The organism is Flavobacterium sp., assembly GCF_043780635.1.
Lineage (GTDB): Bacteria > Bacteroidota > Bacteroidia > Flavobacteriales > Flavobacteriaceae > Flavobacterium.
Genome location: NZ_JAYWCK010000036.1, coordinates 1 through 53,487, shown reverse-complemented (window position 1 = coordinate 53,487; position 53,487 = coordinate 1). Strand labels below are relative to the sequence as shown.

55 protein-coding genes and 2 pseudogenes are annotated in these 53,487 nt (G+C 33.3%); 14 read left to right on the top strand and 43 right to left on the bottom strand.

Annotated features, from left to right (window positions below):
* The first annotated feature begins 181 nt into the window (after positions 1 to 181).
* From ACH2BV_RS03525 to ACH2BV_RS03510, 4 genes are all read left to right on the top strand, one after another.
* Positions 182 to 1,174, top strand: a complete 993-nt coding sequence (locus ACH2BV_RS03525; RefSeq protein ID WP_395049338.1) for a glycosyltransferase — start codon at positions 182 to 184, stop codon at positions 1,172 to 1,174.
* Between the two features lie 7 nt (positions 1,175 to 1,181).
* Positions 1,182 to 1,766 carry a dephospho-CoA kinase gene (coaE, locus tag ACH2BV_RS03520; protein WP_395049337.1) on the top strand — a complete coding sequence of 195 codons (585 nt, stop codon included), beginning with the start codon at positions 1,182 to 1,184 and terminating at the stop codon, positions 1,764 to 1,766.
* Between the two features lie 71 nt (positions 1,767 to 1,837).
* Positions 1,838 to 3,421, top strand: a complete 1,584-nt coding sequence (locus ACH2BV_RS03515) for a sensor histidine kinase (protein WP_395049336.1) — start codon at positions 1,838 to 1,840, stop codon at positions 3,419 to 3,421.
* Positions 3,422 to 3,424: 3 nt separating this feature from the next.
* Positions 3,425 to 4,129: a response regulator transcription factor gene (locus tag ACH2BV_RS03510; RefSeq protein ID WP_395049335.1), complete on the top strand. Its 705-nt coding sequence runs from the start codon at positions 3,425 to 3,427 to the stop codon at positions 4,127 to 4,129.
* Between the two features lie 72 nt (positions 4,130 to 4,201).
* Here the strand turns inward: ACH2BV_RS03510 and ACH2BV_RS03505 are convergent, their stop codons facing one another.
* From ACH2BV_RS03505 to ACH2BV_RS03465, 9 genes are all read right to left on the bottom strand, one after another.
* Positions 4,202 to 4,942 (bottom strand): acyl-[acyl-carrier-protein] thioesterase, encoded by a 741-nt coding sequence (locus tag ACH2BV_RS03505; protein ID WP_395049334.1) that lies wholly within the window; start codon positions 4,940 to 4,942, stop codon positions 4,202 to 4,204.
* A 9-nt stretch (positions 4,943 to 4,951) separates the two neighbouring features.
* On the bottom strand, positions 4,952 to 5,863 hold the full coding sequence (gene miaA, locus ACH2BV_RS03500; protein ID WP_395049333.1) for a tRNA (adenosine(37)-N6)-dimethylallyltransferase MiaA: 912 nt from the start codon (positions 5,861 to 5,863) through the stop codon (positions 4,952 to 4,954).
* A gap of 2 nt (positions 5,864 to 5,865) precedes the next feature.
* Positions 5,866 to 7,227, bottom strand: a complete 1,362-nt coding sequence (locus ACH2BV_RS03495) for an exonuclease domain-containing protein (protein ID WP_395049332.1) — start codon at positions 7,225 to 7,227, stop codon at positions 5,866 to 5,868.
* Positions 7,228 to 7,304: 77 nt separating this feature from the next.
* The gene (locus ACH2BV_RS03490) at positions 7,305 to 7,970 is read right to left on the bottom strand and encodes a YggS family pyridoxal phosphate-dependent enzyme (protein WP_395049331.1); all 666 of its coding nucleotides are present in this window, start codon (positions 7,968 to 7,970) and stop codon (positions 7,305 to 7,307) included.
* Between the two features lie 21 nt (positions 7,971 to 7,991).
* A complete protein-coding gene (locus tag ACH2BV_RS03485; protein WP_395049330.1) occupies positions 7,992 to 9,212 on the bottom strand; it encodes a DUF1015 domain-containing protein in 1,221 nt (406 codons plus the stop codon).
* A gap of 78 nt (positions 9,213 to 9,290) precedes the next feature.
* Positions 9,291 to 10,178, bottom strand: a complete 888-nt coding sequence (locus ACH2BV_RS03480) for a 3-hydroxyacyl-CoA dehydrogenase family protein (protein ID WP_395049329.1) — start codon at positions 10,176 to 10,178, stop codon at positions 9,291 to 9,293.
* A 15-nt stretch (positions 10,179 to 10,193) separates the two neighbouring features.
* Positions 10,194 to 11,189: a DNA adenine methylase gene (locus ACH2BV_RS03475; RefSeq protein ID WP_395049328.1), complete on the bottom strand. Its 996-nt coding sequence runs from the start codon at positions 11,187 to 11,189 to the stop codon at positions 10,194 to 10,196.
* Positions 11,190 to 11,195: 6 nt separating this feature from the next.
* On the bottom strand, positions 11,196 to 11,807 hold the full coding sequence (locus tag ACH2BV_RS03470; protein ID WP_395049327.1) for a hypothetical protein: 612 nt from the start codon (positions 11,805 to 11,807) through the stop codon (positions 11,196 to 11,198).
* An 89-nt stretch (positions 11,808 to 11,896) separates the two neighbouring features.
* Positions 11,897 to 12,862 carry a Gfo/Idh/MocA family protein gene (locus ACH2BV_RS03465; protein ID WP_395049326.1) on the bottom strand — a complete coding sequence of 322 codons (966 nt, stop codon included), beginning with the start codon at positions 12,860 to 12,862 and terminating at the stop codon, positions 11,897 to 11,899.
* Between the two features lie 130 nt (positions 12,863 to 12,992).
* Here ACH2BV_RS03465 and ACH2BV_RS03460 point away from each other — a divergent pair, with 130 nt between their 5' ends.
* Positions 12,993 to 13,634, top strand: coding sequence for a protein-L-isoaspartate(D-aspartate) O-methyltransferase (locus tag ACH2BV_RS03460; protein WP_395049325.1), 642 nt, complete (start codon positions 12,993 to 12,995; stop codon positions 13,632 to 13,634).
* A 40-nt stretch (positions 13,635 to 13,674) separates the two neighbouring features.
* Here the strand turns inward: ACH2BV_RS03460 and ACH2BV_RS03455 are convergent, their stop codons facing one another.
* From ACH2BV_RS03455 to smpB, 4 genes are all read right to left on the bottom strand, one after another.
* Positions 13,675 to 14,724, bottom strand: a complete 1,050-nt coding sequence (locus ACH2BV_RS03455) for a Fic family protein (RefSeq protein ID WP_395049324.1) — start codon at positions 14,722 to 14,724, stop codon at positions 13,675 to 13,677.
* A gap of 116 nt (positions 14,725 to 14,840) precedes the next feature.
* Complete coding sequence (locus ACH2BV_RS03450) at positions 14,841 to 14,975, bottom strand: hypothetical protein (RefSeq protein ID WP_395049323.1); 135 nt, start codon at positions 14,973 to 14,975, stop codon at positions 14,841 to 14,843.
* Between the two features lie 42 nt (positions 14,976 to 15,017).
* The gene (locus tag ACH2BV_RS03445; RefSeq protein WP_395049322.1) at positions 15,018 to 15,260 is read right to left on the bottom strand and encodes a hypothetical protein; all 243 of its coding nucleotides are present in this window, start codon (positions 15,258 to 15,260) and stop codon (positions 15,018 to 15,020) included.
* A 301-nt stretch (positions 15,261 to 15,561) separates the two neighbouring features.
* Positions 15,562 to 16,014, bottom strand: a complete 453-nt coding sequence (gene smpB, locus ACH2BV_RS03440; RefSeq protein ID WP_395049321.1) for an SsrA-binding protein SmpB — start codon at positions 16,012 to 16,014, stop codon at positions 15,562 to 15,564.
* Positions 16,015 to 16,084: 70 nt separating this feature from the next.
* On the opposite strand from smpB, the gene ACH2BV_RS03435 reads away from it, so the two are divergent.
* A complete protein-coding gene (locus ACH2BV_RS03435; RefSeq protein ID WP_395049320.1) occupies positions 16,085 to 16,321 on the top strand; it encodes a VF530 family DNA-binding protein in 237 nt (78 codons plus the stop codon).
* On the opposite strand, the gene ACH2BV_RS03430 is transcribed toward ACH2BV_RS03435, so the two are convergent.
* The 3 genes from ACH2BV_RS03430 to ACH2BV_RS03420 form a co-directional block, all read right to left on the bottom strand.
* On the bottom strand, positions 16,318 to 16,869 hold the full coding sequence (locus ACH2BV_RS03430) for a DUF3575 domain-containing protein (protein ID WP_395049319.1): 552 nt from the start codon (positions 16,867 to 16,869) through the stop codon (positions 16,318 to 16,320). The genes ACH2BV_RS03435 and ACH2BV_RS03430 overlap by 4 nt on opposite strands.
* A gap of 87 nt (positions 16,870 to 16,956) precedes the next feature.
* Positions 16,957 to 17,508 (bottom strand): GNAT family N-acetyltransferase, encoded by a 552-nt coding sequence (locus ACH2BV_RS03425; RefSeq protein ID WP_395049318.1) that lies wholly within the window; start codon positions 17,506 to 17,508, stop codon positions 16,957 to 16,959.
* A gap of 3 nt (positions 17,509 to 17,511) precedes the next feature.
* Complete coding sequence (locus ACH2BV_RS03420) at positions 17,512 to 18,414, bottom strand: aldose 1-epimerase family protein (RefSeq protein WP_395049317.1); 903 nt, start codon at positions 18,412 to 18,414, stop codon at positions 17,512 to 17,514.
* A 122-nt stretch (positions 18,415 to 18,536) separates the two neighbouring features.
* Here ACH2BV_RS03420 and ACH2BV_RS03415 point away from each other — a divergent pair, with 122 nt between their 5' ends.
* Positions 18,537 to 20,804 carry a M1 family metallopeptidase gene (locus ACH2BV_RS03415; RefSeq protein WP_395049316.1) on the top strand — a complete coding sequence of 756 codons (2,268 nt, stop codon included), beginning with the start codon at positions 18,537 to 18,539 and terminating at the stop codon, positions 20,802 to 20,804.
* Between the two features lie 70 nt (positions 20,805 to 20,874).
* Here ACH2BV_RS03415 and ACH2BV_RS03410 read toward each other — a convergent pair whose 3' ends face one another.
* Positions 20,875 to 21,915, bottom strand: a complete 1,041-nt coding sequence (locus ACH2BV_RS03410) for an agmatine/peptidylarginine deiminase (protein ID WP_395049315.1) — start codon at positions 21,913 to 21,915, stop codon at positions 20,875 to 20,877.
* Between the two features lie 2 nt (positions 21,916 to 21,917).
* Entirely contained in the window at positions 21,918 to 22,805 is an 888-nt protein-coding gene (locus ACH2BV_RS03405; RefSeq protein ID WP_395049314.1) for a carbon-nitrogen hydrolase, read from the bottom strand.
* 138 nt (positions 22,806 to 22,943) lie between these two features.
* Between ACH2BV_RS03405 and ACH2BV_RS03400 the strand changes: the two are divergent.
* Positions 22,944 to 23,579 (top strand): annotated as a pseudogene (locus ACH2BV_RS03400) (2,3-diphosphoglycerate-dependent phosphoglycerate mutase).
* Between the two features lie 19 nt (positions 23,580 to 23,598).
* Here ACH2BV_RS03400 and ACH2BV_RS03395 read toward each other — a convergent pair.
* From ACH2BV_RS03395 to ACH2BV_RS03355, 9 genes are all read right to left on the bottom strand, one after another.
* On the bottom strand, positions 23,599 to 24,588 hold the full coding sequence (locus ACH2BV_RS03395; RefSeq protein ID WP_395049313.1) for a 2-hydroxyacid dehydrogenase: 990 nt from the start codon (positions 24,586 to 24,588) through the stop codon (positions 23,599 to 23,601).
* Between the two features lie 11 nt (positions 24,589 to 24,599).
* Complete coding sequence (locus tag ACH2BV_RS03390; RefSeq protein ID WP_395049312.1) at positions 24,600 to 24,989, bottom strand: hypothetical protein; 390 nt, start codon at positions 24,987 to 24,989, stop codon at positions 24,600 to 24,602.
* Positions 24,986 to 25,330 (bottom strand): hypothetical protein, encoded by a 345-nt coding sequence (locus tag ACH2BV_RS03385; RefSeq protein ID WP_395049310.1) that lies wholly within the window; start codon positions 25,328 to 25,330, stop codon positions 24,986 to 24,988. The genes ACH2BV_RS03390 and ACH2BV_RS03385 overlap by 4 nt, the downstream gene beginning before the upstream one ends.
* Before the next feature lie 11 nt (positions 25,331 to 25,341).
* Positions 25,342 to 25,566: an SHOCT domain-containing protein gene (locus ACH2BV_RS03380; protein ID WP_395049308.1), complete on the bottom strand. Its 225-nt coding sequence runs from the start codon at positions 25,564 to 25,566 to the stop codon at positions 25,342 to 25,344.
* A gap of 324 nt (positions 25,567 to 25,890) precedes the next feature.
* Positions 25,891 to 26,274, bottom strand: coding sequence for a hypothetical protein (locus ACH2BV_RS03375; RefSeq protein WP_395049307.1), 384 nt, complete (start codon positions 26,272 to 26,274; stop codon positions 25,891 to 25,893).
* Positions 26,271 to 26,624, bottom strand: coding sequence for a hypothetical protein (locus ACH2BV_RS03370; RefSeq protein ID WP_395049305.1), 354 nt, complete (start codon positions 26,622 to 26,624; stop codon positions 26,271 to 26,273). The genes ACH2BV_RS03375 and ACH2BV_RS03370 overlap by 4 nt, the downstream gene beginning before the upstream one ends.
* Positions 26,625 to 26,634: 10 nt before the next feature.
* Positions 26,635 to 26,922, bottom strand: coding sequence for a YtxH domain-containing protein (locus ACH2BV_RS03365; RefSeq protein ID WP_395049303.1), 288 nt, complete (start codon positions 26,920 to 26,922; stop codon positions 26,635 to 26,637).
* Positions 26,923 to 27,414: 492 nt separating this feature from the next.
* Entirely contained in the window at positions 27,415 to 28,299 is an 885-nt protein-coding gene (locus tag ACH2BV_RS03360; RefSeq protein WP_395049301.1) for a hypothetical protein, read from the bottom strand.
* Between the two features lie 124 nt (positions 28,300 to 28,423).
* A complete protein-coding gene (locus ACH2BV_RS03355; RefSeq protein ID WP_395049299.1) occupies positions 28,424 to 29,365 on the bottom strand; it encodes an aldo/keto reductase in 942 nt (313 codons plus the stop codon).
* A gap of 284 nt (positions 29,366 to 29,649) precedes the next feature.
* On the opposite strand from ACH2BV_RS03355, the pseudogene ACH2BV_RS03350 reads away from it, so the two are divergent.
* Positions 29,650 to 29,922: pseudogene (locus ACH2BV_RS03350) on the top strand (transposase); the annotation flags it as partial.
* A 140-nt stretch (positions 29,923 to 30,062) separates the two neighbouring features.
* On the opposite strand, the gene ACH2BV_RS03345 reads toward ACH2BV_RS03350, so the two are convergent.
* The 3 genes from ACH2BV_RS03345 to clpB form a co-directional block, all read right to left on the bottom strand.
* Positions 30,063 to 30,404, bottom strand: coding sequence for a DoxX family protein (locus tag ACH2BV_RS03345; RefSeq protein WP_395049297.1), 342 nt, complete (start codon positions 30,402 to 30,404; stop codon positions 30,063 to 30,065).
* A gap of 2 nt (positions 30,405 to 30,406) precedes the next feature.
* Positions 30,407 to 30,751, bottom strand: a complete 345-nt coding sequence (locus ACH2BV_RS03340; RefSeq protein ID WP_395049296.1) for a DoxX family protein — start codon at positions 30,749 to 30,751, stop codon at positions 30,407 to 30,409.
* 145 nt (positions 30,752 to 30,896) lie between these two features.
* Positions 30,897 to 33,503 carry an ATP-dependent chaperone ClpB gene (gene clpB / locus ACH2BV_RS03335; RefSeq protein WP_395049295.1) on the bottom strand — a complete coding sequence of 869 codons (2,607 nt, stop codon included), beginning with the start codon at positions 33,501 to 33,503 and terminating at the stop codon, positions 30,897 to 30,899.
* 168 nt (positions 33,504 to 33,671) lie between these two features.
* Here clpB and ytxJ point away from each other — a divergent pair, with 168 nt between their 5' ends.
* Together ytxJ and ACH2BV_RS03325 are read left to right on the top strand one after the other, a co-directional pair.
* Positions 33,672 to 34,061, top strand: coding sequence for a bacillithiol system redox-active protein YtxJ (ytxJ, locus tag ACH2BV_RS03330; RefSeq protein ID WP_395049339.1), 390 nt, complete (start codon positions 33,672 to 33,674; stop codon positions 34,059 to 34,061).
* Positions 34,062 to 34,131: 70 nt separating this feature from the next.
* Positions 34,132 to 35,736, top strand: a complete 1,605-nt coding sequence (locus ACH2BV_RS03325) for an energy transducer TonB (RefSeq protein WP_395049293.1) — start codon at positions 34,132 to 34,134, stop codon at positions 35,734 to 35,736.
* 107 nt (positions 35,737 to 35,843) lie between these two features.
* Here ACH2BV_RS03325 and argH read toward each other — a convergent pair whose 3' ends face one another.
* From argH to fahA, 13 genes are all read right to left on the bottom strand, one after another.
* Positions 35,844 to 37,124 carry an argininosuccinate lyase gene (gene argH / locus ACH2BV_RS03320; protein WP_395049291.1) on the bottom strand — a complete coding sequence of 427 codons (1,281 nt, stop codon included), beginning with the start codon at positions 37,122 to 37,124 and terminating at the stop codon, positions 35,844 to 35,846.
* Positions 37,125 to 37,135: 11 nt separating this feature from the next.
* Positions 37,136 to 38,206 (bottom strand): M20 family metallo-hydrolase, encoded by a 1,071-nt coding sequence (locus ACH2BV_RS03315; RefSeq protein ID WP_395049289.1) that lies wholly within the window; start codon positions 38,204 to 38,206, stop codon positions 37,136 to 37,138.
* Positions 38,207 to 38,267: 61 nt separating this feature from the next.
* Positions 38,268 to 38,612 (bottom strand): cupin domain-containing protein, encoded by a 345-nt coding sequence (locus ACH2BV_RS03310; RefSeq protein ID WP_395049288.1) that lies wholly within the window; start codon positions 38,610 to 38,612, stop codon positions 38,268 to 38,270.
* A 33-nt stretch (positions 38,613 to 38,645) separates the two neighbouring features.
* Positions 38,646 to 39,431, bottom strand: a complete 786-nt coding sequence (gene argB, locus ACH2BV_RS03305) for an acetylglutamate kinase (RefSeq protein ID WP_395049286.1) — start codon at positions 39,429 to 39,431, stop codon at positions 38,646 to 38,648.
* Entirely contained in the window at positions 39,421 to 40,371 is a 951-nt protein-coding gene (locus tag ACH2BV_RS03300) for an N-acetylornithine carbamoyltransferase (protein WP_395049285.1), read from the bottom strand. Before ACH2BV_RS03300 ends, argB begins: the two co-directional genes overlap by 11 nt.
* A 150-nt stretch (positions 40,372 to 40,521) precedes the next feature.
* On the bottom strand, positions 40,522 to 40,902 hold the full coding sequence (locus tag ACH2BV_RS03295) for a GxxExxY protein (RefSeq protein ID WP_395049283.1): 381 nt from the start codon (positions 40,900 to 40,902) through the stop codon (positions 40,522 to 40,524).
* A gap of 61 nt (positions 40,903 to 40,963) precedes the next feature.
* On the bottom strand, positions 40,964 to 41,722 hold the full coding sequence (gene proB, locus ACH2BV_RS03290) for a glutamate 5-kinase (RefSeq protein ID WP_395049282.1): 759 nt from the start codon (positions 41,720 to 41,722) through the stop codon (positions 40,964 to 40,966).
* A 143-nt stretch (positions 41,723 to 41,865) separates the two neighbouring features.
* Positions 41,866 to 43,062 (bottom strand): glutamate-5-semialdehyde dehydrogenase, encoded by a 1,197-nt coding sequence (locus ACH2BV_RS03285; protein WP_395049281.1) that lies wholly within the window; start codon positions 43,060 to 43,062, stop codon positions 41,866 to 41,868.
* Between the two features lie 2 nt (positions 43,063 to 43,064).
* The gene (locus tag ACH2BV_RS03280) at positions 43,065 to 44,204 is read right to left on the bottom strand and encodes an aspartate aminotransferase family protein (RefSeq protein ID WP_395049280.1); all 1,140 of its coding nucleotides are present in this window, start codon (positions 44,202 to 44,204) and stop codon (positions 43,065 to 43,067) included.
* Between the two features lie 90 nt (positions 44,205 to 44,294).
* Positions 44,295 to 45,272 carry an N-acetyl-gamma-glutamyl-phosphate reductase gene (gene argC, locus ACH2BV_RS03275; RefSeq protein ID WP_395049278.1) on the bottom strand — a complete coding sequence of 326 codons (978 nt, stop codon included), beginning with the start codon at positions 45,270 to 45,272 and terminating at the stop codon, positions 44,295 to 44,297.
* Positions 45,265 to 46,458, bottom strand: a complete 1,194-nt coding sequence (locus ACH2BV_RS03270; RefSeq protein WP_395049276.1) for an argininosuccinate synthase — start codon at positions 46,456 to 46,458, stop codon at positions 45,265 to 45,267. Before ACH2BV_RS03270 ends, argC begins: the two co-directional genes overlap by 8 nt.
* 54 nt (positions 46,459 to 46,512) lie before the next feature.
* Positions 46,513 to 47,130 (bottom strand): GNAT family N-acetyltransferase, encoded by a 618-nt coding sequence (locus ACH2BV_RS03265; RefSeq protein ID WP_395049274.1) that lies wholly within the window; start codon positions 47,128 to 47,130, stop codon positions 46,513 to 46,515.
* A gap of 370 nt (positions 47,131 to 47,500) precedes the next feature.
* Positions 47,501 to 48,784, bottom strand: coding sequence for a fumarylacetoacetase (fahA, locus tag ACH2BV_RS03260; protein ID WP_395049272.1), 1,284 nt, complete (start codon positions 48,782 to 48,784; stop codon positions 47,501 to 47,503).
* Positions 48,785 to 48,892: 108 nt separating this feature from the next.
* Between fahA and glyA the strand changes: the two genes are divergently transcribed.
* The 3 genes from glyA to ACH2BV_RS03245 form a co-directional block, all read left to right on the top strand.
* Positions 48,893 to 50,167 (top strand): serine hydroxymethyltransferase, encoded by a 1,275-nt coding sequence (gene glyA, locus ACH2BV_RS03255; protein ID WP_395049271.1) that lies wholly within the window; start codon positions 48,893 to 48,895, stop codon positions 50,165 to 50,167.
* A 183-nt stretch (positions 50,168 to 50,350) separates the two neighbouring features.
* The gene (locus ACH2BV_RS03250) at positions 50,351 to 51,391 is read left to right on the top strand and encodes a GMP reductase (RefSeq protein WP_395049270.1); all 1,041 of its coding nucleotides are present in this window, start codon (positions 50,351 to 50,353) and stop codon (positions 51,389 to 51,391) included.
* Positions 51,392 to 51,877: 486 nt separating this feature from the next.
* On the top strand, positions 51,878 to 53,487 hold a 1,610-nt coding region (locus tag ACH2BV_RS03245), incomplete at its 3' end, for a pyruvate formate lyase family protein (protein WP_395049268.1).

Sequence of the window (53,487 nt, the reverse complement as noted above, 5' to 3'; positions counted from 1 at the left end):
TTAAACTTAAAAATACAAAATAAGGAGCAGAAAAACTAGTTTTCTACTCCTTATTTATTAATCAATTAAGTACTAAAATGACTTTTTCAGTGCCCTCCGAAAAACGTGGTGGTTTTTTTATGGATAAAGATTATCTTTGTTAAAATTATGAAGCCAAAATTTTAAACCTTAATTCAAGATTATGTTGTTTTCTTTAATCATACCGGTTTACAATCGCCCTGATGAAGTCGATGAGCTTTTAGAGAGTTTATCTAAATTAGATTATAAAGAAGATTTCGAAATTGTAATCGTTGAGGATGGTTCTTCAATAAAGTGTGATGATGTTGTTCGTGATTATGGCGGAAAATTAAATATTTCCTACTATTTCAAAGAAAATTCCGGACCTGGAAATTCCAGAAATTACGGAATGCAGAAGGCAAAAGGAGATTATTTTATCATTTTCGATTCAGATTGTATTATTCCAAAAACGTATTTGAAAGAAGTTTCCAATGCGTTGAAGCAAGATTATGTTGATTGTTTTGGCGGACCTGATAAAGCTTTGGATAGTTTTTCCGATATACAAAAAGCTATCAATTTTGCAATGACTTCTTTACTTACTACTGGCGGAATTAGAGGCGGTTCTGAGAAAATTGATAAGTTTCAACCCCGAAGTTTTAATATGGGATTGTCTCGAAAGGCTTTTGAAGCTTCCAATGGTTTTGGGAACATTCATCCTGGAGAAGACCCTGATTTATCAATTCGATTATGGGAATTGGGTTTTGAAACAAGACTTTTTCCAAATGCTTTCGTTTATCACAAAAGAAGAATTGACTGGGAAAAATTTTCGATTCAGGTCAACAAATTTGGTAAAGCAAGACCAATTTTGAATAGTTGGTATCCACGATACAACAAACTTACTTTTTTCTTTCCTACTGTTTTTATAATTGGATTTATTGTTGCGCTAGTTTTTTTGGTTTTTAATCACGACTTGCTGCTTCAGTTGTATTTTGTTTACTTTTTGGTATTGTTTTTGGTGTCAACGTACCAAAATAAAAGCTTTAAAATTGGTTTCTTGTCGATAAAAGCGGTTTGGAAACAGTTTTATGGTTATGGAACAGGTTTTATGGAATCATTTTTAAAAATTATCATTTTGAAACAAAAACCGCAAGAGGCTTTCCCCGAGTTGTTTTTCTAAAAATAATATGACAAAAATAATTGGTTTAACTGGAGGTATTGGAAGTGGGAAAACTACAATTGCCAATCATTTTATGGCAGCTGGCATTCCTGTTTATATTGCAGATGATGAAGCAAGAAAAATTATGCAATCTTCAGCAATTATTGAAGAAATAGAGAAAACATTTGGTAACGCTATTTTTGATGACGCTATTTTAAATCGAGAAAAACTATCCGAAATTGTATTTAATAATCCTGAAAAATTAAAACAACTCAACGCCATTATTCATCCAGCCGTAAAAAATCACTTTGGCAATTGGATTTTGAATCACAAAGATTCTCCATTTATTATTTATGAAGCAGCTATTTTATTCGAAAGTGGGAGTTATAAAAATTGCGATTTTATATTAACGGTGACCGCTCCAATAGAATCAAGGATTCAGCGAGTAATTCAACGAGATAAAACTACTCGTGAAAAAGTTTTGAAAAGAATAAATATGCAATGGAACGATGAGCAACGCATCTCTAAAAGCGATTTTGTAATTGAAAATGTTAATCCAGATATTGCAAAATCAGAAGTTGATAAAATTCTTAAAATTTTGAAGATTCAATAAGCAGAGACTTTGATGTTAATCTTTGGTTAATTTATTATTAATTATACTGTTAAAATACTAATTTTGTATCGATGAATAAATTGTTTTTTAGAATACTTGTTTTACTGATGAGTTTATCCTTAATCGGGATAATTTTAGTCCAAGTATATTGGTTTAATACCTCGTTTAAAAATAATGACGAGCAATTCAAATTTCATGTTAAACAAGTTATTGGGAATGTTGCCAATAAGCTTCAAAAACAAGAAGAATATGCTTATTACGAAAAATTTAATAGGTATAAAGACAGTACAGGAAAAATTCCTCAAACCAATGATTTATTAGAGTTTTATTACGTTCAGAAAAATCACAAAAACAATACAACAATTGTATTTTCTAACAGTATAACATCTCAAAATTACGATTTGCCTTCAACGTTCTTTGATAAAAAATTAGATAGTGTAAAATTTCAAAGTTTCAACTCTAAACGCGTTACAGAAGTTTATGACAATAACAGATTCGACGATTCAAAAGTGCAAAGCAATTTGACACCGGATGTAAAAATTGAAAAATCTGGAAATTTGGATGTTTTGGATAATGTTGCTTATGAAATAAATTACAAAGAAATTGCTTCGGCAATGCCTTTACAGGAAAGGGTTTCAAAAGAAACTATTCAGAAGTTGCTAAAAAAGGAATTAGAAGAATATGGTGTAAACACACGATTTGAATTTGGAGTTTTTAGCAGCGGTTTAGCAACGAAAGTAAAATCGGATGGGTTTAAGTATGATGCAAACACGACCTATTCCATTCCAATATTTTCTGATAATGAAGGAAATAATAAATATCAATTATTAGTTTCATTCCCTCATAAAAAGAAATTTCTGCTTACAGATCTTATTGGGATAACCTTACTGTCAATCATTTTTACACTGATAATTATAATTGCTTATTCGAGTGCATTGAACCAATTGATTCGTCAACGTCATATATCTGAAATAAAATCTGATTTTATTAATAATATGACTCATGAGTTTAAAACACCTATTGCAACAATAAATTTGGCTTTAGATGCTATAAAGAACCCAAAAATTATCGGTGATCAGGAAAAGGTACTCAAGTATCTTCAAATGATTAAGGATGAAAATAAGCGAATGCATGCACAGGTTGAAAATGTATTGAGAATATCTAAATTAGAAAAAAAAGAATTAAACATTAACAAGGAATCAACTAACATTCAAGAAGTTATAGATGATGCTATCGAGCATGTTAATTTGATTTTAGAAGATAGACAAGGAACAATAACGAAACATTTTGATGCAGTTAGAACAAGTGTATTGGTAAATGAAGTTCATTTTATAAATGTAATTGTGAATATCTTGGAAAATGCGATTAAATATTCTCCTAATATTCCAAAAATTGATGTCTACACTGAAAATGTGAAAGATTTCGTGATTATCAAAGTGAAAGATAATGGAGTAGGAATGAGTAAGGTGGCTCAGAAAAGGGTTTTCGAAAAGTTTTATCGAGAACATACTGGAGACATACATGATGTTAAAGGTCACGGATTGGGTTTAGCATATGTAAAAAAAATTATTGACGACCACAACAGTCAAATTTATGTAGAAAGCGAAAAGGGAAAAGGAAGTACCTTCATAATAAAAATACCATTAATAAATTAAGATATGGAAAATGTAAATAAAAGAATCCTTTTAGTTGAAGATGATCTCAATTTTGGGGCTGTGTTAAAAGATTATTTGATGCTAAACGATTTTGATGTCACTTTGGCAAAAAACGGAATGGAAGGCTTCGAGAAATTCAAAAAAGATACTTATGATTTATGTATTTTGGATGTAATGATGCCTTACAAAGATGGATATACATTGGCAAAAGAGATTAGAGAGAAAAATCAAGAAGTGCCAATTATTTTCTTGACTGCAAAATCTATGAAAGAAGATGTGTTGAAAGGATATAAAGCTGGTGCTGATGATTATTTGAATAAACCCTTTGATTCTGAGGTTTTGTTGATGAAAATCAGAGCCATAATTCAAAGAAAGTCATCTGCCACAAAAGCAGAGCCGGTTCAATTTGAATTTAATGTAGGTAAATTTCATTTGAATTCAAAACTGCGATTTTTAACTTTTAACAATGAAGAGCCGGTTAAGTTGTCTCCAAAAGAAAACGAATTGTTGAAAATGTTGATTCTTCACGAAAATGATTTGATGCCGAGAGAATTGGCTTTGACAAAAATTTGGAGAGATGACAACTACTTTACTTCAAGGAGTATGGACGTTTATATCGCAAAATTGAGAAAATACCTTAAGCTAGATCCAAATGTAGAAATTCTAAACATTCACGGTGAAGGATTTAGATTAGTGGTTAAAAAATAAAGTAATATTTCATAAATTATTTTTAAAAGCTTCCAGCCTTCAAAAAGCTTGAAGCTTTTGTCTTTTAAATCATTATTTCAAATTTAACTTCAATGCAAAACAAGTTTTATCTTCTTTGGTAATGCTAAAAATTAGTGATTCTGAATTCAAATTTTCGTGGATGACAACTTTGTCTTTCATAGATAATTCCTTTAAGAAATTCATTTCAAAACTTTCAATTTTTTGATTTAGAATCAATTCTTCATCTACGAAATCCACGCACCATTCTAAGTATTTCACGTTATTAACGTGATTCACGATGTCTAAATCCGAAAGAGCAACGGTTTTCTCAAAGACCATTTCGGTTTCGTTATTGAGGTTGATTTTAGAAAAGGTTTTTTGGGTTGCTTTACGTTCTGGATACAATTCAAAATGTTTGAACGGCAAAGCCAATGCTTCCGGTCGCCTTATTTCAGTGTTAAAAACGGCCCAAAAAGTCTCGCAACCCACGATTTTATTTCCGTTGACATACATTTCTAAAGCACGCACGGAACGAGAATTTTCGAGTGTATTAATCCATGTTTTTACTGTTACGATGTCTTTCCATTTGGGTAATTCAGTAATTTCAACACGCATTCTGCTCAAAACCCAAGCCTGATTAAATTCCTGCATATCCGAGAAACTAATTCCACCCACTTCGGAATGTGCCGCTGCTGTCAATTGCAAGATATTGCACAAATCAGTATATTTTAAATATCCGTTTGGCATACATTGTGTAAAATTGATTTCCCAATCTTTGCTGAGTATGGATGTGAAATTTGGAGAAATTGGCATATAAATAATTTATGAATTATGAATTGGTCCTGTTATATAATTTATAATTTCTTTTCTATTCGCCAAATAATCAAACCACTTTGTTACTTCATTTCTCTTGAACCAAGTGAGCTGTCGTTTGGCAAATCGTCTGGTGTTTTTCTTGATTTCTTCAATGGCAAACTCTAATGAAATATTCCCCTCAAAATAACTGAATAATTCTCTATACCCCACAGTTTGTAAGGCATTCAGGTCTTTTTGAGGAAATAAATCTTTGGCTTCAGCCAATAAACCTTCATTCAGCATATTATCAACGCGCTGGTTTATTCTGTCATAAATCACGCTTCTTTCAGCTTCTAATCCAATGAGAATAGGAGTGAAGTTTCGAGTGTTTATCTTTTGGTTTAAAAAGGAAGAATATGGTTTTCCGGAACCGATACAAACTTCCAAAGCACGCATCATTCGTTGTGGATTTTCTTTGGCAACGACTGAAAAATAATTTGGATCCAATTTTTCTAATTCTGTTTGGAGATACTCAATTCCTGATTTTTCATATTTGGAAGTCACTTCATCCCGAACAGAAGAATCTATCTCAGGGAAATCATCAAAGCCCTTTAAAACTGCATCTACATACAATCCTGAACCGCCAACCATAACAACATAATCATTCGTTAAATACAATTCATCTAGTTTGGAAATAGCTTCTTTTTCAAATTCGCCAACGGTGTAATTTTCAAAAATTGATTTGTTTTGGATGAAATTGTGTTTGGCTGAAGCCAATTCTTCTGTTGAAGGAACTGCAGTTCCAATTTGCATTTCCTTAAAAAATTGTCGGCTATCACAAGAAATAATGTGACAATTGAAATGTTGAGCTAAAGCGATACTTAAGGAAGTTTTTCCAATAGCTGTTGGTCCAACAATTGTAATAAGATATTTAGCCATAATTAGAAATTTATGACTTTCATTGTTTTACTTTTTCGCAAATAACTTTGAATATTATGCCGAGTATCTCGATTGCTTTGCATTGGGATTATGATATTTCTTAAAATTTCAATGTTGTTGATTTGGTAGTTTAAATCATAGAAAGCGTAACCTTTATATACTCCATTTTCAACAAAAACCACACTATGCTCATTGATGGTGCGCCCTTTATCCAAAATTGCCAAAGTCTTATTTTCAAACAAATTCTTGTCAATAAAAGTCTGAACACGTTGGTTGTATTCTATATATGAAATTTTTCCAACGCAAGCACCGTCACATTCGTTTATGGTGTGTTGAAAACAATGTGTTTTAGTTTCGTATAAACCTGTCAATTTTTGGCATAATTGGTAATGAGAAGTAATTCGATACAAGGCGTCTTTTCCTTCCTGCATAGAAGTGTATGATTTTATTTCTTTTTTTCTGCCGTCCGCTTTTTGTAATTTCAAGTTTAAATAACCATTAGCGTCTTTTTCTGGATAAATTGCCCAAGAAAAGTTGCTTTTTGGTGACATTCGGTTATAAATGGGTCTGTTAATTTTGATTTCTTCGGATTCTTTCAAAAGCGCAATCAATTCACTTCCCGTTTCTTCATATGTTACTGTAAAAACTTCATTTTGGATTTTCTTGGCACTTCGTGTAATTCCAGTAAAATGCTGATTGACTCGTTTTTTGATGTTTCGGCTTTTGCCAATAAAAATCAGACTTCCGTCTTCTCGATGGATGTAGTAAATTCCAGTTTTTGAAGGTAAACTTTCTACAATGTCCATCAATTTTGGAGCAATTCCTTTTTCGATTTCAAATTTGATGAGTTCTTTTACAATCTCTTTATTTAGATCTTTATCCAAAAGCATTTTGAACAACTTTACTGTTGCCATCGCATCGCCATTGGCACGATGTCTGTCAGCCATTGGAATCCCAAGTGCCCGAACTAATTTTCCTAAACTATGTGAAGGTTGTTCTGGTAATAATTTTTTGGATAATTCTACTGTGCAAAGGGTTTTTACATTAAAATCATAACCCAAACGGCGAAATTCAGTACGTAAAATTCGGTAATCAAAAGATGCGTTATGGGCAACCAGAACGCAATCATTTGTCATTTCGATAATGCGTTTTGCTACTTCAAAGAACTTTGGGGCCGAGCGCAACATTGCGTTATTTATTCCAGTTAATTTTACAACAAAGGGCTGAATAGGAATTTCAGGATTGACTAAACTGATAAATTGATCAATGATTACATGACCGTCAAATTTATAAATGGCAATCTCAGTAATTCCTTCTTCGTTGAATTGTCCTCCGGTAGTTTCTATGTCAAGTATTGCGTACAAAATAAGTGTTCGGTGTTCAGTTTTTAGTGTTCAGATATCAAATCTGAATTCAAAAATCGTTAATCTTAAATCAAAAATCAAATTCGTCCCCCAAAGATACTACTTCCTATCCGAACCATCGTGCTTCCACATTTAATTGCGAGTTGATAATCACCGGACATTCCCATAGAAAGGGTTTTGGGTTCTAGGTTTTGGGTTTTAGGATGTGTAACTAAGTAATTAAAAATCGATTTTAAATGTATGAATTCTTTTTTGATTTGGTTTTGATTATCAGTAAAAGTCGCCATTCCCATTAACCCAACAATTCGAATGTTTTTCATTTCTTTAAATGCCACTGACGACAAAATCTCGTTGAGCTCTTCTTCGTTAAGACCAAATTTAGTTTCTTCTTCGGCGATATGTATTTGCAGCAAACAATCAATAATTCTATTATTTTTTTGTGCTTGTTTGTTAATTTCTTCCAATAATTTCAAACTATCAACACCGTGAATTAAGCTCACAAATTGTGCCATAAATTTGACTTTATTCGTCTGAACGTGACCAATCATATGCCATTGAATGTCTTTTGGCATTTGTTCCCATTTCTCGGCCATTTCCTGAATTTTGTTTTCGCCAAAAATGCTTTGACCTGCATCATAAGCTTCCATTAAATCAGAAATGGGTTTGGTTTTTGAAACGGCAACAAGTGTTACATTTTCAGGTAATGATGATTTTATGTTGAGGAGGTTTTGTTTTATTGACATTGTTTATTTTTATTAAAAAATCTATAGTTCATAAATCACTAATCCGTTTCTGAACTTTGGTTCTATGTAGGTGCTTTTTGGCGGCATAATCAAGTTAGAATCTGCTAAATCTTTAATTTCATTGATATTTGATGGAAACATTAAAAAACCAACCTGAAACTCACCATCATCAATTCTTTGTTTTATTTCAATGATTGATTGTTTTCCAGAGATGTATTCAATCCGTTCATCATTGCGAAGATCCTCGATATCAAGTATTGGTAAAAGTACTTTTTCATATAGAATTTGCGTATCCAAACAATCCAAAGCATTTTTGAAAGTAAATTTTTCTGTTTTTAATTCCAAACTGTAAAATTCATTATCTAGATACATTCCGATTTGGAATTTTTGAGAAGGCTGAAATGGTTTTTGTTTCCAATTCTTTAAAATGAAATTTTTATTCAACTCCTTTATGAAATTTTCTTTCGACAGACCATTTAAATCTTTTACTAATCGGTTGTATTCATATATTTTAACGTTGTTTTCCGAAATCAAATAACTTAAAATATAGTTTTTAGCAGTGTTTTCCGAATTATCATTTTCTTCGGATAGTAATTTTATTGCTTCCGTTCGATGATGACCATCAGCTATGTAGAGATTTTCTGTTTTCTTGAAAATGTTCTGTATCCAATCTATTTCCAGAGCATCATCAATTTTCCACAAGTAATGTGTTTCTTTTTTTGTAGTTGAAAACTCAAAATCAGCTAATTTTTGAGTACAATTATATAGCCAGTTTTCAATGGATTTGTTTACTGGATATGTCATTAAAACAGGCTCGGTGTTAAACTCTGAATACTTCATATATTCTTTGAGCAAACGAACCCTAAAAGCAATAATACCTTCGTGCTTTTTGATAATATTATTGCGATAATCCTCGACACTGGTTCCTACAATAATTCCAGTATAAGATTGCGTTTTATTTACAATTTTATGGATGTAAATAGCAGGTTTTCTGTCTTTTACTAAAATAATTTCGTTCTTAAATTCCTGATATTTTTGTGATACCTGTTTGTACCTTTTTTCGAAAGAAACACTTTCCTGATTGGTATATGCGGGTTTTAAAATATGTAAAAAAGACAAAGGATTGAAGTCTAATTGAGCAGCTAACTCTGCATTTACGTATTCATCATAGGAACGGCAAGTTACTAAACATACTTTATCACGAGTAGGTCTTACTGCTTTGAAAGGAACTATTTTTGCCATTTTATTTGTGCTTTTAGTATTAATGTCGAAAGTCAGAAGTGTAAGTAATAGTAACTCTTAAATTTCTACTTACCAAAACTATATAAACTGTTTCGAGATTTTGTCTGCTTTTTTACTTTCGCTATAATCATAAAAACCTTCTCCAGATTTCACGCCCATTTTTCCGGCACGAACCATATTGATCAATAATGGACAAGGAGCATATTTTGGATTTTTGAAACCATCATACATTACGTTTAAAATTGCCATGCATACGTCAAGCCCAATAAAATCGGCTAATTGCAAAGGACCCATTGGATGACCCATTCCAAGTTTCATCACGGTATCAATTTCATAAACACCGGCTACTTTATTGTAAAGAGTTTCGATGGCTTCGTTGATCATTGGCATTAAAATTCTGTTGGCAACAAAACCGGGATAATCGTTTACTTCAACGGGAGTTTTTCCCAGTTTTTCGGATAAATCCATAATGATTTTTGTCACTTCGTCGCTCGTGTTGTAACCCCGAATGATTTCGACCAATTTCATAATTGGCACCGGATTCATAAAGTGCATCCCAATAACGCGTTCCGGATGAGTTACTACTGCGCCAATTTGTGTAATAGAAATAGAAGAAGTGTTCGTTGCTAAAATTGTATTATGCGAACAAGTTTCGTTCAATTGTTTGAAAATATTGAGTTTCAAATCTACATTTTCTGTAGCAGCCTCAACAACCAAATCTACTCCAACAACACCATCTTTAATATCAGTATAAGTGATGATATTACTAATGGTTTTCAATTTATCTTCTTCGGTAATGGTTACTTTGGCAACCATTCTGTCCAAATTTGAGGCAATAGTAGCCATTCCTTTATCCAATGATTTTTCGGAAACATCGATTAATTTTACGGCAAAACCACTTTGTGCAAAAGTATGCGCAATTCCGTTACCCATCGTTCCTGCTCCGATTACTGCTATTATTTTCATATTTCTATACTATAATTATTTTTCTAAAATGTGTAAAAATTCAGTTGTACTGTTTGCTGTGTGATTCCTATTTTCTGTTTTATCAGCTTTAAAACGTTGGTAATTTGTGGTTGCCAAATCGTATTTTCCGTATTTAGACATTATATTTCTAATCTCTTCTTCAGACATTAAACCTTCGTTATTGTAGCTTAAAAAAGTGTATTTGAAATTAGCGTTTTTTACCAAATCTTCAAAGGATTTTCTAACATTTGTTTTACTGCAATAATCCGAACGATTGTAATCTCTTAAGCCAGTTTTTCCTTTTGGAATGAAGGTGTCGTATTTTGCTATTGTGTTTAATAAGTGATAATTAGAACCGTATTGTCGAGCATTATAAGGTGGATCCAAATATAAAATATCGCCTTCAATTTTCTTTATTAAAAGATTGCTGTCTTCATTGAAAACCTGGTGTTCATTGTCGTTTATAGAGAAAATGGCAGGTTCCAAAACAAGGTTTTTCTGAGCCGATTTCTTTATTTTTTTTAAATAAGCACCGTAAACTGATGCTGTATTTGCCACTTTATCAGCGCTTTCTAATAAAGAAGCCAATAGAAAATAATAGGTTTTTGAATTTATGATTTTTTCCTTTTTCCAACTTTCTATTTGTTGCCGAATAGCATCTATTTTTTTTCCGTTTTGTTCAGAGAAATAGAGTCTTTCCTTATTTCCGTTTTCGGAATATTCATTGAATATGAAACCTTCGATTCCGTTTAGTGAGTTTAGTTCTTCAATAGTGGAATAAAAATCTAATGTTTCGTGATTCTCAATGTAATTTTTGTTTAAAACATAGCTGTAATATTCTAAATCATTGCTGATTACTTTTTTTACATTGGGTTTAAAAGTTCTTCCCACAATTCCGGTTCCGGCAAATAAATCGCAAAATGTTTGGTGAGACAAATCATCTCCAACTACTGAATTTACAGACGTTTGAATGAAGGATGATAATTTTTGTTTAGAGCCTATGTAGTTCATAAAGTATTAATTTTCGACCCAAATTAGGTCTGATAAAATGGTATTATTTTCAATATTTAGATTGAATAAATTATCTGAATTAAAATTTTGAACATAAATATCAATTTCTGATTTTAGCAGTTTAACTTCGGCCTTTAATTTCCAATGTTCGTTGTTTTTATCTACTAAAACGATGAATAATCTGTTTTTCAAATGCTTTCTGCCTTCCTGGCTTTGGTTTAAATAAAGCCATTGAATCAATTTGTCAGGATTGTTTTTTGCATAAGTTACAGTTTGATTAAACCCAATTGGAAAAACCGTTGTTTTATGGTCAAAACAAGTTGTATTTATAGTAAAATCAATTAATTTATCGAATTTGTTTTTGTTGGAAGTTACGTTTTCGTGCAAGGAAAATAAGTTTTCAACAGCCTCGGCAGACCAAAAATTATACCATCTGTTTAAAGCATAATTACGAATTTTTTCATCAAATGGAGCTGTTTTTTCTAATAATGTTTCAAAATTATAAGTTGTATATATGAAATTAGTTTTTGTATCCCATTCGTCAGATTGTTTTCGTCCCCATTTGTAAGGATAAATTAATCTTTTTTTCAATTCATTTTCAACTCTTATTAAATCCATAACTCAAAGTCAGCTTTTAAATTCAAATTATATTCGTACTTGAAAAAATAGAAAAGTTAAATAGACACCGGTTAAACTTTATAATTTAATTACTTCTTAAAGCAATCAATAATTTGGTACGCCACTCTTAAAGCTTCTGTTGCTTGTTCCAATGTGACGATAGGAGTTGTGTTGTTGTTAATCGCATCTGCAAAAGATTCCAACTCATCTAAGATGGCGTTGTTTTGCTCCACATCAGGATTTGAGAAGTATATTTGTTTTTTTACGCCTTCAGCATTTTGTAGAATAATATCAAAATCTCCAGGAATTTCAGGAGCATCTTTCATTTTTACAACTTCACATTTTTTCTCTAAGAAATCGACGGAGATATAAGCATCTTTTTGAAAAAAACGCGATTTACGCATATTTTTAAGGGATATTCTACTCGCAGTTAAATTGGCTACACAGCCATTTTCGAACTCAATTCTGGCATTGGCAATATCGGGAGTGTCACTAATTACCGAAACTCCACTCGCATTGATTTTTTTAACTTTCGAATTGACCACGCTCAAAATTGCATCAATATCGTGAATCATTAAGTCAAGAACCACTGGTACATCCGTACCACGAGGATTGAATTCGGCTAAACGATGTGTTTCAATAAACATCGGATTTTCAATCATATTCTTGGTCGCTTTGAACGCAGGATTAAACCTTTCGACGTGACCTACTTGACCTTTTACATTGTATTCTTTGGCCAAAGCAATAATTTCTTCGGCTTCGGCAACAGTATTTGAAATAGGTTTTTCTATGAAGACGTGTTTGCCGGATTTGATGGAAACTTTGGCACATTTATAATGTGAAAGTGTTGGTGTTACAATATCAATCACATCAACGGCGTGGATTAAAGTAGCGATTGTCGAGAATTTTTTATACCCAAATTCTTTGGAAACTTTATCGGCGTTTTCTTGATTTTCATCATAAAAACCAACCAATTCGTATTTTTCGGATTGTTGTAATAATCTTAAATGTATTTTTCCGAGATGTCCAGCACCTAAAACGCCTACTTTTAACATATAAATGATTTTTAACAAAAATATAATTTATTTGTTTAAAGAATGAAGTTTATGGTTTAAAGTTTTGGAAATTGTTATTTGATTTTTGAATTTTTAAAGTTTATTTTTACCAAAATAAATTTTTTATACTTTGAAAGATACCGCCAAACATCAAGGACTTCGTAATCAATTAGTAACCCTTTTGAAAGAAAAAGGAATTACTGACAAGAATGTTTTGGAGGCTATAAAGAAAATTCCAAGGCATCTTTTTTTGAATTCCAGTTTTGCTGATTATGCATATCAGGATAAAGCATTCCCTATTGGTGCTGGTCAAACTATTTCGCAACCTTATACAGTCGCTTTTCAAAGCCAATTATTAGAAGTAAAAAAAGACCATAAAATCCTTGAAATTGGAACTGGTTCCGGTTATCAAACAGCCGTTTTGTGTTTGTTGGGGGCAAAGGTTTATAGTGTAGAAAGGCAGAATGAATTATTCAAACAAACATCGGTTTTATTACCAAAATTAGGTATTAGACCCAAACATCTTTCTTTTGGCGACGGATATAAAGGATTGCCAAATCACGCTCCTTTTGATAGTATTATTGTAACGGCTGGTGCTCCAATAATTCCGCAACCCCTGATGGCACAGCTAAAAATAGGAGGAAGGCTCGTAATTCCGCTTGGTGAAGAAAACCAAATTATGACTTTGCTAATCAGAAAAAATGAAACCCAGTTTGAGAAACACGAGTTTGGAGATTTTAAATTCGTGCCTTTATTGGAAAATAAAAATTAAAATAAAATCCCGTCTTGTTTTTTAGAACATTAGGGATTTTTTATTGAACAATAATTTCAAGATATTGCTGTAAACTTTCTTTCTCGGTTTGAGCAATAAATAAAAGAAGATCTTCTTTGTTGTTTTTCGTTTGTGCAGTTTCTAATGCATTGTAATATTGCATTTTGTTGTTATAATCGCCTTTTATATTGGCAATTACATAGCCGTTTTGCAATAAAATCAAGTTCATTACTAAGCGAGAAGTTCTGCCATTTCCATCAATAAAAGGATGAATGGTCACTAAACGTTCGTGAAGTTCTGCAGCCAAAACAACTGGATGTACACTGTTTTTACTGGTTTCATACCAAATAAATAAATCTTCCATTTCCTTTGAAACTAAAAAAGGTTGTGGTGGCGTATACGAACTACCCTTTATCATCACTTGCACACGACGATATCTACCTGCATCTTCGGGATTAATTCCCCTTAAGATTAAGTTGTGAATAGACAAAACTTCTCGGTCATTTAAGTTCGTGTTTTTCTTCGCCAAATGCTTGATATACCTAATGGCTTCCTGATGATTGATTGCTTCAAGATGTTCTCGCATACTTTTTCCGGAAATTGTCAAACCGTCGTTGATGACTAAATCCGTCTCGCGAAGTGTAAGCGTATTTCCTTCGATTCTATTACTTTCAAAAGTGTATTCCAGTTCCAAGGCTTGGTCAATTTTATAGCTATCAAATTGACTAAATTTATCAAGTTTTGACTTCAATAAATCTATTTCGGTAAGAATGGACAACAAGTTTTTATATAGTGATTTTTTAACGGCAACATAGCTATTCTCAATCTCTTCGCGAACTAAATTCATTGCTTTTAAGGCAAATTCATCCTGACCTATTTCATATAGAATTTTTTCTTTGAGCCAAGCTACCATAAGCGTTTCAAATTCTATTTCTAGTAAAGAAGCTAATTTAACAACTTGATCTTTGGTTGGTTTTCTTGATCCATTTTCGAACTTGCTGATTAACGCTTGATCTATTTTTAAAAGTTGAGCCACTTCTCTAGTCTTTAACCCCTTTAGTTCACGGGCATTTTTGAGTAGTGTTTTCATTCTAATTAGTTTGTAATTGTCGTAACAAATTTAGTCATAAATTTAAAATAAAAAAACACACCTAAAGATTTTGGTGTGTTTTTTATGGAATAAATCTATTTTAAAGATCGAGATAATTATTTTTTTGGAACAAATCCATCTTTTTTCATTTCCTGCATTACAGTAGCAATTATGCTATCTACTAAAAGTCCAACATCAGAACCATTTGAAGATTTTGTGGTTCCAGTCCAAACAAGTTTATTGTCTTTCAAAGAAAAAATATTGGTTTCAACTAAGTAAGAGGTTGTGTCTTGCTAATATCCGGGATCATAATACATAGGAGAATATGCGCCATACCATTTGTTAAAACCGTAACCGTACATTCCACCATACATTCCACCCATACCACCATAATACATAGAAGTATTTGTTCCAGGAACATAATTGGTTTCTTTTACGGTGTCAACTAATCTCATAGTCACTAAAATATCGTAATTTTTATCTTGTAGAATTTTTAATTTTTGTTTTTTAGAAAGGCCTAAATTATTTCCATTCATAATAGCATAATAAGAATGAAATTTTGGCCCGATTGCGGTAATTCTATTTTCGGTAATTCTTCTTGTCGCCTGATCTTTTACTAAAGCTACAACTAATATTTTTTTGAATTCTGTATTTGCATTAGTTACATCTGGATCTCTCCAACTGCTTACAATTGCTGTACCACTACTACAACTTACTAAAATAAACTATAGATAATGCAATAAAAAACTTCTTCAAAATTTAAATTTTTTAGATAATTAATTAAGATAAAAATATAAATAAATTCAGAATAAATTTATTTAAATTAATTTTTTAATTCTAGAAGGATTTTTTTATTCTGTCGAGATCACGCTTAGTGTCTTGCTCTTTTAACGATTCACGTTTATCGTAGGTTTTTTTTCCTTTGCATAGTCCAATTTCCAGTTTTGCCATTCCTTTTTCATTGGTAAACAATTTTAAAGGAACTATTGTCAAACCTTTGGCCTGAACACTTCTTGACAAACCTTTTAATTCTCTTTTGTTTAGTAAAAGTTTACGCTCGCTTCTTGCTTTGTGGTTGAATTGGTTGCCAAAAGCATATTCTTCAATATAAGTATTAATTGCGAAAAGTTCCATTCCATTAAATTCGCAAAAACTCTCGGTGATATTGGCTTTTCCTAAACGAATGGATTTTATTTCGGTTCCAGCTAAAACAATTCCAGCCGTAAATTTTTCGATTATTTCATAGTCGAAACGGGCTCTTTTATTAAGTATGTTGATTATTTTTAGCATCGGATTGCAAATGTAGATACAATTGAATGAAACACCAAAGAAATATATAAAAATGCCATAAATTTGCAATATGGAAAAGCCACTCTCAAAAGATCCTTTGCACGGGATTACACTTCAAAAAATTTTGGAACAACTAGTAGATTATTATGGATTTGACACTCTGAGCGAATTGATAAAAATAAAATGTTTTAAAGATAATCCTGGTATAAAATCGAGTCTGACTTTCTTACGAAAAACGGATTGGGCTAGAAAAAAAATCGAAAAATTGTATATAAAAACTTCTCCTAAACTTGAAAATAATGGCTAATTTAGACGATAGGAAACCATAACACCGCCTCGATAAGGCAACCATTCACCACTTTTATTGTAGTTTTCAGCATGATCTACTCGTTCTCCAGAGCTAACATTATAGCCTTTGTAAAAACCCTGATGGTTTCCTCCTCCTAAAAAACAGTCAAGCATAAAACGGTCATTTATCTTAATTTGATAGCCTATTGTAATCCCCATAAAGTATCCGAAACCTTTTTCATAATAATCAGTATTTACATAATTCCATTTTTGAAAGTTATAAATAGAAGCTCCAATATGACCTCCAATGTACAAACCATTATATTTTTCGTGAAAATGATATCTGTATTCAGGTGTAAATGTGTAAAATTCCATTGGTCTTCCTTGGACTGATTTCCAAAAAGAGGCTAAAATATCAAATTGAAAAGTAGATTTTTTTCCAATACTAGTTTCAATCCCAACATTTGGAATTGTCAACAGCGTTGTAAATGCATTAACTTTTACATAGGTTTGAGATTGGGAATAAGTTGAAATTAGTAAGAAAGCAAAAATGATTAGTTTTTTCATAAAGTAAGATTTTACTAGTTTTTTATTTAAAATTTTCAACTAGTTTTGGAGTCAAATATAGAGATTATTGTAAAGAATGAAGTTAACTTAGTGTTTATTCAAAACAGAATAAATAACTGTATCCAAAAATCGTCCTTCAAAACATTCGTTTTCTTTTAAATGTGCTTCTTTAACAAAACCATTTTTTAGCAATACTTTCTCGGAAATTAAATTTTCAGGATCAATCACAGCCTCGATTGAGTGAAGCTTCATTTTTTCAAAACCATATTTCACGACTTCTTTTATGGCCTCTGTTATGATGCCTTTTCCTTGATATTTCGGAAGCAACATATAACCAATTTCTGCTCTGTAATGTTCTGGTTTTATTCTGTAATGTCCAATAAGGCCTATTAGTTTTGAATCATTTTTTAAAGTTATTGCCCAATTTATTCCTTCATTATTTTCGATTTTGGAATCTATAAGAGCAATGTGTTCCAAAGCATCTTCTTTAGTTTTTACCAATGGTCTGGGAATGTATTTCATCGTTTCCTTATCTGATCGAAGAGCAAATATTTCGTTTACATCTTCATTAGCAACGCGTCTTAATTGCAAACGTTCGGTTTCAAGGTTGGGGAATGGAGAGAAAGTAATGTTCAACATATTTTATAAAATTTGAATACTAAAATTTGATTTGAAAGTTTCATTTTTTTCCAAAAGTTGAATTCCTTCTTTTTCGGAAATAGTATCATATTCTGTTAATGTATCTGAATATCCAAACCAAGGTTCAATACACAAAAAAGGACCATTTTTAACAGTCCAAATGCCTAGATTTGGAAAATCAGTAAAATTTACTTTCAATAAAGGAACAGCCTTTTGTAAAATGGTTATCGATTTAGATTTTAATGTTTTAAAGACTAAAGCATCATTTTCAAAAAGAGGATAATTTAAACTAAGTTGTCGATTTTCCAACAGAATCTCATTTGTATTATTTGAAATTAAACCATCCTCAAGAAGATGATATTTTAGAATTTCCTGTTGTTGAAATTCAAGACTATAATCTTCGAAATTTCCAGTCAAAGCAAATGCAGGATGTGCTCCAATAGAAAAAGGCATTATAAAATCATTTTTATTAATGACTTTGTAATCAATGTTCAACTTGTTTTCATCCAATGAATAGCAAATTTGTAATTCAAAATCAAAAGGATAGACTTTTCTTTTTTCCACTGATGAAATTAAAGAAAAAGTCGCACTTTTTTCAGTTTTTTCAATCAAATCAAATTCCATTTCTCTAGCAAAACCGTGTCTAGGCAAATGATACTCGATTCCATTATAGCGATATGAATTGTTTTTGAGTGTACCGATAATTGGAAACAAAATAGGAGAATGTTTCCCCCAAAATGCTGGATTTCCTTCCCAAATATATTCTTTATTCTTGCTATTTTTTAAAGAGAATAATTCAGCACCAAAGTGATTTATTTGAGCTGTTAAATTTGAATTTGATATTGTTGTTGTCAAAAGAGTTGCCAGGTATATTTTAATAATCTTGATGATGTAAATATATTTCATAATTTTAGAATTAGACAATAAAATCATTCAAATTGTAGAATTGATAAAATTTTGTCAAAATTTTACATTTAATTTAAGTGTTATGTTTATTTTTCATTTATTTGCTCTAGAAAATTTATATAATGAAAAATAATCGTTTAAAAGTCCTATTACAGTTGACTTTATTATTAGTGATTTCATCTTTATGGTCACAACAGATTCCTGCTTCTGCAACATCCAAACCAATTTCGAAGTATGATTATCACGATGCTTTCGCATCTTTTTTTTATACAAAGGATGGAACAAATACACGTTCTGCAAGTGGTCAGCCTGGATTTGAATATTGGCAAAACAGAGCAGATTATCAATTATCTGCAAAATTAAATGAAGCAAACAATGAAATTTCAGGAACTGGAATTATAACTTATACTAATAACAGTCCGGACAAAATGTCTTTTTTATGGATGAATTTAGACCAAAATTTGTTCAAATCAGATTCTCGTGGAAATGCCGTAATTCCAATAACTGGAAGTAGAAATGGTGCACAAGGTCAAATTTTTGATGGAGGTTTTAAGATAAAATCAGTTAAAATTGTTTCAATATCTAAAGGAAAAACTATCGAAAAAGAGGCGAAATATTTAATTGCCGATACCAGAATGCAGGTTTTTCTTCCTCAAGAACTGAAATCTAAAGGAGGTAATGTAAAAATTAAAATTGATTTTTCTTTCATTTCTCCAAATGAAGGTTCTGATAGAATGGGAGTATTAGAAACTAAAAACGGTAAAATATTCACAATAGCCCAGTGGTATCCTAGGATGTGTGTTTATGATGACTTAAGAGGATGGAACACCAATCCATATTTAGGAGCATCTGAATTTTATCTGGAATACGGCGATTTTGATGTAAGTATTACAGCACCTTCAAATCATTTTGTGGTTTGTTCAGGAGAATTGGTAAATTCATCAGAAGTATATACTACAGAACAGCAGAAACGTTTTTCCAATGCTTCACAAAGTGATAAAACAGTGATTATTCGTTCTGGAGATGAAGTTTTGGCTGCAGCCAATACAAATTCAAATTCCTTTAAAACTTGGCATTTTAAAATAAAAAATGCTCGTGATGCTTCCTGGGCATCGTCCGCTGCATTTATTTTAGATGCTGCGAGAATTAATTTACCTAGCGGGAAAAAATCAATGGCGATTTCAGCATACCCACTTGAAAGTGATGGGAACGAAGCTTGGGGGCGTTCAACAGAATACACAAAAGCATCTATAGAAAACTATTCGAAGAGATGGTTTGAATATCCTTATCCAGCAGCTACAAATGTGGCAGGAATTGTTGGAGGAATGGAATATCCTGGGATAGTTTTTTGTGATTACAAGGACAAAAATGAAAGTTTATGGGGAGTAACAGATCATGAGTTTGGGCATATTTGGTTCCCAATGATAGTTGGTTCAAACGAACGTTTATTTGGTTGGATGGACGAAGGGTTTAATACTTTCATCAATTCTTTAAGTTCAGTTGATTTCAATAAAGGAGAGTACAAGGAGGTTGTCTCTGATTTGCATAAAGATTCCGAAAGGTATACAAATCCAAAATTAGAGACGGTGATGAGTTCTCCTGATAATATGAAAGAAGTAAATATTGGTCCTTTATGTTATTCAAAACCAAGTACCGGATTGGTAATTTTGCGTGAACAGATTTTAGGACCTGAACGCTTTGATTTAGCTTTTCGCACTTATGTTAGTCGTTGGGCATTCAAACATCCAGCACCTGATGACTTTTTTAGAACTATCGAAAATGTTTCTGGAGAAGATTTAAGTTGGTTTTGGAGGGGTTGGTTTGTGAATAATTGGCGTTTAGATCAAGGTGTTAATTCTATAAAATATGTGGATAATAATCCAAAATCAGGTGTTTATATTACAATTGAAAACTTCGAAAAAATGGTGATGCCAGTAACACTTGACATAAAAATAAAAAGCGGGAAAGTTAGCCGTGTAAAATTACCAGTAGAAATATGGCAGAAAAATACAGATTGGACTTTTAAATATAATTCAACTGAAGAAATTGAAAGTATTGTTATTGACCCAGATCATGTATTGCCGGATACTAATGAAAGTAATAATAGTTGGACTTCAGCAACAGGAATTATTGAAAAAGACACAAGCCTGATTAGTTATTTAGGAACTTTTTCCAATAGGAATGCTCCAATAAAAATAGTAATTACTAAAAAAAGAGGAAACATCAATGTTGAAATAACAGATTATCCAAATTTTCCTGTAGAATTTATTGGTAATAACACTTTAGCATCTAAAGAAGCTGGACTTAAATTTGAATTTAATGAAAGTAAGACTGGATTTAATATGGTTTTGGATGATGGGCAAAAAATCCCGTTTGTAAGAGAAAAATAATTATGTGATATAAAAAAACACCAATTTAGTTGGTGTTTTTTTATGTCTTGAAGGTAACTTTAATTTAGCTTTATTCTGGAATTTGTTGACTCAAACAATGCAATGTTCCGAAACCCCAAATTAAATCGATAGCACTAATACCAATTATTTCTCTATCATGAAAACAATCAGCAATTATGTTTAAGGCCTTTCTGTCATTGGAATCATTAAAAGTTGGAACTAAAACACACTTGTTTAAAATCAAAAAATTAGCATAACTGGCTGGTAATCGAACTCCGTCAAAATCGATTCGCTTTGGCATTGGAAGTTGAATAATTTTTGGAGATTTTCCGTTTTCTAATTTAGCGTTTTGCAATCTTTTTAAGTTGTCTTGCAAAGGTTTGTAATTGCTGTCCTTTGAATCAGACTCTACAATGGTTATGATAGTATCGTCATTTACAAATCGGCACAAATCATCAATATGTCCGTGAGTATCATCTCCTTCAATTCCGTTGCCCAACCAAATTACATTGGTAATTCCAAGATATTCTTTGAAAACAGCTTCGTAATCTACTTTGGTAAAATTAGGATTCCGAACCTGAATATCAGGATGCAGTAAACATTCCTCAGAAGTTAATAAAGTCCCTTTTCCGTTAGTGTCAATCGCCCCGCCTTCAATAATTACTGGTTTACCGTAATATAAAACTTTAGTTACAGGAACCTTTAAAAATTCGCCCACTTTCGCAGGAACATTTTTGTCTAAATTGATGTTTTTATATTTTGCCCAACCATTAAAATTGAAATTCAAAGCTTCTCTTTGATTTCCGTTTTTAATAATAATTGGACCTGAATCCCGCATCCAACTTCTGTTGGTTTTATAAATTAGGAAAGAAACATTCGTCATTTGAACTGTTGCTGTTTCCAGCATTTTAATGACTTTAGCTTTTAGTTTTTCATCGGCAACAATCAAAAAAACTTTTTCAAAAGTGGCAACTTTCTTTATGAATTCCGCAAACGCCCATTGTATCGCTTCATATTTCCCTGGCCAATCTTTGCCATTATGAGGAAAACAAAGTAAAATTCCTTCTTGATTTTCCCATTCGGCAGGGAATCTTCGATTATTTGTAGCCATAATTAGTCGATTGCTCTTTTTGTAATGTCACCAAAAGCATCAATTCTTCTATCTCTAAAGAAAGGCCAATTCTGACGTACATTTTCTTGCAAGTCCAAATCCACTTCGGCAATCAAGATTTCCTCTTTATCGTGCGAAGCTTGCGCCAAAATTTCGCCTTGTGGTCCTGCAATGAAAGAAGAACCCCAAAACTGAATTCCAGATGTTCCTTCAATGTATTGTTCTAAACCGATTCTATTTGCTGCTGCTACATAAACTCCATTCGCTACAGCGTGACCTTTCATTACATTCATCCAAGCTCCGTGTTGGTTTTCACCATATTGCTCTTTTTCTAATGGATGCCAACCAATTGCCGTTGGATAAAACAGAACTTCAGCACCTTGTAGTGCAGTTAAACGAGCCGCTTCAGGAAACCATTGATCCCAACAAATTAGCGTTGCTATTTTTCCTTTATTGGTTGGGAAAGTTTTGAACCCTAAATCCCCAGGTGTAAAATAGAATTTTTCGTAAAAATGCGGATCGTCCGGAATGTGCATTTTTCGGTACAATCCCGCTTCCGAACCATCAGTATCAATGATGTAGGCGCTATTATGATAAATTCCTGCCATTCTTTTTTCGAAGAAAGGGACGATAATCACGACTCCTAATTCTTTTGCCAAAGTACTAAAAGCAATAAATGAAGTACTGTATAATGGTTCTGCCAAAGCAAAATTATCGACATCTTCACTTTGACAAAAATAGTGGCTGCTATATAATTCGGGCAAAGAAATTACTTCCGCACCTTGGCTAGCAGCATCTCGAACCCAAGACAGACATTTTTTAAGGTTGTTTTCGGCAACATCATTCAGATTTAATTGAATAACCGCTATTTTGTATTTCTTCTTTGGCATAAAGCAAAAATTTAGACTGCAAAAATAGTGATTTTTACAAAGAGTGAAGGTTATGGGGTTTGCATTTTTTTATAATTGCAATCAGAAGTAATGAAAAGTTGTTTAATTCACTGCTTTTAAATAAAAACAACTAACATTATGTATCTTTATATTAAATCAATACGAAATATGTCTGTCTTAATTTTGGTTCGTCACGGGCAACCTATTTACAATTTAGAAAACCGTTTTACAGGAAATTTAGATATTGCCTTGACAAAACTGGGTGAGGAAGAAGCAAGAGATGCAGGGAAGAAATTAATAGATTATAAATTCGATTTAGCTTATACCTCGATTCTAAAAAGAGCATGAGAAAGTTTAAATATTATTCTCAAGGTAATTCATCAAACGGATATTAATGTTATCAGAAATGAAGCTCTAAATGAACGGAATTATGGCAATTTGCAAGGTTTAAATAAAGAAGAAACCATTGCTAAATTCGGTCAAAAGCAAGTAGATATTTGGCGCAGAAGTTATGCCGTTCGTCCTTCTGAAGGCGAAAGTTTAGAGGATACTTTTAATAGAACTGTTCCTTTTTATAAACATGAAGTCGAGCCACAATTAAAACTTCAAAAAAATATTTTAATCGTTGCACACGGCAATAGTTTAAGAGCTTTGGTGATGTATTTAGAAAATATATCTGTACAAGAAATTTCGAATTTGAACATTCCAACAGGTATTCCAAGACACTATAGTTTTGATGAAAATCTAAAAATTTTGAAAGTAAGGTATTTGTGATTTACAAAATATTTAATTGTTATTTGATTTCGTTTTCAAGAACAGAATTATTCTCGAAATCAGTAAAATTTTTGATAGTGATTTTGGCAATTTCTGTGACTGCTTCCTGAGTATAAAAGGCCTGATGTGGAGTGATTAAAACATTATTGAACGACAATAATCTTTCAAAAATATCATCTTGAATGATTATTTGTGAACAATCTTTGAAAAATATATTGCTTTCTTTTTCATAAACATCGATTCCTAAATATCCAATTTGTTCCTTTTTTAAAGCAATAATTGCCTCTTCAGCATTTATAATGGCACCACGACTTGTGTTAATAATCATAGCGCCTTTTTTTATTTTATCGAAGGCTTTAGTATCAAATAAATGGTTTGTTTTTGGAGTTAATGGGCAATGAATTGAAATGATATCTGATGCAGAAAGCAATTCGTCAAAGGTTTTATATTGGATTCCCTTTTGTTTTAATTCTTCGTTTTCTTTGATATCAAAAGCTATGATTTTGCAACCTAAACCTAACATTATATTGCAAAATGCACGTCCTATTTTTCCAGTTCCAACAATTCCGATTGTTTTTCCATAAAGGTTAAACCCCATTAAATTTTGTAGAGAAAAATTATTCTCCCGAACTTGATTATAGGCTTTTTGTGTTTTTCTGTTCAAGGTAAGAATCAATGCAATGGCATGTTCGGCTATGACTTGTGGCGAATAAGCTGGAATTCTTAAAACCTTTATATTATTAACTTTAGCCGATTTTATATCTATATTATTGTATCCAGCGCTTCGTAAATCGATTAATTTTACACCAAGTTTTGCTAATTTTTCGATGCAGTTTTTGTCAAGGATATCGGTTATAAAAACGCAAACAGCTTTGAACCCTTTGGCTAAATGAGTTGTTTTGGAATTTAATGATTCTTCAAAAAACACCAATTCGTGTTTGTTATCGATATTAAATTTATTGAAGTATTCTTGTTCATAAAATTGTGTTCCAAACACAGCTATTTTCATTTTGTTCCGTTTTAAAAATCAAATCTTTTAAAATAGTCATCTACAAAAAGGCGCTGATCTTCATCACTCATATTATCGGAGTTTTTGACTTCGATTTTAATTTTATCAAACTGATGATTTTCCTTCAAGGTATTATATAATTCAACTTTTGCATCTGTTGGACCAAAAAGAATTACTTCATCGAAGCTTTTAATAATTTTTGATATATTCTTATAAAATGTAGCATGTTTGTGCTGCTCTTTATTGTGCATTTCGCTTTCGCTACGTTGCAAAGTTTCTACTCTGTCTTGGAAGGTAAAATCACAAACAATGATTTTTATTTCTTTTGTTTCTGTTCCAAATTCAATTATATGTGCATTAGAATGATCCATACAAATGCCTATTTTTTTTACTGTTTTCATTGTGGGTTATCTTCTTCTAAATCGTTATGGTCGTCTCCGCCGATGCTGTAAAAATTATTTTCTTCGTCCTCGCTGCCAATATTTTCTTGGTCATCATCAAGTTCGGAACCCGGTACATCTAAATCTTCTCCTAAATAATCCAAATCAATGTCACTTTCGTTCCATTCTGGGTCTTCATCAACAATTTCAGATTGCTTTTTTTTAGAAATATTTTCTGGATCGATATCAAATTCTTTGTCAAATTTGTTATAAATATCATCGCTTTCAGGATATTTTGGATAGCCATCTTTGTTTTCTATTTGCTCATTTGCAGCTTTTGGAAATTTTTCTTTATTTTTCATTATATAGTAATTTAAGATTTACGAAATTCTTCTTCTAAAATTTTTTTCTTGTCAAAATACTCAGATTCTGTGATGTCTCCTTTAGAATATCGTTTTTGTAAAATGTCGTAGGCTGAATCTTTTTTTCGTCTTTGACCAGGAATATTATAAGGGATTGCAAAAATCCAAAATAAAAGAATTACCCATATTGCCCACCAAATAATATTCATTCCGAAGTAGTAATTTTCGTAGTACATAATTTTCGTTTTAATTATTTTTTGAAATAGATCCTATACAAATTTGGGATTATTAAGCTGTTTTCTTGTTATATAATTTATTGGTTAAGTTTCAATATTCACACCTTCATTTGTGATAAATATAAAGCTCAAAGTGCAGTGAAAACTTCAAGTATTTGTCTTAGATTTTAATGATAAATAAAAATTTTAGGAATTTCTATTTATCATTAAGCGTTCTTGATATAAGAGTATTTAATGAAAAAATTTGAATGTAGAAGACAACACAAATCAATTTAATGCTAATTAATGATCTGTATTTGCAATAAATTATGGATTACTCTTTGTTTAATCTCTGTTTTTTTTTAAAAAATGTTTTATAAGATTTCCTCCAATTAATTTAATACGATCAGAATTTTTGGAGACCAGATTGGCTACTGCAAATTCAAATACCGTTCCAATAACTTTTTTGATAGGATTGTGCGAAATGCCTAACAAAAGGGTTTTGGAAAGAAATCCAGTACCAAGGCCTATGGCATTGCTGACCAAATCGCTTTTTATTTCGGGCGAAGCTGTTACTTCGTGAAATAGGTTCTTGACCATGTTGAAGGGTTTTATGCTTTCATAAGCAACGTGAAATTGATCCTTGAGTTGTTCCAAATCATTCGCATATTTCAGTTCCTCAGCCATAATTAAATCATTTAACGCATCTGTTTCGTTTCTATTTTTCATGATTCTTTTTGTTTCAACAATTGTTTAATAATGGAATTACTAACAGGATATTTTATCCATTGATGACGAAATACCTGAATAAAAATAGACAAAACTGCATAGAAACCACCGATTACAAAAAAACCGTAAAAGGCGTCGCCAAGAATTTTTCCTATCCATAATGACAAACCTATGGAAACAATTAAGACTGAGAATACTACTGTCATAATAACTGCCAGTCGCGAAACAAGCGATGAAACAACATCGGCCGATTTATCTATGGCGTTTAGCTTCAACAAATTCAGGGTCGTTTTGCCGTAATCTTCTGCGCGCTCAAAAAGCGTTGCTATGGGAGTGGTATTATCAGTCATAATAGTCTGTTTATAGTTTATATTTTGATGCCTTATGATCCATATTTTTTATTTCATCAAACTCTGCTTTTCCATCTTCGGACATTTCCATGGCAAATTCTTTTGCACTATGGATTTTTTCGGCGATAGAATCTGCAAAATCGTTGTATTTCGATTTTAATTCGTCTGCGTAATCATTTCCTTTATCCGCAATTTGTTTGCGTGTTACAGAACCTTTTGCGGGAGCAAATAAAATTCCCAAAATTCCACCAATGGCAAGTCCTGCCATTGTTCCTAATACTACTTTACCTGTACTCATAATCGTTTTTATTAAATTGTTACTATTTTTTAATGAATGAATTTTAATTTTTTAACTGCATTGCCCCAATAGGAAGTAGATAATTACAAAAACGATGATCGTGCCAAAACAACCACTACCTAATTTTTTTGCACCGTAACCCGCTATTAGTCCTTTGAATATATTGTTCATTGTGTAAGGTTTTTTGAAATTTTTTCCGCTATTTGTCTATTGAAAACTATAATGTAAAGGTGAGGTTCTCTTTTAAGTTTTATTTTACATTACTTTTAAAAAAAGTTGCAAGATTCACAGATTGTAAAACAGGTTGATTTTCTTGGTTTGGATTGAAGAAGTAATACGAACTAAACGATATGGGAAACTCGAAAGATTTTGAAGAGTTTGAGTTTTTTGGGCATGGATTGAATGTCCAATCAGTTTGGTATGCGAATTAAAACGGCACATTTCAATTTATTGATTAGAATTCTTATTATTAGAAGAATTTCGCCCCAAGTTTTAATTTACATTATACATATCATAATTTCTGAACCACTCAGTCGATTGGCCAGGTTTAATAAATATATTAACAAATAATTCTGGACTTATCACGTGTTTCCATCCCCAAAGATTCACTTGATTTGTTTTAAAACTTGCGGTTTCGCTTATTCTAATATTACTTTTAAGGTTTGTTAATTCCCAAGCTGCATTAATATTTTCACTTCCTGAAAGGTTGCTAAAAAAGAATTGTTTATTAGGAGAACCGTTAAACTTGATTTCATTTAGACCGATTTCGACTTTTTGTTCTGGATTAACCGTTTCTTCAAATAGTTGAGGTTTTAATTGAAAAGGAAATTTTAATACATAATTGCTTCCTATTGAATCTTTATTTATTGATATAAAATTATGGACATATTCATTGGTAATAATATCTTTTTTACCTGTGTTTTCTATATAATATTTAATAGCAAAACCACTATTATGTAATTCAATCTCTTTTTTTAAAATATATGAATAACCATTGATAGCTTCTGATTTACAAATAAATACAATTCGATTGGGTTCTGTAGTAATTTCAAATTTGGCAGGTTTAATCTCGTAATTTTTATTGAATAGATATATAGAGTCCTCTTTTTTCAATAAACCTACGCCAATCTTTTGAAACCAATCTCCTTTGTTCGTTTCATCAAAACCTAATGCCGAATTTATACCGAATTCATTGTAAAATCCTTTTCCAAAACAATGCTCATCTTGACCATCATTGTTTTCAGTACTTGACAATGGAATGTTTTGAAATAAAACCTTCACAATTTTTCCAGTCCAGTCAAATCGTGAAAAATTATAATTTTCTAACGGAGAATCAATATGTATTTCTAGATTTTTGTTTTTAAGTATATGAGACATATTTTGAGAAAAAGAATTAATTAAAACTGATATATTAATTTAAAATTAGAAATTTGAATAATAATTTTAAGATTTAGTAGTAAGTATTTTGAAACGTTTCCTTTTCAAATTCCTAATATTTTGTTTACCAAGGAAGATTCAACGGCTTAACTTCATTTTTATAAAAGTCCTCTAGCTTTTTAACTATTTCCTTTGAAATGGGATTGTTTATGCTTTCTACATTATTTACTAATTGAGCAATATTTATATTTCCTGGAATTATAGTAGCCACAGCGTCATAGGATAAACAAAACGAAATTGCTTTGTGTGCAAGATTTTCTTGTGCATCTATAATTGCCTTTACTTTATTTACAAGATTCGCCCTGATTTGAATGTCTTGTCTGGACCAGCGCTTTCTAATGTCATCAAAGGTGCTTTCAGCATTATATTTTCCGGATAACCAACCTGAATCGAGAGGAATTTTTGCAATTATGGCAACCTCTTTTTTCATAGCCATGTCAAAAGCTCTTGAAGCATCCTGATGCAGAATATTAAAAAAAGCTTCAATGACTTTGGCATTGGTTGTTTCCATAAGTAACCTCATATCTTCGTAGGTATCTAAAGAGGCGCCATATGCTTTTATTTTACCTTCCTCAATTAAACGTTCAAACAGTTCATAATGATCATTTTTATTTCCATCCAAATACTCCAATGGTGGATTATGCATAATGAGCGAATCAACATAATCTAAGCGTAATCTTTTGAGGCTGCCTTCCAATGATTCTCGAATATAACTTGAATTATAATTAGTTTTACCTGAATCATTATGGCCAAATTTTGTATTGATCACTATGCTACTTCTATCAACACCTTTTAGTGCTTTACCTAGTCTGTCTTCGCTGGTACCATGCCCATAATTTGGTGCTGTATCAAAAAAATTGATTCCTAATTCCAATGCTTTTTGCACGAGTTCCACAGCACTATTTTCGGATATACTTTGCCATCCGGAATTATTACCCAACTGCCAAGCACCAAGCCCAATTTCTGATACTAAGGCTGAGTCATCAATGTATTTATTATATTTCATAAGTTTCAGTACTATTTTTCAATGTAAAAATACGAAATTAACTGATTACATAAAAACATATAAAACGCTGCTTTTTGATTTCTCTTGACTTCTTGGCTATTTCAATATTCAAAAAACACAAGTTGACAAAGAAGTTGACAAAGAAGTTGATAAAGTTGTTGAGGTAAATAGTTGTGGGGGAGAAGTTTGGAAGCTTCGGACAGCAGCCGGGATATTATGGAACACTTCGAGGATCTGAGCATTAAACCACACGAAAGGATTCGTGCGGGAGCGGGGGATTTACAGCTTTTGATAATGCAAGAAAATTTGCTTGCTACGCTGGAACCGCCCCTTTTGAATATAGTTCAGGTTCGAGTATTAAAGAACGAACCAAAGTGAATCATATGGCAGATAAAAAGATGAAATCAATTTTACAAATGTGCGCTTTAGTGGCAGTGAAACACGATCCACAACTCAAAGAATATTATGAAAGAAAAAAAGGAGAAGGTAAGAATGCTATGCTAGTTTTAAACAATGTAAAAAGGCAAAATTTTTGGTCGTGTATTTTCTGTAATTAACAGACAAACTCCATACATAAACACATATAAATTTGCCTGTTAATTTTTAAAATTTTTACTTGTTTTTTATCATAGAATGCGCTATCCGTAAACGAGAATATTTATTGTATATCCGAGCGATCGGGTTTATTTTAATCCTATTATAATGTAATTGTTACATAAAAAATGTAAGCATTTAAACCCATAAAAAACACTGCTGGCAATGAAATCCACAAGCTGTCTTTCAGTTTTATTCGTACGATTACTCCAAGAAACATCAATAGCGCAAGACCTCCAGACGATAGTAATAAAATAGGTTTATACCAAAAACCTATTAATAATCCTATAGCACCCAAAATTTCTAATACAATAGTAAGTAAGCCTAATTTTTCTAATTTAAACCGTTTGAATTCATTTTTCATATGTGGTGATATAAAATATGAAATGCCATAAAATAGAAAAGAAAAACTAGATAGTATAACAATGCTGTTAAATAAATTCATAATTAAATTATTCCTAATGAAGTTGTTGTTAAAAACACACACAAGATCAATAGAATTAGTGAAGGAAGGTGTTTAATGAATGGATTTTTTATTTTAAAATGAAAATATTGAGCAGCTACCATAAATAATCCCATAAGAGCTGAAGGGATTGCTATTAATTCTGGATGCCAAATTCCTACTGTAAGTAATGCTGCTAGAGTTATTTTTGAGGCTCCAACAAAACTTCGAGTTAAATCACTTAATCCAAATTGGTTAAACTCTTTGACAACATTAAAATAGCGAAATATCCAAACATAATAAACAGATGCTGCAACAATAATTAGTACTGATGTGGTTAAATTTATCATTTTACTTTTTTTTAGTTAATTATTTTCTTTTGAACTGATTTTCGTCTTATTGATTTACAATCTATTACCAAAAATACAAATTTATTTGTAAAATACTTAATACTTCGACTTGAGAAAATTTTATTTTTTTGTTGTGTTATTTCTATTAAAGAACCAATTCACTCTGATTTCTGAAAACTAATTTTCCATCAAAAGTATCAATCAAAACGATGCTATCAGTTGTAATTGTTCCCGCCAAAATCTCTTTCGATAATTGGTTCAAAACGTCTCTTTGTATTACTCGTTTCACTGGTCTTGCACCAAATTGCGGATCGTATCCTTTATCTGATAAATAAGTAATCGCTTCTGGCGTGGCGTCTAAAGTGATGCCTTGAATTGCCAGCATTTTTTTTACACTTTTCAGTTGCAAGCCCACGATTTGGGCAATATTAGCATTGGTCAACGGTGTAAACATCACGATTTCGTCAATACGATTGATGAATTCAGGGCGAACGGTTTGTTTCAATAATCCCAAAACTTCTACTTTGGCGGCTTCGGTGGCGGCTTCGACACTTCCCTTCAAATTATCAAATTTATCCTGTATTATCTGGCTTCCCATATTAGAAGTCATAATGATTATCGTGTTTTTGAAATCGGCCAATCTTCCTTTGTTGTCTGTCAATCGTCCTTCGTCCAAGACTTGTAACAAGATATTAAAAGTATCAGGATGCGCTTTTTCGATTTCGTCCAACAGAATCACGGAATATGGTTTTCTACGCACGGCTTCGGTCAATTGTCCGCCTTCGTCATAACCCACATATCCCGGAGGTGCACCAACTAAACGGCTAACACTATGGCGCTCTTGGTATTCACTCATATCGATTCGGGTCATTGCGTTTTCATCGTCGAAAAGATATTCGGCTAAGGCTTTTGCCAATTCGGTTTTGCCAACACCGGTTGTTCCAAGGAAAAGGAAGGTTCCAACAGGTTTTCGCATATCCTGCAAGCCGGCGCGGCTTCGTCTCACGGCATCGCTCACAGCTTCGATAGCTTCTTCCTGACCTACGATACGTTTATGTAATTCGTCTTCCAGTTTCAAGAGTTTTTCTCTTTCACCTTGAAGCATTTTCATCACGGGAATTCCGGTCCATTTGGCGACCACTTCGGCAATGTCTTCCCGGGTTACTTCTTCTTTTATCAATGATGTTCCTCCAGATTGATCTTCTGCCAATTGTTTTTGAAACACTTCCAATCGTTCTTGCGCTTCTTTTATTTTTCCGTAACGAATTTCGGCTACTTTTCCGTAATCGCCTTCTCGTTCGGCGCGTTCGGCTTCGTATTTGAAATCTTCGATTTCGGTTTTTATATTTTGAATGTTATCGACCACGTCTTTTTCGGATTTCCATTTGGTGTAGACTTCGTTTCGGTCGTCTTTCAGATTCGCCAAATCCATTCCCAACGCTTTGAGTTTGCTTTCGTCTTTCTCGCGTTTGATGGCTGCAATTTCAATTTCCAACTGCATTATTTTTCGATCCAAAACATCCAATTCTTCGGGTTTCGAATTAATTTCCATTCGGATTTTCGAAGCTGCTTCGTCCATTAAATCAATGGCTTTGTCCGGCAAAAACCGATTGGTAATATACCTTTGCGATAATTCGACAGCCGCAATAATGGCATCGTCTTTTATCTGTACTTTATGGTGTGTTTCGTATTTATCCTTGATTCCACGAAGAATAGAAATGGCACTTTCGGTATCCGGTTCCTCAATCATTATTTTTTGGAAACGTCTTTCAAGAGCTTTGTCTTTTTCGAAATATTTTTGATATTCGTCCAAAGTGGTTGCACCAATAGCACGCAATTCACCACGGGCCAAAGCCGGTTTCAGGATATTTGCCGCATCCATTGCCCCTTCACCACCTCCAGCACCAACAAGAGTATGGATTTCGTCTATAAAAAGAACAATATCGCCTTCGGCAGCGGTAACTTCTTTCACGACAGATTTTAGACGTTCTTCGAATTCTCCTTTGTATTTTGCTCCGGCTATCAAAGCTCCCATATCAAGTGAAAACACGATTTTGTCTTTCAGGTTTTCGGGAACGTCGCCATCCACAATTCGATGTGCCAATCCTTCGGCAATGGCGGTTTTACCAACTCCAGGTTCACCGACCAACATTGGGTTGTTTTTGGTTCGACGCGTCAAGATTTGCAAAACTCTACGGATTTCTTCATCACGACCAATAACGGGATCGAGTTTTCCGTTTTTAGCCAATTCGTTAAGATTTCGAGCGTATTTGTTTAATGAATTATACGTTTCTTCCGCAGATGCTGAGGTTACTCTTTCGCCTTTTCGAAGTTCATCAATGGCGGCTTTTAATCCTTTTTCGGTTACGCCTTGGTCTTTCAGAATTTGAGACACCTTACTTTTGGAACCAAAAATAGCCAATATTAAATGTTCGATGGAAACGAATTCGTCATTCATTTTCTTAGCAATGATTTCGGCTTCGTTGAGCGTCGAATTTGCCGTTCTGGAAAGCATAATTTCGCCACCAGAAACTTTTGGGAAACTCTGGATAGTGCTGTCTAATATTTGTTCGAACAACGGAACATTTACATTCAGTTTTTTCAAAATGAAAGGCGCCACATTTTCATCGACCTCAAATATAGCCTTGAAAATATGTTCGTTCTCTATTTGTTGTTGTCCAAAACTCTGTGCCAACTGCTGTGAAAGATGGATTGCTTCCTGCGATTTGATAGTAAATTTATTTATGTTCATTTTACTTTTATTTAAAGTTTAATGTGCTAATTTTTGTGCTTGTGGCAACTATTTAGTTGTTGTACCTTCGAAAAATAATCGTCAAATGTTATTCCATCACTAAAGTTACGACAAAATGACTGAAATCAAGGTGATTGGATGAGACATAATGACTTAAAAAACGACAAAATGGGTGTATTTAATTCTATTTTCGGGAATTCCGAGAATCAAGATTCTTCTGCAAATAATATTAATTGGATCAACTTGACTGATTTGGGCCAGTTGAACGAAATCATAACACTTTCAAACGATAAGCCGGCAGTGATTTTCAAGCACAGCACCCGTTGTAGTGTGAGCAGATTTGCTTTGAAGCAATTTGAAAACGAATTTGATAATGAAGATAAAGTAGACACGTATTTTTTGGATTTATTGGAACACCGAGATGTTTCAAACGAAATTGCGAAACGTTTTGGTGTTTTTCATCAATCGCCACAATTGTTGTTGATCAAGGATGGAAAATCAATTTATGATGTTTCCCACAGCGATATTGATGCCGAGGAATTGATGGAAAAATTGTAAATTAACCTAGGCCAATGTTCGAAACTTTGGCAAAATTATATCAACCCAAATCTATTATAAATAAAAACTAATGAAAAGTCTTTTTTATTTTTTAGTTATTACCTTTTCTTTTAACTCTTTCGGACAGAATTTAATTCCTAATTATCAAATAGGAAATTTTATTGATTACAACAAAAAAATAATCAATGGGTATTATGATTTTGATTATGCACCCAAAACTGCGCTAAAAGTTAGCTATGAATCCAATGAGAATTTTACTCTAGGTTATTATTTTGACCTAAAAGGAGCAAAAGTCTATGGATTGTTGAAATATTCTCAAAGTGATCGAGATTTGAAGTTTAAAATGAATGAGGCAGAGGTCGAAAAAGTAATAGAAGCTGATGAAACAAATGGTTATATCATTGGAATCGATACTTTTTCGGTGGTGAAAAATGTTGAAATAATTGGTCTTTTTGGAGGAAAAATTTCAAAAAAAGGCGAATTTGCTGCCAATATTGAGAGTATTGGAGGAATGAAGTTTTATAAGTTTACAGCAAATGGTCCAAACGGAAATACTTACAATAGTTATATTGTTAAAAAATCAGCCTCATCTGATTTTGTTACTTTTCCATCCGGTAGTTCTAAGTTTAAAAGTTTGGCTGGCGAAATTTTTGGAAATGATGCTGTTCTTAAGGAATATATAGAGGAAGGTAAGTATAAAGAAGGCGATATACCTTCTATTTTAAAGATATATAAATACATAAAACTTTTTAAAAACGGGCAAAATATATATTATAATGCATCTCGTGATGAAACCAATAATAAGGACGAAAGTGAATATTATTCAAAAATAAAATCAATTCAGGATTCTGTTTTTCATTTGAGTAACTTTTTAAAGAATGATGTGAAAATTAATGAAGGTGATTTCACTTCTTTTTATCCACATAATAAACAAGGTGATTTCGTCTTTTATTATCCAAATGAAGCAGTTAGAAGAAAGATTAGTTTTAAAAATAATAAGCCAAAAACGGGAATTGAATACTTTGAAAATGGTAAAATTCATAGAGTTTATGAAATTTTAGAGTATGGATCATTAGTTTACAGGGAAGTATATGGTGCCAATAATGTGAATTTACTTGATGATAAATGGACTGGAAGTGAGCAGTTTGTCGATCCTATTTCAGGTAAAAAAATTACCTATGAGTACGAAAATAAAAAACTTAAGACTGCTTATTTTATTGATGCAAATGGTGAAAAAGTGTATCAGCTTTGTGAAAATAATGCTGAAGTTAAAAAATTTAATAGTTTACAAAAATTAGCTAAGGAGGATTTAGCCTACCCGCTAGAGTCTTTGCATAAGAATGTTCACGGTTTTGTTTTGGTTAAATGTATCGTTGAACCATCAGGATTGGTTACAGATTTGGAAATTATTAAGGGATTAGATGAGGCTTGTAATAAAGCAACTTTAGATTTTCTGAGTTGTTTTAAAACAGAGACCTATTGGAAACCTGGAAAAGTTGATGGAAAGGAAGTGAAACAAGAAATTATATTTCCAATAGATTTCTCAATTATAAACTCATCTATTTATAGAAATAATTATTACAATTTTTGGTGGCAAAATAATATGATGATGCAGCAACAACAAATGATGCAGCAACAACAAAATAATATGATTCGGTCTGCAGGATTTAGATAGCAGCATATAGCTTTTGTTTAAAAGTAAGTAAAAGAAAAAAGCCACGAATTCAAGAATTAAATTTAAATAATTCTTGAATTCGTGGCTTTAAATTTATAATAAATCTACTAATAAGCCTGATTCATCTTTTCTTTTATTTCCTCCAAACAAAGGTTGTTAATGCTTCCTTCGTGTGTGTGTTTCGTCTCTTTTGGAGATTGAAAAGTACCGTTTTCCAGTTGTTCGGCAACCGCTTTATAAGCATCTCTAAACGGCATTCCGGAAACCACCATTTCGTTTAAAGTATCCACAGTAAACAGATGATTGTATTTAGGATCGTCCAAAATGTGTTCTTTTACCTTGATGTCGTTGATGGAGAAAATCGCAATATCCAAGCAAGCTTTCAGGTTTTGAATGGCAGGAAATAACCCTTCCTTCAACAATTGTAAATCCCTGTGATAACCGCTTGGCAAGTTGTTTGTGATTAAAGTAATTTCATATGGCAAGGCTTGAATTTTGTTGCATTTTCCACGGATTAACTCGAAAACATCCGGGTTTTTCTTGTGTGGCATAATGCTGGATCCTGTTGTCAAATGAGCAGGTAAAGCGATAAAATCAAAATTCTGGCTCATATACAAACATACGTCCATAGAGAATTTTGATAAAGTGGCGGCAACGCTACTCATTGCAAAAGCTACCGTTTTTTCAGATTTTCCACGGCTCATTTGAGCGGCCACCGAATTGAATTTCAAGGTTTCGAAACCCAATTCCTTGGTTGTAAAAGTTCTGTTGATTGGAAATGAACTTCCGTAACCGGCAGCGGAACCCAATGGATTTTGATCCACAATTTTCAAAGCTGCATTCAGCATCGTAATATCGTCAATCAAGGTTTCAGCATAAGCAGAAAACCACATTCCAAAAGAAGATGGCATTGCAATTTGCAAATGTGTATATCCCGGCAACAACACGTTTTGGTGTTTTTCGGCCGATTCCATTAGCAAATCAAACAAGGTTTTTACCTGTAATTTGAATTCAGTTACCACATCTTTAAGATACAAGTTCACGTCAACCAAAACTTGGTCGTTACGAGAACGAGCGGTGTGGATTTTCTTTCCGGCATCGCCTAGTTTTATTGTCAATAAATATTCAATTTTGGAATGTACGTCTTCAAAACTATCTTCAATTTCGAATTCACCTTTTTCAACTTCAATAATGATGTCTTCTAAAGCCAAAACTAAAGAATCGGTTTCTTCTTCTGTCAAAAGTCCGATATGGCATAGCATTTTGGCGTGAGCGATGGAACCCAAAGCATCGTATTTGGCTAGAACCAAATCTAATTCACGGTCGTTTCCGACGGTGAAATGTTCAATTTGTTTGTCTGTTGGTATTCCTTTTTCCCAAAGTTTCATAGGCTTATTTTTTATTGTTTGAAAAAATCAGTCAGTATTTTGATATACAATTGAATTCCTTCTTCGATTTCGTTTACATATATAAATTCGTCTGCCGAGTGAGAACGCAGGGTTTCTCCAGGTCCCATTTTTAAGGATTTGCAACTCAAAACCGATTGATCCGAAAGAGTAGGCGAGCCGTAAGTCGTTCTTCCCAAAGCGATTCCTGCTTGCACCAATCCGTGCAAAACGGGAATGGAAGACGCATTCAAATGCATCGAACGCGGTGTAATTTCAGCCGTAACATTTGCTTTTACGGTTTCCAAAATTTCGGTATTGTTGTAGCAATCATTTACCCGAATATCGATTACCAAATGGCATTCGGCGGGAACCACATTGTGTTGTTTTCCTGCATAAATTTGGGTAACGGTCATTTTTACTGGACCCAAAACATCTGATATTTTTTCGAATTGATAGGTTTTGAACCATTCAATTATTGGCATTGCATTGTAAATGGGATTGTCAGGATTGTTATGTGCCGCATGACTTGCCGTGCCTTTTACAACAACATCCAATACCAATAATCCTTTTTCAGCTACCGCCAATTGCATCAATGTGGGTTCACCAACGATGGCGCAATCCAATTCAGGTAAATGCTTTAAAACGCTGTTTAATCCATTTTTTCCGCTGCTTTCTTCTTCTGCCGAAACAACCATTACGATATTGTACGGAAGGTTTTCATTGGCATAAAAATGAACAAATGTTGTCATTAATGAAACCAAAGCTCCGCCCGCATCGTTGCTTCCAAGTCCAAATAATTTACCATCTTCTACAATTGCCTCAAACGGATTTTTTGTATAACCTTGATTTGGTTTTACGGTGTCGTGATGCGAATTGAGTAAAAGTGTCGGTTTGGATTTATCAAAATATTTATTGTAAGCCCAAACATTATTATTCTCTCTTTCGAACTGAATATTGTTTTGAGTAAACCAATTTTCGATTAAAAGCGCCGTTTGATCTTCTTCGCTCGAGAACGAAGGTGTTTCAATCAGTGCTTTTAATAGCGCAATGGCTTCTTGAGTTAGGGTTTCTATGTTTTTCATATATTTTTGTATTGCCACAATAGCACTTCTTTTGCCACGAAGACACAAAGTCACGAAGTTTTTAAATTATTGTTCGATCATCATTAGTCGTTGGTTGAGAAATTACTAGAAAATTTAGAACTTCATCAGTTTCATTTGCAATATAATGTTTGGTTTTAGGTTCTATCAAAATACCTTTTTGTTCTTTGATAATTTCAATTTCATCATTCAAATAAAATGTAGCTTTGCCTTTTAATACAAAGAAAAATTGTTGTGCATTGGTGTGAAAATGTAATTTTTCTTTGGTTCCACGAGGCATACTTTCTTGTTTTATTGACAATCCTTCGGTATCAGCTAGAACCCAGCTATCGCAATTGTCACCCCAAATATAATGCTTCGCAGATTTTTTATCGATTACCTTTTTCATTATCAATTCTTTGAACCTGTCAGGTTTTATTTTCTATAATTCTATACTTGTGCAAATTGCCGTTTTGTCTTTCAACATTCTATGGTGACCGATTTTAATTTTTTGAACTCCTTTTGACAAGCTATTAAAGCAGTTGTCTAATTTAGGAATCATTCCGGAATGAATGGCTCCTTCTGCTTTTAATTTAGAATAAAGAGCCGAATTTATTTGTTCGATTACCGAATTTTCATCATCAACATCCGTCAGTACTCCCGCTTTTTCGAAGCAATAATTCAAAGTTACTTCAAAAACTTCCGAAGCAGCAATGGCCAATTCACTGGCAATCGTGTCTGCATTGGTATTTAATAATTGCCCTTTTTTATCGTGTGTGATTGCACAAAAAACAGGAACAATTCCGTTATTGATTAAAGTTTCCAATAAAACAGTATTCACTTTTTGAATGTCACCCACAAAACCATAATCGATGGTTGGATGGTTTCTTTTGGTGGATTGAATCAAGTTTCCATCGGCACCAGAAAATCCCATTGCATTGGTATTATTGGCTTGCAACTGAGCCACAATATTTTTGTTGATTTCGCCGGCATAAATCATTACAACAACATTCAACATTGGTTGGCCCGTAATTCTTCGTCCGTCAATCATTTGAGGAGTTAAACCTATACTTTGCGCCATTTTGGTAGCCGATTTTCCACCACCGTGAACTAGAATTTTATTCCCTTTAATGTTTGAAAAATCAGATAAAAACTGGGATAATTCTGTTGGATTATCGATGATGTTGCCACCAATTTTTATGATTGAAAGAGGTTTTTTATTTGACATTTTCCAATATTTTTCGCAACACTAATTGGGCTGAATAGGTTCTGTTATTCGCTTGTTCGATGACAATCGAGTTTTCGCTGTCAATCACTTCGTCAGTCACGATTACATTTCTTCGCACTGGCAAACAGTGCATAAATTTGGCATTGTTTGTCAATTTCATTTTATCGGCAGAAACTGTCCAATTGGGATCCGAATTGGTAATTTTTCCATATTCCTTGTAATTGCTCCAGTTTTTGGCATAGATAAAATCAGCATTTTTAAAAGCTTTGTCTTGATTGTATTCTATTTTGGAATCTTTCATGATTTCAGGATTCAATTCATAACCTTTTGGATGCGTAATAACGAAATCCATATTTTCTTGTTTTTGCATCATTTCTACAAAAGAATTTGGAACTGCCTGAGGCAAAGCTCTTGGATGCGGAGCCCAAGTTAAAACCACTTTTGGTCTGTGTGGGGTTTTGTGTTCTTCCATTGTAATAGCATCGGCAAGGGATTGCAACGGATGTCCCGTAGCGCTTTCCATATTCACGATGGGCACAGTCGCGTATTTCAAAAAGCCTGACATTACTGTTTCGGCATTGTCTTTTTCTTTGTCGATCAATCCTGCGAAAGCCCTGATGGCAATAATGTCTGCATATTGAGAAACCACTGCAGCCGCTTCCTTGATATGTTCCGAAGCACCTTGATCCATAATAGCTCCATCTTCATATTCCAATGTCCAACCTTCGCTGCCAAAGTTCATCACCATCACGTTCATTCCTAAATTCGTGGCTGCTTTTTGGGTACTCAAACGCGTCCTCAAACTAGAATTAAAAAACAACATTACCAGTGTTTTGTTCTTCCCCAGTTTTTTGTTTTTAAGTGGTTTTTTTTTAATTTTTAACGCTTGTTTCACCCAGTTCTCTAGTGAATCTATATTTTGTATGGATATAAAGTTCATTGTTATGTTTTTTGGACGCTGATTAAACGGATTCGCTAAAGCGAAGACGCGGATAAAAGCGGATTTGTTACTATTTCTTTCGATTTATTGGACGCAGATTAAACTGATTTGCTCAAGCAAAGACACGGATAAAAGCGTATTTTACTTTATTTATTTTCTATGATTTTCAAATATTTTTCTTTTAAATTCTGGTTTCTTTCCAAAGTTTAGAAGCAAACCCACTTCACAATCTGTTCCTCTTAAATAATTTAGAATTTGATTTTCAAAATCTTTAACAATACATTCAGCAGATTTTAATTCAAGTATAATAATATCTTCAACTACTAAATCAGCATAATATTCTCCAACTTCAATTCCTTTATAATAAACTGAAATTTCCTTTTGGGCTTCCACTTTATAACCTTTATTTTTCAATTCTAGATACATAGAATTTTGATATATTTTCTCCAAAAAGCCATACCCCAATTCATTATAAACTTCATAAAAAGTTTTAATAATTGTGTTTGATAACTCTTCGTGTAATAATTCCATATCAAAAATCTGTTTTTATCCGTGTTTTCGCAAAGCGAATCCGTGTCATCCGTGTCCCAATCTAAACAATCTTAGTAAAAGCAATTTCATTCTTCAAAGCCTTCAAAATAAAATTATCTTCCAGGCCATTGATAATCCAGGTTTCGATGTTCGCTGCTTTGGCTATAGCCGCCGAATCAATTTTAGATTGCATTCCGCCCGTTCCGTGAGACGATTTCGAATCGCCAATTTCTTTTTGTAAAAGTTGTAAATCTGTTACTAATTCAATGGTTTCAGGAAATTCATCTTTGATGGAAGCTTTGGTGTAAATTCCGTTGGTATTCGTGGCAATTATCAGAATGTCAACATTCAATAAAACTGCCGTTAAAGCTGCTAATTTATCGTTGTCACCAAACTGGATTTCGTCCGTTGCCACTGTGTCATTTTCGTTGATAATTGGAATATAACTGTTTTTGACCAAGACATTTATTGTGTTTACGATATTTACTTTGGTTTGTTTTTTTTCAAAATCAGAATACGAAAGTAAACATTGCGAAGTATGCAAACCCAAATCACTGAAGTTTTCGTGGTAAATCCGCATCAAATGAGGCTGACCAATAGAAGCCAAGGCTTGTTTTACGAAAACATCCTTGTCGTGATTGTCCAGTTTTACAAACTGTTTTGCCGCAGCAATAGCTCCAGAACTTACGATTATAAATTCATATTCGTCTTGTAAAGCGGCAATTTGTATCCCAATATCTTCAATCTTTCCTCTCGAAATGTGATTGGTTTCTTTAGTGAGCGTGTTGCTTCCGAGCTTTAGTAATATTCTTTTTTTCATTTTTTTATCTTTTTGGACGCTGATAAAACGGATTCGCTAAAGCGAAAACGCGGATAAAAAACGGATTTTAATTATTAAATTTATAATCTAATTGTTCTCGACTGCGCTCGAACTGACAACTAAAGACTGAATTCTGCAATCTGCTATCTGATTTGTCCGTCACCGTAAATATACCATTTATTAGTGACTAAATGTTGCAACCCTATTGGACCGCGTTGGTGTAATTTGTCCGTGCTTATCGCCAATTCTCCTCCCAAACCAAATTGTCCTCCATCGGTAAATCGAGTGGAAGCATTTTGATAAACTGCCGCACAATCTACTTGTTCCATAAATTGTTGTGCAATCGCATCGTTTTCTGTGATAATCGAAGCTGAATGTCCGCCAGAATATTGGTTGATTTTTGCAACAGCTTCTTCATCAGTATTTACAATTCCAATGACGATTTTATAATTTAAAAACTCTTCGTACCAAATCAATTCCGATTCGATTTGAGGAACATTTGTTGCTTTTGAAAATTGTTCGTCTCCTAAAACTTCAACCTTATATTTCTGTAATTCAGCAACCAAATGAATTGCGAATTCTTGCCAATTTTCTAAATTAGAATCAATTAAAACTTTATCCAAAGCATTGCAAACTCCAATATTTGTTGTTTTTCCGTTGATGATAATGTCCAATGCTTTATGCAAATCAGCTTCCTTGTTTACATAAACGAAATTATTTCCCCGACCGCTGACAATTACTGGGCAAGTAGCGTGTTTCTTGGTAAAGGCAATCAATTGTTCGCCACCACGAGGAACGATTAAGTCCACTCTTTGAGTTGGTTTCTCCAAAAATGCTTGGGTTTCCTCCCGATTGTAATTCAAATATTCCACCCAATCCTTGGAAATATTGTTTTCTTCCAATGCTTGATGCCAAAGAGAAACAATCTTCAAATTGGACAACAAAGATTCTTTTCCGCCTTTCAACAAAATCTTGTTTCCCGATTTAAAAGCGATTCCACCAGCTTCAACTGTTACGTCAGGTCTGGATTCGTAAATAATCATTATTGTTCCAAAGGCCGCGGTTTTATTGCTAATTTTTAGCCCGTTTTCGTGATCGAAATTAAATCTTTCCACTCCAACAGGATCTTCTTGGCTTGCCAATTGTTGCATCGACAAAATCATTCCGTCAATTTTGGAATCATCAACAAGCAAACGTTTTTCCATAGCCAAATCATCTCCAGAATAATTGGTCATATCCTGTTGATTGATGCTTTTAAGGTTGGCTCTTTCTTGTTCCAGAAGTTCCGCCATTCGGCTTAAAACAGCATTTCTTTTTTCTATGGATAATACTATGTTCATTTTTATGATTTTAGTTCAACTAATGATTCTTGCAAAGCCACAATAAATGTATCAATTGCAGCGGTTGTAATCGTCAATGGAGGTAGAATTCTCAACAGATTTTTATTGTTGGCTCCACCCGTAAAAATATGTTTTTCGATAATCATTTTCTTTCTTAAAGCGCTCACGTCAAAATCAAATTCAACTCCAAGCATCAATCCTCTTCCTTTTACCTTGATGATTTCAGGAATCACTTTGATGGCTTCAAAAAAGTATTCTGATACTTTGTTTGCGTTTTCGATTAGTTTTTGATTTTCCATCACGTCCAAAACGGCAATTCCAGACGCACAAGCGAGATGGCTTCCTCCAAAAGTGGTTCCCAATAAACCATAACTCGCTTTGAATTTTGGCGAAATCAAAACGCCCCCAATTGGGAAACCGTTCCCCATTCCTTTGGCAGTGGTTACAATATCTGGGTTAATTCCGTGGTGTTGGTGTGCAAAAAACTTTCCGCTTCTTCCATATCCAGATTGCACCTCGTCCAAAATTAAAACCACATCATTGGCTTTGCAAACTTTCTCCAACCCTTGAAAAAACTCGGTTGTTCCTTGGTCTAAACCACCAACCCCTTGAATAGGCTCGATGATTACTGCGCATACATCTCCTTTTTTCAATTCGGCTTCGACCAAATCAATTTGGTTCAACGGCAGGAAAGTAACGACTTGTTGTGCGTTTAATGGTGCCACGATTTTTTTATTGTCGGTAACAGCAACAGCTGCCGAAGTTCGGCCGTGAAATGAATTGTCAAAAGCAATTACTCTTGATTTATTGGTGTGAAATGAAGCTAGTTTCAATGCATTTTCATTGGCTTCAGCACCAGAACTGCAAAGGAATAAGCTAAAATCAGTCAAGTCAGAAGCTTTTCCTAATTTCTCTGCCAATTCAACTTGCAATGGATTCTGGATGGCATTCGAGTAAAAACTTAAATTATCCAATTGTGCTTTTACTTTAGCCACATAATCCGGTTGGGTGTGGCCAATAGAAATCACTCCGTGACCAGAGTATAAATCTAAATATTCAATTCCTTTATCGTCTGTAATGATGCAATCTAGCGCTTTTACAGGCGTAATAGGGTATAATGGATAAACGTCAAATAAGTTCATTATTAGTTATTTTAAATATTGAATTTTAAATTTTAAATGAAGCGAATTTTTAAATTTAGAATTTAAAATTCAACATTTAAAATAGAAAAATTAAAACCCGCTTGGTTTCAAATGCAATCCTGTGCTTTCGTCCAAACCAAACATCAAATTCATATTCTGAATCGCTTGTCCGGAAGCACCTTTTGTTAAATTATCAATAACTGAAGTAATCAATAATCGGTTTCCTTTTTTCATTAAACTGATGATACATTTGTTTGTTTGCACCACTTGTTTCATATTGATATCAGTGGTGGTAACGGTTACGAAAGGTTGGTCTGCATAAAATGCCTTGTATTTGGCAACCAAATCATCCAAACTTTCTTCTACATTAGTATATAAAGTGGCGAAAATTCCTCTGGCAAAATCACCTCTATTCGGTACAAAAATCAATTCGTTTTTATATGCTGCTTGCAACTGATTGACACTTTGGTTTATTTCACCCAAATGCTGATGATCGAAAGCTTTATAATGCGACATATTATTGGATCTCCAACTGAAGTGCGTCGTTTCCGAAGGCGTAACTCCAGCTCCTGTACTTCCTGTTGTGGCGTTAATATGCACGTCGGTTGTCAATAAATTATGCTTTGCCAAAGGTAATAATGCGAGTTGAATTGCTGTCGCAAAACAGCCCGGATTGGCGATGAATTGAGCGTTTTTAATTTCTGATTTATTCAATTCCGGTAAACCGTAAACAAAAGATTTTCCGTTAAAATCTTTGTCTTTTGTCAATCTGAAATCATTTCCTAAATCGATGATTTTAGTTTGTGCAGAAAATTGATTTTGTTCTAAAAAAGCTTTCGATTTTCCGTGACCTAAACACAAGAAAACAACATTCACATTGGGATTCACGGTGTCAGTAAAATTCAATTCGATATCGCCAAGCAAATCGTGATGCGCTATCGAAAGGGGTTTTCCAGCATTTGTGGTGCTGTAAACAAAATCTATTTTAGCATTGGGGTGAAACATCAATATTCTGATGAGCTCCCCAGCCGTGTAACCTGAACCGCCAATTATTCCAATATTAATCATAATCCAAATGATTTACGGATGAAAATATGTTCTGTGCATTCCCTAAAATCTTGATAAATCCTTTGGCATCGTCTGATGTCCAAGCGTTGTTCATTTCGCCGTATTGACCGAAATCAGTATTCATCAAATCATTATCTGATTCGATTCCGTCCAATGAAAAGTGGTATGGTTTCAAAGAAACGGTTACGGTTCCATTTACTGTTTCTTGAGTTGATTCAAGGAAAGTTTCAATATTTCTCATTACAGGATCAAGAAATTGACCTTCGTGAAACAACATTCCGTACCAGTTTCCCAGTTGTTCTTTCCAATATTGTTGCCATTTTCCAAGTGTGTGTTTCTCTAATAAATGGTGCGCTTTGATAATAATTAAAGGAGCAGCAGCTTCAAAACCAACTCTTCCCTTGATTCCAATTATGGTATCGCCAACGTGAGTATCTCTACCAATGGCGTAAGCATTTGCCAATTTTTCAAGCGTTACAATGTTATTGGATGGTTTGTCTTTTTTACCATTAACGGCAACCAATTCGCCTTTTACGAATTCTAAAGTTACTTTTTCTTCTCCTTCTTTTGTTAATTGCGAAGGATATGCTTCGCTAGGTAACGGTAATTTTGCAGTTAAAGTTTCTTTTCCTCCAATACTCGTTCCCCAAAGTCCTTTGTTGATGGAATATTGTGCTTTCTCCCAAGAATAATGCACACCATTTTTGGCTAAATAATCTACCTCTTCTTGACGCGATAATTTCAAATCACGAATAGGAGTGATGATTTCAATTTCGGGAGCAATGGTTTGGAAGATCAAATCAAAACGAATTTGGTCATTTCCTGCGCCTGTACTTCCGTGGGCAATTGCTTCTGCACCAACTGATTTTGCATATTTAATGGCTTCCATAGCTTGGAAAACACGTTCCGCACTTACAGATAAAGGATATGTATTGTTTTTTAATACATTTCCATAAATCAAATACTTGATTGCTTTATTGTAATATTTATCTAAGATTGATAGGTTGACGTGCTTAGCACTTCCCAATTCGTAGGCTCTTTCTTCGATGGCTTTTAATTCAGCATCGTCAAAACCACCAGTGTTTATTAATACGGTATGAACTTCGTATCCTTTTTCGTTTTTCAAATATTTTAGACAATACGAGGTGTCTAATCCTCCGCTGTATGCTAATACTACTTTTTTCATTGTGTTTGTTTTTTTCCTCATAGCAACTCTCTCAAAGAGATGGAAATTGGAAGGTTATTTTTTTAAGAATAATGTTTGTTTTATTTCTTTTAATCTGTTCCAAATACGAACATTATATGGATGTTTTGGTGGGTCTTTCGGTTTCTCTTTAGGATCATAAAGCATTCCGGTACACAAACACATTTTGTTTTCCTTACTTTTTAGAATTTCATAATTGGCACAGGTTTGACATCCTTTCCAAAAACTTGGATCTGTTGTCAATTCAGAGAAAGGGACTGGTTTGTATCCTAAATCAGAATTGATTTTCATTACTGCCAGTCCTGTCGTGATTCCAAATACTTTGGCATCAGGATATTTCTTCAGGGAATAATCAAAAACGAATGATTTAATTTTTTTGGCCAAGCCCAAGTTTCTATAATCGGGATGAACTATTAAACCTGAATGCGCTACGAACTTGCCGTGTTGCCAACTTTCGATATAGCAAAAACCTGCAAATTTCCCATTATCCAATGCGATTACTGCGTCCTGTTGCTCCATCTTTTTTTGGATGTAAACAGGTGTTCTTTTAGCAATTCCAGTTCCTCTCAATTGGGCGGAAGTTTCTATGGTTTCGCATATTTCTTGCGAATATTTATAATGTTCTTGGCTTGTTATTACAATTGATATTTTCATTTCAAGAGTTAAATTTAAAATTTAAAAATGTTGTATTTTGGGGTGTTAAAATATTGTAATTGTTCATTTTATTACAAATTACAGCATAAGTTGATGCGCAGAAAATAGTGCTATTTTCAGGATATAATCCAAAGGATAAATGATGTAATTTCAAAATAAGAAAAATGAGAAATGAATAAAAATAAAGAAACACTTATGGAAACTATAGTGATAGCATCCGTACTTCGGGAGAAGTCGTAGGTCTGTTTATCCGTGATAATGAAGTTATATGTAAACTTGGTTTATTCATCGACGCAAATTTACACTTATTTTATTAAAAAAACAGTGGTTTTTTTATTTTGTAACAAATTTAAAATCAAATGTTGAATTTTTATTTCCTCACATATGGAGGAAGTAATTTAGTCGAAACTTCTCCGAAGCCTATTCTAGTGCCATTGTTTTTGCAATAACCTTTCATTATTACTGTATCGCCGTCATTTATAAATTTACGTTCTGTTCCATCGTTTAGTTTGATTGGAATTTTTCCTCCTAAAGTCAATTCGACCATAGAACCAAAAGTATCTGGTGTTGTCCCTGAAACCGTGCCTGAACCCATCATATCGCCTGAATTTACCCGGCATCCGTTTGAAGTGTGATGTGTTAATTGTTGGCTCATAGACCAATACATATTTTTAAAGTTAGTTCTGGTAACAATTGTCGCTTCGGATTTTTCCGGTTGAATGACAACTTCTAAATTAATATCAAAATTATGTTTGCCTTTTTGTTGCAAATAGGGAAGAGGTGCAGGATCTTGTTTTGGACCTTTAGTTCTGAATGGTTCCAAGGCGTCCATTGTGATAATCCAAGGAGAAATTGATGTGGCAAAGTTTTTTGATAAAAAGGGACCTAGTGGTTCGTATTCCCATTTTTGAATATCTCGGGAACTCCAATCATTTAAAATAACCATACCGAAAATATAATCTTCAGCTTCATTTATTGGAATATTTTCGCCCATTACATTAACATCAGTGGTTATAAAAGCAGTTTCTAACTCGAAGTCCACTAATCTGGAAGGGCCAAAAACCGGTGTTTTTTCGCCATTTGGCAGAGATTGCCCCATTGGTCTGTGTACCGGAATTCCCGATGGAATAATTGAAGAACTTCGACCGTGATACCCTACCGGAATGTGAAGCCAATTTGGAGATAACAAATTTTCTGGATCGCGATAGATTTTCCCAACATTGACAGCGTGCTCTTTATTGGAAAAGAAATCAGTATAATCGCCAATTAAAACAGGCAATTGCATTTCAATATATTTTACATTAAAGATTACAAGATCTCTGTGCTCTTTATTGTCTCTAAGTTTTGGATTTGTTTCATCAAATAATTCTGCCAAGCGATTTCGAACCAATCTCCACGTTTTTTTTCCATCCGAAATAAAATCATTTAGGGTGTCCTGCATAAACATATCATCGGTCAACTCAATGCCTTCAAAATAATTTAATTGTTGCAGTGCTCCCATATCTATAGCGCTATCTCCAATTCGAGTTCCTATAGTTATCACGTCATCTTTAGTAATAAAAACTCCAAACGGGATATTTTGGATAGGGAAATCACTGTTTTCAGGAACTTCTATCCAAGATTTTCTTTTGGTATTATTAGCTGATATTGACATACTATTGTTAATTATTTTGTTAAGAATTACTCATCAAATATATTATAATCTAAGTATTTACCAAACGTTTTTTTGTATTTTTGCACCAAATTAACTAAAATCAAAGAAATGCAACGCGACAAACAAATTTTTGACCTTATTTTAGAGGAACAAGACAGACAAATTCATGGATTAGAACTTATAGCTTCTGAGAATTTTGTAAGTGATGAAGTAATGGAAGCAGCTGGTTCTGTTTTAACTAATAAATATGCCGAAGGATATCCTGGCAAAAGATATTATGGAGGTTGCGAGGTAGTTGATATTATCGAACAAATCGCTATTGACAGAGCTAAGGAATTATTTGGTGCTGAATATGCAAATGTACAGCCTCACTCAGGTTCTCAGGCAAATACTGCGGTTTATCATGCTTGTATTAAACCAGGAGATAAAATATTAGGTTTTGATTTGTCTCACGGAGGGCATTTAACTCACGGTTCTCCAGTGAATTTTTCAGGTCGTTTATACACTCCTTCCTTTTATGGTGTAGACAAAGAAACTGGACGTTTAGATTATGATAAAATTCAAGAAATTGCTTTAAAAGAACAACCAAAATTAATCATCGCAGGAGCTTCGGCTTATTCTCGTGATATGGATTTTGAACGTTTCAGAGTAATTGCTGATAGTGTTGGAGCTATTTTATTAGCCGATATTTCTCATCCTGCCGGGCTTATTGCCAAAGGTTTGATGAATGATCCTTTACCACATTGCCATATTGTGACAACTACAACTCATAAAACGTTGCGCGGCCCAAGAGGTGGTTTGATTTTGATGGGTAAAGATTTTCCAAATCCATTTGGTTTGACTACTCCAAAAGGAGAAATCAGAATGATGTCATCTTTATTAGATTTAGCCGTTTTTCCTGGAAATCAAGGTGGTCCTTTAATGCATATTATTGCTGCCAAAGCAGTTGCTTTCGGTGAAGCTTTGACAGATGAGTTTTTTAGATATGCTTTGCAATTGCAAAAAAATGCTAACGCAATGGCTGATGCTTTTGTAAAAAGAGGTTATGATATTATTTCTGGCGGAACAGACAACCATATGATGTTGATTGATTTGAGAAACAAAAATATATCAGGAAAAGACGCAGAAAATGCTTTGGTTAGAGCGGAAATAACTGTAAATAAAAATATGGTTCCTTTTGATGATAAATCACCATTTGTAACTTCTGGAATTCGTGTTGGAACTGCTGCAATCACCACTCGTGGTCTTGTTGAAGAAGATATGGAAACTATCGTTGCTTTGATTGATAAAGTTTTAACTGATCATACTAACGAAGATGTTATCGAAGAAGTAGCCAATGAAGTGAACGAAATGATGAGCGAAAGAGCCATATTCGTTTTCTAAAAAGAAAATAAATTTCAAAAACAGATTTACTTCGTCTTTTCGCTTTGCTCGGGTCACTAATTTTCACATATTCTATTTGTGTTAATTAGTGATTTCGTGTTTTATAGATTGTCGAAATACAGTGTTGTACCGCTTTATTTTGTAATTTTGGGATGATATTTATACAATTAAAATTACTAAGAAATGAGAATAGAAACAGAAATGAAATTAGGGTTCAAGGATGTTATGATTAGACCTAAAAGATCTACATTAAAGAGCCGTTCTCATGTCACTTTAGAAAGAGATTTCAAATTTTTACATAGCACCACTTCTTGGTCAGGTGTGCCAATTATGGCTGCCAATATGGATACTGTGGGAACATTTTCGATGGCAAAAGCTTTGGCTGCAGAAAAACTTTTTACTGCAATTCACAAACATTATTCTGTAAAGGAATGGAATAATTTTTTACATGAAATTTCTCCTGAAACCTACAATTATATTGCCATTAGTACTGGTACCGGAAAAAATGATTCCAAAAAATTAGCTGAAATTTTCGAAGCCAATCCGTTATTACAATTTATCTGTATTGATGTGGCAAATGGATATTCAGAGCATTTTGTAAATTTTGTACAGCAAACCCGCAAACAATATCCTGATAAAGTGATAATTGCCGGGAATGTGGTTACAGGCGAAATGGTCGAAGAATTATTATTGGCTGGAGCCGATATTATAAAAGTAGGAATTGGACCAGGCTCAGTTTGTACTACCAGAGTAAAAACTGGAGTGGGTTATCCTCAACTTTCTGCAATTATTGAATGTGCCGATGCTGCGCACGGTCTTGGAGGACAAATCATCAGTGATGGAGGTTGTTTAACTCCCGGAGATGTTGCTAAGGCTTTTGGAGCTGGTGCCGATTTTGTAATGCTAGGCGGAATGCTCGCAGGTCATACCGAAAGCGGAGGTGAACTAATAGAAATCAATGGAGAAAAATTCAAACAATTTTACGGTATGAGTTCGACCACGGCCATGGAAAAACATGTGGGTGGCGTTGCAGAATACAGAGCAAGTGAAGGTAAAACAGTGCAAGTGCCCTTTAGAGGTGATGTTGAAGTTACTTTGAAAGATATTCTTGGCGGTTTACGAAGCGCGTGTACTTATGTTGGTGCTTCCAGATTAAAAGAATTGACCAAAAGAACTACTTTTATTAGAGTTTCTGAACAAGAAAATACAGTTTACACAAAATGATTAAATGATTACAATTTCTAAGGCAACTTTTTAAATTGTTTTTTTCTATTTTGATTGTTAATGAAATTCAAATCCCCTTTCCAAGTTTTTTGCCTTGAAAGGGGATTTTTTATTGTTACTACTTCAAACTAAAAGACCTTTTTTTGAATGCTATTTGATTAACTTCAATAAAAATTTAGCCCTCTTTTATTCAATTTTTTGATTAAAAATATTTCTGATTTACTCTTTTTCAGAAGAAAATTAATCATTTTTAAAAAAATAAAAAAACTATACCGTTATCGTTATTTTTTGATTTTGTCTTTAAAAACGTATAAAAAATTCACATATTTAATTAATCTCACGAAATTTTTTTAGCATTCTTTAATATTTAAGTCAAGTATTGAATTATTGCTAAAAAAAATGTAAAATTCATAACCTATTTACATATTTCGTAAATTTAGATATAGAAAAACGATAATTAGTAAAGAGAAACTAAGACATAAGAAAATGAAAAATTTAGTAGAAAGATTAGAATTAAATGCGGGGATTTGGAAAAACAGTATTAATGTGCACGATTTCATCTTGCAAAACATCAAATCCTATGAAGGAGATGCCAACTTTCTTGTTGGACCATCAAAAAAAACAATTAAATTATGGGAAGCTTGTAAAGAAGCACTATTAAATGAGAGAATTAATAACGGCTGCCTGGCAATTGATACAGAAGTAATTTCCAATATCACGTCATTTGGACCTGGATATATTCAAAAAGAATACGAAACTATTGTAGGACTCCAAACGGATTTGCTTTTAAAAAGAGCAATGAAACCTTATGGTGGTATTAAATTAGTTCAATCTGCTGTTGCCGAAAGAGGTTTAAAAGTTTCAGATAGAGTTGTAGATATTTTTAAATACGCAAAAAATCATAATCAAGCTGTTTTTGATGCTTATGATGATGAAATTAAAATATACAGATCTAAACATGTATTAACAGGATTGCCTGATAATTATGCAAGAGGTAGAATAATAGGAGATTATAGAAGAGTTGCTCTTTACGGAATAGATCGTTTGATTGCTGAAAAAAAATTGGATAAATCAAAGACTGCTGGCGAAATGAACGATGCAAAAGTTCGTTTACGTGAAGAGATTTCTGAGCAAATCAAAGCTTTGCAGGATATGAAAAAAATGGCACTTTCTTATGGAATTGACATTTCAAAACCAGCAATAAGCGCTCATGAAGCCGTTCAGTTTACTTATTTGGCTTATTTAAGTGCGGTTAAGGAACAAGACGGTGCAGCAATGTCACTGGGTAATGTATCTTCATTTTTAGATATTTATATACAAAACGATATTGAAGCAGGAATTATTGACGAAGAGCAAGCACAAGAATATATAGATCAATTTGTAATGAAATTGAGATTGGTACGTCACTTACGTCCGGGAGCTTATGATGCGATTTTTGGTGGAGATCCAACTTGGGTTACTGAAGCTATTGGAGGTCAATTGAACGATGGAAGAACTAAGGTGACCAAAACATCTTTTCGTTTTTTGCAAACACTTTATAATTTAGGGGCCTCACCAGAACCGAACTTAACGATTCTTTGGTCTGATAAATTGCCAAAAGGTTTCAAAGATTTTTGTACTCAAGTCTCAATAGACACTTCGTCACTACAATATGAAAACGATGACTTGATGAGAGACAATCGTGGTTCAGATGATTATGGAATTGCTTGTTGTGTTTCTTATCAAGAAATTGGAAAATCGATTCAACACTTTGGAGCTCGTGCCAATTTGCCAAAAGCACTTTTAATGTCCTTGAATGGTGGAAGAGAAGAAGTTGAAGGAATTCAAGTAGTGGACCACATTTCAGAAATGGATGATGAAGTACTAGATTATGAAACTGTAATGAAATCTTTCAAGAAAACATTGGCAGAAGTAGCTCGTGTCTATGCAAAATCAATGTACATCATTCATTATATGCACGATAAATATTATTATGAAAGAGCTCAAATGTCTTTAATTGATAGCAATCCAAAAATTGATATTGCTTATGGTGCTGCAGGTATTTCTATTATTGCCGATTCACTTTCTGCCATTAAATATGCCAAAGTGACTCCAAT

What these genes read in the sequence shown, in the direction of transcription:
- ACH2BV_RS03525 (WP_395049338.1), top strand. Translation starts at nt 182, where the DNA reads ATGTTGTTTTCTTTAATCATACCGGTTTACAATCGCCCTGATGAAGTC.
- coaE (WP_395049337.1), top strand. Translation starts at nt 1,182, where the DNA reads ATGACAAAAATAATTGGTTTAACTGGAGGTATTGGAAGTGGGAAAACT.
- ACH2BV_RS03515 (WP_395049336.1), top strand. Translation starts at nt 1,838, where the DNA reads ATGAATAAATTGTTTTTTAGAATACTTGTTTTACTGATGAGTTTATCC.
- ACH2BV_RS03510 (WP_395049335.1), top strand. Translation starts at nt 3,425, where the DNA reads ATGGAAAATGTAAATAAAAGAATCCTTTTAGTTGAAGATGATCTCAAT.
- ACH2BV_RS03505 (WP_395049334.1), bottom strand. Translation starts at nt 4,942, where the DNA reads ATGCCAATTTCTCCAAATTTCACATCCATACTCAGCAAAGATTGGGAA.
- miaA (WP_395049333.1), bottom strand. Translation starts at nt 5,863, where the DNA reads ATGGCTAAATATCTTATTACAATTGTTGGACCAACAGCTATTGGAAAA.
- ACH2BV_RS03490 (WP_395049331.1), bottom strand. Translation starts at nt 7,970, where the DNA reads ATGTCAATAAAACAAAACCTCCTCAACATAAAATCATCATTACCTGAA.
- ACH2BV_RS03485 (WP_395049330.1), bottom strand. Translation starts at nt 9,212, where the DNA reads ATGGCAAAAATAGTTCCTTTCAAAGCAGTAAGACCTACTCGTGATAAA.
- ACH2BV_RS03480 (WP_395049329.1), bottom strand. Translation starts at nt 10,178, where the DNA reads ATGAAAATAATAGCAGTAATCGGAGCAGGAACGATGGGTAACGGAATT.
- ACH2BV_RS03475 (WP_395049328.1), bottom strand. Translation starts at nt 11,189, where the DNA reads ATGAACTACATAGGCTCTAAACAAAAATTATCATCCTTCATTCAAACG.
- ACH2BV_RS03470 (WP_395049327.1), bottom strand. Translation starts at nt 11,807, where the DNA reads ATGGATTTAATAAGAGTTGAAAATGAATTGAAAAAAAGATTAATTTAT.
- ACH2BV_RS03465 (WP_395049326.1), bottom strand. Translation starts at nt 12,862, where the DNA reads ATGTTAAAAGTAGGCGTTTTAGGTGCTGGACATCTCGGAAAAATACAT.
- ACH2BV_RS03455 (WP_395049324.1), bottom strand. Translation starts at nt 14,724, where the DNA reads ATGAAAACACTACTCAAAAATGCCCGTGAACTAAAGGGGTTAAAGACT.
- ACH2BV_RS03445 (WP_395049322.1), bottom strand. Translation starts at nt 15,260, where the DNA reads ATGAATGGAAATAATTTAGGCCTTTCTAAAAAACAAAAATTAAAAATT.
- smpB (WP_395049321.1), bottom strand. Translation starts at nt 16,014, where the DNA reads ATGCTAAAAATAATCAACATACTTAATAAAAGAGCCCGTTTCGACTAT.
- ACH2BV_RS03435 (WP_395049320.1), top strand. Translation starts at nt 16,085, where the DNA reads ATGGAAAAGCCACTCTCAAAAGATCCTTTGCACGGGATTACACTTCAA.
- ACH2BV_RS03430 (WP_395049319.1), bottom strand. Translation starts at nt 16,869, where the DNA reads ATGAAAAAACTAATCATTTTTGCTTTCTTACTAATTTCAACTTATTCC.
- ACH2BV_RS03425 (WP_395049318.1), bottom strand. Translation starts at nt 17,508, where the DNA reads ATGTTGAACATTACTTTCTCTCCATTCCCCAACCTTGAAACCGAACGT.
- ACH2BV_RS03420 (WP_395049317.1), bottom strand. Translation starts at nt 18,414, where the DNA reads ATGAAATATATTTACATCATCAAGATTATTAAAATATACCTGGCAACT.
- ACH2BV_RS03415 (WP_395049316.1), top strand. Translation starts at nt 18,537, where the DNA reads ATGAAAAATAATCGTTTAAAAGTCCTATTACAGTTGACTTTATTATTA.
- ACH2BV_RS03410 (WP_395049315.1), bottom strand. Translation starts at nt 21,915, where the DNA reads ATGGCTACAAATAATCGAAGATTCCCTGCCGAATGGGAAAATCAAGAA.
- ACH2BV_RS03405 (WP_395049314.1), bottom strand. Translation starts at nt 22,805, where the DNA reads ATGCCAAAGAAGAAATACAAAATAGCGGTTATTCAATTAAATCTGAAT.
- ACH2BV_RS03395 (WP_395049313.1), bottom strand. Translation starts at nt 24,588, where the DNA reads ATGAAAATAGCTGTGTTTGGAACACAATTTTATGAACAAGAATACTTC.
- ACH2BV_RS03390 (WP_395049312.1), bottom strand. Translation starts at nt 24,989, where the DNA reads ATGAAAACAGTAAAAAAAATAGGCATTTGTATGGATCATTCTAATGCA.
- ACH2BV_RS03385 (WP_395049310.1), bottom strand. Translation starts at nt 25,330, where the DNA reads ATGAAAAATAAAGAAAAATTTCCAAAAGCTGCAAATGAGCAAATAGAA.
- ACH2BV_RS03380 (WP_395049308.1), bottom strand. Translation starts at nt 25,566, where the DNA reads ATGTACTACGAAAATTACTACTTCGGAATGAATATTATTTGGTGGGCA.
- ACH2BV_RS03375 (WP_395049307.1), bottom strand. Translation starts at nt 26,274, where the DNA reads ATGAAAAATAGAAACGAAACAGATGCGTTAAATGATTTAATTATGGCT.
- ACH2BV_RS03370 (WP_395049305.1), bottom strand. Translation starts at nt 26,624, where the DNA reads ATGACTGATAATACCACTCCCATAGCAACGCTTTTTGAGCGCGCAGAA.
- ACH2BV_RS03365 (WP_395049303.1), bottom strand. Translation starts at nt 26,922, where the DNA reads ATGAGTACAGGTAAAGTAGTATTAGGAACAATGGCAGGACTTGCCATT.
- ACH2BV_RS03360 (WP_395049301.1), bottom strand. Translation starts at nt 28,299, where the DNA reads ATGTCTCATATACTTAAAAACAAAAATCTAGAAATACATATTGATTCT.
- ACH2BV_RS03355 (WP_395049299.1), bottom strand. Translation starts at nt 29,365, where the DNA reads ATGAAATATAATAAATACATTGATGACTCAGCCTTAGTATCAGAAATT.
- ACH2BV_RS03345 (WP_395049297.1), bottom strand. Translation starts at nt 30,404, where the DNA reads ATGAATTTATTTAACAGCATTGTTATACTATCTAGTTTTTCTTTTCTA.
- ACH2BV_RS03340 (WP_395049296.1), bottom strand. Translation starts at nt 30,751, where the DNA reads ATGATAAATTTAACCACATCAGTACTAATTATTGTTGCAGCATCTGTT.
- clpB (WP_395049295.1), bottom strand. Translation starts at nt 33,503, where the DNA reads ATGAACATAAATAAATTTACTATCAAATCGCAGGAAGCAATCCATCTT.
- ytxJ (WP_395049339.1), top strand. Translation starts at nt 33,672, where the DNA reads ATGGGTGTATTTAATTCTATTTTCGGGAATTCCGAGAATCAAGATTCT.
- ACH2BV_RS03325 (WP_395049293.1), top strand. Translation starts at nt 34,132, where the DNA reads ATGAAAAGTCTTTTTTATTTTTTAGTTATTACCTTTTCTTTTAACTCT.
- argH (WP_395049291.1), bottom strand. Translation starts at nt 37,124, where the DNA reads ATGAAACTTTGGGAAAAAGGAATACCAACAGACAAACAAATTGAACAT.
- ACH2BV_RS03315 (WP_395049289.1), bottom strand. Translation starts at nt 38,206, where the DNA reads ATGAAAAACATAGAAACCCTAACTCAAGAAGCCATTGCGCTATTAAAA.
- ACH2BV_RS03310 (WP_395049288.1), bottom strand. Translation starts at nt 38,612, where the DNA reads ATGAAAAAGGTAATCGATAAAAAATCTGCGAAGCATTATATTTGGGGT.
- argB (WP_395049286.1), bottom strand. Translation starts at nt 39,431, where the DNA reads ATGTCAAATAAAAAACCTCTTTCAATCATAAAAATTGGTGGCAACATC.
- ACH2BV_RS03300 (WP_395049285.1), bottom strand. Translation starts at nt 40,371, where the DNA reads ATGAACTTTATATCCATACAAAATATAGATTCACTAGAGAACTGGGTG.
- ACH2BV_RS03295 (WP_395049283.1), bottom strand. Translation starts at nt 40,902, where the DNA reads ATGGAATTATTACACGAAGAGTTATCAAACACAATTATTAAAACTTTT.
- proB (WP_395049282.1), bottom strand. Translation starts at nt 41,722, where the DNA reads ATGAAAAAAAGAATATTACTAAAGCTCGGAAGCAACACGCTCACTAAA.
- ACH2BV_RS03285 (WP_395049281.1), bottom strand. Translation starts at nt 43,062, where the DNA reads ATGAACATAGTATTATCCATAGAAAAAAGAAATGCTGTTTTAAGCCGA.
- ACH2BV_RS03280 (WP_395049280.1), bottom strand. Translation starts at nt 44,204, where the DNA reads ATGAACTTATTTGACGTTTATCCATTATACCCTATTACGCCTGTAAAA.
- argC (WP_395049278.1), bottom strand. Translation starts at nt 45,272, where the DNA reads ATGATTAATATTGGAATAATTGGCGGTTCAGGTTACACGGCTGGGGAG.
- ACH2BV_RS03270 (WP_395049276.1), bottom strand. Translation starts at nt 46,458, where the DNA reads ATGAAAAAAGTAGTATTAGCATACAGCGGAGGATTAGACACCTCGTAT.
- ACH2BV_RS03265 (WP_395049274.1), bottom strand. Translation starts at nt 47,130, where the DNA reads ATGAAAATATCAATTGTAATAACAAGCCAAGAACATTATAAATATTCG.
- fahA (WP_395049272.1), bottom strand. Translation starts at nt 48,784, where the DNA reads ATGTCAATATCAGCTAATAATACCAAAAGAAAATCTTGGATAGAAGTT.
- glyA (WP_395049271.1), top strand. Translation starts at nt 48,893, where the DNA reads ATGCAACGCGACAAACAAATTTTTGACCTTATTTTAGAGGAACAAGAC.
- ACH2BV_RS03250 (WP_395049270.1), top strand. Translation starts at nt 50,351, where the DNA reads ATGAGAATAGAAACAGAAATGAAATTAGGGTTCAAGGATGTTATGATT.